Here is a 54,095-nt window from a genome sequence, read left to right as displayed (position 1 = left end):
CCGCCGCCCATCTCCTCACGGGGCTGCTCGTGGACAGGCTCCTCGGGCCGCCGGCCCCGACCTGGCGGAAGACCGGTGCCGTGACCTGGCACAACGGCGCCACCGAAGGAGCGTCGATCTTCGCGGCCGCGCTCCCCGACGGCCGCTGGACCCTCCTCCACCGGCTCGGCGGGTCTCCCGCCACCACCGACCGCATGGGCGGTGAGGCCCTCGCGGCCTCCCGGCTCTCGGGCCGCTGACGCCTCGGGCAGGGGCGACGCCAGTATGATCTCCGGCGTCGCCCGCCTGGACCGCCGGGTGACATCCTCCTGGCGTCTGTGAACGGAGTACCAGGTGATCAAGGTCGTGATCGTGGACGACGAAGCCCTCGTCCGGACCGGATTCCAGCGCATCCTCTCCACGGAGAATGACATCGATGTCGTCGCTCTGACCGGCGGTGCGGGTGCGATCGAGGCCATCACCGCACTCGGCCCGCACGCGGTGCTCCTCGACATCCGGATGCCGGACGTCGACGGGCTCACGGTGCTGCGGCGGATCCGGGAACTCCCGGATCCGCCGGCCGTGTGCATGCTGACCACCTTCGACAGCGACGACCACCTCACCAGTGCCCTCCAGGCCGGCGCGGCGGGTTTCCTCCTCAAGGACACCGACCCCGAGCACCTGGCGCCGATGGTGCGCTTCATCGCCTCCGGCGGCATCGCGCTCTCGCCCCGGCCCGGCCACACGGTCATCGACGGTCATCTCGCCCTGCACGGGCGCCTGCCGGAGGGCGAGCCCAGGCCCCAGCTGACCGAGCGCGAGCACGAAGTCCTGTGGCTGCTCGCCGAGGGGCTGACCAACACCGCCATAGCCGGCAAGACGTACACGAGTCTCAGCACCGTGAAGGAACACGTCAGCGCCATCCTGACCAAGCTCAGAGCCACCAACCGCGTGCAGGCCGCCCTGGCGGCCGAGCGCAGCGGACTCCTGGTGAACCACGTCACGGACCAGGGCCCCGAACGCGGCACCGACCCGGCGCAATGACGCCGGGGCAGGCCCGAAGGTGACGAAGGCGTTCCGGCTCCCAGGCCCCGTCGTGGACGAGACGGGGCGGGCGTGCGACCGCGACTTCCGGGCAAGGCCGGGCAGCCCGCACGGAGGGCCGCCCGCAGCCGTCGGAAGACCGGGTCAGGGCCAGACCAGGCAGTACGCCTGGTGGCCGTTCTCGTGGAGGCGGTGGGAGAAGTCCTGCCACTCGTGGAGCAGCTGGTAGACGTTGAACGCGTCGCTCGGGCCGCCGCGGTCCGGGACCGTGGACCAGATGAAGGCCGCCGCGCCCACCGACTCCTCGCCGATGCCGCGCAGCGGGTCGACCACCGTCATCGGGAGCTTGACCACCGCGTAGTCGGGGTGCAGGACGACCAGCTCCAGCGGCGGCACCTTGTGGAGGGGTATGCCCTCGATGCCGGTCAGGACCATCGCGGCCACCGTCTCCGGCTTGATCTTGCTGAAGAGGCCGCCCATGCCGAGCTCGTCGCCGCCGAGCTCCTCAGGACGCATGGTGACCGGGACCCGGGCGGCGGTCGCGCCGTCGGGGGCGCCGAAGTACTTGTACGTCACTCCCATGCCCCGGCCGCCCTTGGGGAGACCGTCCGACGGCAGGGTGGGCCCGGGCACGGCGTCCGCCGCCTCCGTCGAACGGCGGCGGTGCTTGCCCCGGCGGCGGGCCTCGCGGGCTTCGCGGGCGCGCTGCGGGTCGAGGCCGTCCGTACCCTCGCCCGGTCCACCACCGCGTTGCATATCTCCACCCGACTGGTCTTGCTCGCCCCGGCCCCGTGGCCCCCGCCACGCAGCCTGATCATCATGGCAGTGACCTCCCCCGCGGCGACGCGGTGAAACGCCCGCCCGCAAGTCTGTCGCGGCCTCTGAGACCATGGCTGGTGTGAGCTACCCGTACCCGTATGAAGCCCCAGTTTCGCAGACGCTCTTCGAGCGCGCCTCCCTCGTGACCCCCGGCGGCGTGAACTCTCCCGTGCGCGCCTTCCGCGCCGTGGGCGGTACGCCCCGGTTCATGGTGTCCGGCACCGGTCCGTACCTCACCGACGCCGACGGTCGCGAGTACGTCGACCTCGTGTGCTCGTGGGGCCCGATGATCCTCGGCCACTCCCACCCCCAGGTGATCGAGGCCGTCCAGGCCGCCGTCGCCCGCGGGACCTCCTTCGGCACGCCCGGCGAGGGCGAGGTCGCGCTCGCCGAGGAGATCGTCGCGCGCATCGAACCCGTCGAGCAGGTGAGGCTCGTCTCCTCGGGGACGGAGGCCACCATGTCGGCGATCCGGCTGGCGCGCGGCTTCACCGGCCGGGCGAAGGTCGTGAAGTTCGCGGGCTGCTACCACGGCCACGTGGACGCGCTGCTGGCCGCCGCCGGTTCCGGGCTCGCGACCTTCGCGCTGCCCGACACCCCCGGTGTGACGGGCGCGCAGGCCGGCGACACGATCGTGCTGCCCTACAACGACCTCGAAGCGGTACGGGCGGCCTTCGCCGCGCACCCCGGCGAGATCGCCTGCGTGATCACCGAGGCCGCGCCCGGCAACATGGGCGTGGTGACCCCCGCCGAGGGCTTCAACCAGGGGCTCGCAGACCTCTGCCGCGAGAACGGCGCCCTGTACATCTCCGACGAGGTCATGACCGGCTTCCGTACCTCCCGCGCGGGCTGGTACGGCGTGGACGGGGTCAAGCCCGACCTGATGACCTTCGGCAAGGTCATGGGCGGCGGTTTCCCGGCCGCGGCCTTCGGCGGCCGCGCGGACGTGATGGGCCACCTGGCCCCGGCCGGGCCCGTCTACCAGGCCGGCACGCTCTCCGGGAACCCGATCGCCACCGCCGCCGGCCTCGCGCAGCTGCGCCTGCTGGACCAGGCGGCGTACGACAAGGTCGACGCGGTGTCGAAGCAGATCCAGGAGCTGGTCACCGCGGCGCTGACGAAGGAGGGCGTGGCGCACCGGCTGCAGACCGCGTCCAACATGTTCTCCGTCTTCTTCACCGAGGACGAGGTCCGCGACTACGACGACGCCAAGAAGCAGGAGTCCTTCCGCTTCAACGGCTTCTTCCACTCGATGCTGGCGCAGGGCGTCTACCTGCCGCCGTCCGCCTTCGAGTCCTGGTTCGTGTCCACCGCCCACGACGAGCAGGCGATCGAGCGGATCGCGGCGGCCCTGCCCGCCGCCGCCCGGGCCGCCGCGGAGGCCACCGCATGACCGGTAGCGACACCCCCGACCTCACCGTCGTGCATCTGGTGCGCCACGGCGAGGTGCACAACCCGGACGGGGTCCTGTACGGGCGCCGCGAGGGCTACCACCTCTCCGAGCTGGGCCGGCAGATGGCGGACCGGGTCGCCGAGCACCTGAAGGGCCGGGACATCACCTACGTGGTGGCCTCCCCGCTGGAGCGGGCGCAGGAGACGGCGGAGCCGATCGCCAAGACCCACGGCCTGGCCCTGGCGACGGACGCGCGGCTGCTGGAGGCGGAGAACGTCTTCGAGGGCAAGACCTTCGGCGTCGGCGACGGCGCGCTGCGCAAGCCGGGCAACTGGAAGCACCTGACGAACCCGTTCAAGCCCTCCTGGGGCGAGCCGTACGTCGACCAGGTGGTCCGGATGATGAGCGCGCTGGAGGCGGCGCGCGACGCGGCCCGTGGCCACGAGGCGGTGGCGGTCAGTCACCAGCTGCCGATCTGGATCGTGCGCAGCTGGGCGGAGAAGCGCCGGCTGTGGCACGACCCGCGCCGCCGGCAGTGCACGCTGGCCTCCCTGACGTCGTTCACGTTCCAGGGCGACAAGCTGGTGTCGGTGGGTTACAGCGAGCCGGCCCGGGATCTGGTCCCGGCGCATCTGTTGGCCGGCGCGAAGCCCGTGAAGGGCGCGTCCAAGGCGTTCGGCGCCTGATCGGCGCCTGATCGACGGACTGTTACGGGCCGTTACAAGCCTGTCCAACTAAATACAAGATGCGCGGGAATCACCGTGTCAGCACTCATCTCCGGTCAACTTGTCCGTTTATATGGACTTTGGGCCGTAATGCGTGATCGACAGTGGGGACGGTGAGATGCGCGACTTCAGGCGTATGAGTCGGAGGGGGCTGCTGGGCCTCGGACTTGGGGCTGCCGCCGCGGTGGGTATCGCGGGCTGTGGCTCACCCGACAGGTCCGAGCCCGGCACCCCCGGGCCGATAAAGAACCCCAAGCCCGGAGAGAAGCCCGCGGCCAAGGCCATCGGTGACGGCTCCACCGCCGACACCGGCCCGCAGCCCAACCAGCCGGCCAAGCCGGTGCCGCTCCAGCCCGGCGAGACGCCGCCGCAGTTCGTCGTCTTCAGCTGGGACGGCGCGGGCGAGATAGGCAACGGACTCTTCCCGCGCTTCCTCAAGCTCGCCAAGGACCACGGCGCGGGCATGACCTTCTTCCTCTCCGGGATCTACCTGCTGCCCGAGTCGAAGAAGAGCCTCTACCAGCCGCCGAACAACCCCGTCGGGGCCTCGGACATCGGCTACCTCAAGGACGAGAACGTCCGCTCCACCCTCAAGTACGTCCGCGAGGCCTGGCTCGACGGGCACGAGATAGGCACGCACTTCAACGGCCACTTCTGCGGCGGCTCCGGCTCGGTCGGCAAGTGGAGCCCGGCCGACTGGCAGAGCGAGATCGACCAGGCCGTGTCCTTCGTCACCAACTGGCGCACGAACACCGGCTTCACCGACCTTGAGCCCCTGCCCTTCGACTACCGCAAGGAACTGGTCGGCGCCCGCACCCCCTGCCTCCTCGGCCGGGACAACCTGCTCGCCACCGCCCAGAAGCTCGGCTGGCGCTACGACTCCAGCTCCCCCGGCGGCCTCCAGCAGTGGCCGGTGAAGCGGGCGGGGCTCTGGGACCTGCCGCTGCAGTCCCTGCCCTTCCCCGGGCACTCCTTCGAGGTGCTGTCGATGGACTACAACATCCTCGCCAACCAGTCGAAGAACACCACGAAGGGCGTCCCGTCCAACTACCCGGCCTGGCGCTCCCAGGCCACCGCCACCTACCTCGGCGGCTTCAAGCGGGCCTACGAGACCAACCGCGCGCCGCTCTTCATCGGCAACCACTTCGAGGAGTGGAACGGCGGCATCTACATGGACGCGGTGGAAGAAGCCCTCAAGGGCATGGCGGACAAAAAGGATGTACGGCTCGTATCGTTCCGTCAATTCGCGGACTGGCTCGACGTCCAGGACCCCAAGGTGCTCGCCAAACTCCGCGGCCTCGGCCCCGGCCAGTCGCCCGCCGGCGGCTGGAGCGCGTACACGGCCTCGACCTGACCCGGCCCTGACCAGCGCATTGGCTTCCCCTCGGGGGGCGCGGCAGATCCGCGAATTGCTCATGCGAAACTTTTCACATGAGCCTTAGCCGCGCCCTCCGTCGCCGCCGCTCGACCAGCGGCCGCCGCGCACTCCTGCTGCCCGCGGTGACCCTCGCGAGCGCCCTCACCCTCACGGCGTGCACCGACTCGGACAGCGGCGGCAAGCCGAACGGCAGCTCCGGCGGCAACTACGTCACGGGCGCGAGCGGCATCTCCACCGTCGCCAAGGGTGAGCGCACCGAGGTCCCCAAGCTCGACGGCGAGACCGTCGACGGCAAGACCCTCGACACCACCAGCCTCAAGGGCAAGGTCGTCGTCCTCAACGTGTGGGGCTCCTGGTGCCCGCCGTGCCGAGCGGAGGCCCCGAGCTTCGCCAAGGTCTCCAAGGAGCTCGCCGACGCCGGCAAGGACGTCGCCTTCGTCGGCATCAACACCCGCGACAACAGCAAGCAGAACGCGAGCGCCTTCGAGGAGAGCTTCGGGATCACCTACCCGAGCCTCTACGACCCCGACGGCAAGCTGATCCTCCGCTTCCCCAAGGGCACCCTCAACCCGAGCGCCATCCCCTCCACGATTGTCCTCGACAAGGAGGGCAAGATCGCCGCCCGCACCCTGGTCGCGGTCTCCGAGGAGCAGCTGCGCTCGATGATCGACCCGCTCCTCGCGGAGAAGTGAGCAGGCCGGCGTGAACACGACGGTCCTCAACGGCGCGCTGCTGCTCGCCCTGCCCATCTCGGTCCTCGCCGGGCTGGTCTCCTTCTTCTCCCCCTGCGTGCTCCCGCTCGTCCCCGGCTACCTCTCCTACGTGACCGGCGTGAGCGGCGCCGACCTCGCCGAGGCCCGGCGGGGCCGGATGCTGGCGGGCGCGAGCCTGTTCATCGCGGGCTTCACCGCCGTCTTCGTCTCCACCGGAGCCCTCTTCGGCTACTTCGGCTCCAGCCTCGAGGAGAACAAGGAGCTGATCTCCCGGGTGCTCGGCGCCCTGGTGATCGTCCTCGGCCTGTTCTTCATGGGGGCCATCCCGGGGCTCACGATGCGGGAGTTCCGCTTCCACAAGAAGCCGACGGCGGGGCTCCTCGGCGCGCCCGTGCTCGGTGTGCTCTTCGGAGTCGGCTGGACCCCCTGCATGGGCCCGACCCTCGCCGCCGTCAACACCCTCTCCCTCGACCAGGCGAGCGCGGGCCGCGGGGCGCTGCTGACCGTCGCCTACTGCCTCGGCCTGGGCCTGCCCTTCATCCTCGCCGCGATCGCCTTCCGCAAGGCGCTCGGGGCATTCGGCTGGGTCAAGAAGCACTATGCGTGGGTGATGCGCATCGGTGGCGGCATGCTGGTCCTGACCGGTCTGCTGCTCGTCACAGGTTTGTGGGCCAGCATCATCAGCGACATGCAGAGCTGGACCCAAGGCTTCACGGTGGGGATCTGAGGACTACACGCACATGAGTACGACAGACAACGCGTCCACCGAGGCGTCGCCCGAGCCGACCGAGCCGACCGAGCCGACCGAGCCCGCCCCGGCGGACACCGCCGCGGACCCCGGCGAGGCCGCGGCCGGCTCCCAGCTCTCCACCGCCCCCGTTGAGGACGGCGGTCCCGTCGGCATCGGCGTGATCGGGTGGGCCCGCTGGACCTGGCGCCAGCTCACCTCCATGCGGGTGGCGCTGATCCTGCTCTTCCTGCTGTCCCTCGGCGCGATCCCCGGCTCGCTGATCCCGCAGAACTCCGTAGACCTGATGAAGGTCGAGCAGTGGAAGGACACCCACGCCTCCTGGGTGACCGTCGCCGAGAAGCTCCAGCTCTTCGACGTCTACACGTCGTTCTGGTTCTCCGCGATCTACCTCCTGCTCTTCATCTCGCTCATCGGCTGCATCCTGCCCCGCACCTGGCAGTTCGTCGGCCAGCTGAGAGGCCGCCCGCCGGCCGCCCCCCGCCGGCTCGACCGGCTCCCCGCGCACACCACCTGGCGCACCGAGAAGTCCCCCGAGGAGGTCCTCGCGCACGCGAAGACGCTGCTCGCCGGGAGCCGCTTCCGGACCGAGGCCGGCCAGGGGCACGTCGCGGCGGAGAAGGGCTACCTCCGCGAGGCCGGGAACCTGATCTTCCACGTCGCGCTCATCGTGATGCTCGTGGCCTTCGCCTGGGGCAAGCTCTTCATGTCCGAGGGCGGCAAGCTCGTCCTGCGCGGCGGCGGCTTCTCGAACACGCTCACCCAGTACGACGACTTCAAGTCGGGCAGCATGTTCGACGCCGACGACCTGCCGCCCTTCAGCTTCACCCTCGACAAGTTCGACGCCACGTTCGAGGAGAGCGGCCCGCAGAAGGGCACCCCGCGCGACTTCAAGGCGTACGTCACCTACAGCGAGGGCGCCGACGGCAAGCCGAAGAAGGCCGAGATCGAGGTCAACAAGCCCCTGGAGATCGACGGCTCCAAGGTCTACCTGCTCGGCCACGGCTACGCGCCGATCGTCTCGGTGACCGACCCCACCGGCAAGGTGATCTTCAAGGACGCCGTGCCGATGCTGCCGCAGGACAAGAACCTCACCTCGGCCGGCGCCATCAAGGTCACCGACGGCTACAAGAACAAGAACGGTGAGAAGGAGCAGCTCGGCTTCTCCGCCCAGTTCGTGCCGACCTTCGCGGGCAAGGGCAAGGGCACGATGCTCTCCCAGTTCCCGGACGCGAACTTCCCGGTGATGGCCCTGAACGCCTTCCACGGCAGCCTCGGCGTGGACTCGGGCCTGCCGCAGAACGTGTACCAGCTGACCACGACCAAGATGCAGCAGTTCAAGAAGGAGAACGGCGACCCGCTCGCCAAGATGCTGCTGCCCGGGGAGTCGATGGAGCTGCCCGACGGCGCCGGCTCCGTGAAGTTCGAGGGCATCGAGCGCTGGGCCACCTTCTCCGTCACCCACCAGCCCGGCAGCGGCCTCGCCCTCGCGGGTGCGATCGCCGCCATCGTGGGCCTGGCCGGATCGCTGTTCATCCAGCGCCGCCGGATCTGGGTCCGCGCGGCGACCGGCGCGGACGGCGTGACCGTCGTCGAAATGGCGGGCCTCGGTCGCAGCGAGTCCGCCAAGCTCCCGCAGGAGCTGGCGGACCTCGCCGCCACGCTGCACGAGCAGGCGCCGAGCGCTCCTGCCGCACTTGCCGAACCACGTGTCGAAGAAACCCCTGAAGGAGAGCGCGGATGACGCCGCTCGCAGCCGCAGCCAACGAGAACCTGGCTCAGATCAGCAACTACCTGATCTATTCGTCGATGGCGGTGTACACGCTCGCCTTCTTCGCGCACATCGCCGAGTGGACCTTCGGCAGCCGTAGCAAGGTGGCCCGTACGGCCTCCGCGCTGACGGGCGCCGGCGCCGCCGCGGCACCCGCCGTGCAGGTGCGGGGCAAGAACGGCGCGACCGCCGTTCTGGACCGGCCCAAGGTCACCACCCGCTCCGCCGCCGGCACCCGCGACGTGCCCGACGGCCCCGGCGCCGCCGGCGGCACCGAGCAGGGCGACCTGTACGGGCGGATCGCGGTCTCGCTGACCGCGCTCGCCTTCGTGATCGAGGCGGCCGCGGTCGTCTCCCGCGCGCTGTCGGTACAGCGGGCCCCCTGGGGCAACATGTACGAGTTCTCGATCACCTTCTCCACGGTGGCCGTCGGCGCGTACCTGGTGCTGCTCGCCCTGAAGAAGAACGTCCGCTGGCTCGGCCTGATCCTGGTCACCACCGTCCTGCTGGACCTCGGCATCGCCGTCACCTGGCTGTACACCGACAGCGATCAGCTCGTCCCGGCCCTGCACTCGTACTGGCTGTGGATCCACGTCTCCACCGCGATCTTCTGCGGCGCGGTCTTCTACCTGGGCGCGGCCGGCACGGTCCTCTACCTCTTCCGCGACTCCTACGAGAGCAAGCTCGCGGGCGGCGGAAAGCCCGGCGCGTTCGCCTCGTCCGTGATGGAGCGGCTGCCCTCGGCCGCCTCGCTCGACAAGTTCTCGTACCGCATCAACGCGGCCGTCTTCCCGCTGTGGACCTTCACGATCATCGCGGGCGCGATCTGGGCGGGCGACGCCTGGGGCCGCTACTGGGGCTGGGACCCCAAGGAGGTCTGGTCCTTCGTGACCTGGGTCGCGTACGCCTGCTACCTGCACGCGCGCGCCACCGCCGGCTGGAAGGGCCGCAAGGCCGCCTACCTGGGGCTCTTCGCCTTCGCCTGCTGGATCTGGAACTACTACGGCGTGAACATGGTCCTCAACGGCCTGCACTCCTACGCGGGCGTCTGACCGCCGGGAGTGGGACGCTGGTGGCATGTCTCTCGTGAGCCATGCCACCAGCGAGCGCCGCGGCGAGAACCGCTGGCTGCTCCGCTTCGAGCTGCACCTTCCGTACTCCTACGAGGTGCTCTGGCCCGCCCTGACCACGGCGCACGGACTGCGCGGCTGGCTGGCCGCGGCCGAAGTCCTGGAACGCCGGCTCGGCGGGGCCGTGATGCTGCGCTGGCCGAACACCGGGACGGTCGCGACGGGCCGCATCACCGCCTGGGACGTCGAGCGCGTCGTGGAGTACTCCCTCACCGAGCACGGGCGGATCCGCTTCCACCTGGAGGCGGTCGGTACGGACTCCACGGTGATCCGCTTCGTCAACGAGCGGGGCGGCCCCGAGGATGAGCGCCTGGACTGCCTGGCCGGCTGGCACGAGCACTTCGAGCTGCTGGACTCCGCGCTGGCCGGACACCCGACGAACTGGGCCACCTGGTCGGACACCCGCTGGGCGGAGCTGCGCGAGGCCTACGCCTCCTTCTCCCGGGCATAGCGACCCGGGCTCCCGCGCCTCACCACACCGGCCGGAGGGGCGGCAGCCCCCCTTCGCCGTGCAGCGCGCGCACCAGGCGTCCGAGTTCTCCGCGCAGGGTGCCGAGGTCGACGCTCTGCCCGAGTTCGGCCTCCAGCTCGTGCAGGACGCGGCCCGCGACGGCCAGGTGGTCGGTGGCCGCGGTGGTCAGCACCACCAGCTTGCGGCGGCCCCCCTCGGGGTGCGGCTCGCGGCGGACGTAGCCGCGCTTCTCCAGGTCGTCGACGATCTGCCCGGCGGCCTGCTTGGTCACCCCGAGCCGCTCGGCGAGCTCACTGGCGGTGGCGCCGGGCCCTTTGAGGGCCTGGAAGGCCATGCCGTGCAGGGGGCGCAGGTCCGCGTACCCGGCCTCGGCCAGCCGCCGGGTGAACTCGCCCAGGAGGAGCTGGAAGCCGAGTCCCATGAGGAAGGTCAGCTCGATGCCCTCGTCGTTTCGGTGATTGGTCACGGAAACATGGTGACACGGGCAAGACAAGCTGCTTTACTCATGCGAGTAAAGCTACTTGTCTCGAACGGAACGAGGGCTCGCCTTGCACGTGATCGCCGCTTCCCCCGACAACGTCACCGTCACCCCGAACGCCACCATGACCGGCCTCGCCGCCCCCAGCCGGGGCAGTTCCGAGCTCAGCACCTGGCGCGTCGACATGGCCGCCGGAATCACCGGCCCCGAGCACTCCGTCAGTCGCGAGCAGGTCTGGACGCTCACCGTCGGCTCCCTGGAGGTCATCTGGGACGGCGGCGCCCGCACCGAGAAGGTCACCGAGGGCCAGACCCTCGTCCTGCCCCCCGACGTGATGCGCCGGATCCACTCCGCCGAGGCCTTCCAGGCGTACGTGGCCATGCGCGCGGACGGCGTGGTCACCGTCCCGGGCGAGGAGGGAACCCGCGCCCTGCCCTGGGCTCAGTAAGCCGTCAGCCGTCCTTGTCCTCGCCCTGCTCGCGCCGCTTCAGCTCCTCCTCGCGGCGGCGCAGGTCCGCCTCCCAGTCCTTGAGGAGGCTCTCGTCCTTCTTGTTCTCCTCGCGAAGGGACTTGAGGAAGTCCGGATTGTCGTCGGGGGCGACCCACTCGTGGCGGTGGTTGCGGTGCCACTCGGAGGGCGTGCGGCCGCCCGCCGGGGCGTGGCGCATCTTGCCCGCGGCGAACCAGACGATCGGGCCGACGATCCAGAAGAGCAGGATGATGATGACCCAGACGACCTTGGGAAGGTGTTTGGCCTCGTCCTCGGGGGTGTTGAGGCAGTCGATGAACGCGTAGATCGTCAGCGCCAGCGGCAGGATGAACATCAGCGCCCTGATCATGCGGAACAGCCCCCTGGAAACAATTGCGGGGTTCGATTCGACGGCCCCGGTGACAGGTCCAGCGTAGCCGGTGACCGATACTGGCCCCTATGGCTTACGACGATCTCCGCTCGCTGCTCCGGGCTCTGGAGCGAGAAGGCGACCTCAAGCGCATCAAGGCCGAAGTCGACCCGTACCTGGAGGTCGGGGAGATCGTCGACAGAGTGAACAAGGCGGGGGGTCCCGCCCTCCTCTTCGAGAACGTCAAGGGCTCGGCGATGCCGCTGGCCATGAACGTCTTCGGCACCGACCGCCGCCTGCTCAAGGCCCTCGGCCTGAAGTCGTACGCCGAGATCAGCGAGAAGATCGGCGGCCTGCTCAAGCCCGAACTGCCGCAGGGCTTCATCGGGGTCCGCGAGGCATTCGGCAAGCTCGGCTCGATGGTCCACGTACCGCCGAAGAAGGTGAAGGGCGACTCCGCTCCCGTCCAGGAGGTCGTCCTCACCGGCGACGACGTGGACCTCGACCGGCTGCCGGCGCTCTTCACCTGGCCCAAGGACGGCGGCTCCTTCTTCAACCTGGGCCTCACGCACACCAAGCACCCCGAGACGGGTGTCCGCAACCTCGGCCTGTACCGCCTCCAGCGCCACGACAAGCGCACCATCGGCATGCACTGGCAGATCCACAAGGACAGCCGCAACCACTACGCGGTCGCCGCCAAGCGCGGCGAGCGGCTGCCGGTCGCGATCGCCTTCGGCTGCCCGCCCGCGGTGACGTACGCGTCGACGGCCCCGCTGCCGGGTGACATCGACGAGTACCTGTTCGCCGGCTTCGTCGCGGGCAAGCGGATCGAGATGGTCGACTGCAAGACGGTCCCGCTCCAGGTCCCGGCCAACGCCGAGGTCGTCATCGAGGGTTGGCTGGAGCCGGGGGAGACGCTCCCCGAGGGCCCCTTCGGCGACCACACGGGCTTCTACACCCCGCAGGAACCGTTCCCGGCGCTGAAGATCGACTGCGTGACGATGCGCAAGCGTCCGCTGCTCCAGTCGATCGTCGTCGGCCGGCCGCCGACGGAGGACGGCCCGCTGGGCCGCGCGACGGAGCGTTTCTTCCTCCCGCTCCTCAAGATCATCGTGCCGGACATCGTGGACTACCACCTCCCCGAGTCGGGCGGCTTCCACAACTGCGCGATCGTCTCGATCGACAAGAAGTACCCGAAGCACGCACAGAAGGTCATGCACGCCATCTGGGGCGCGCACATGATGTCGCTGACCAAGCTGATCATCGTGGTGGACTCCGACTGCGACGTCCACGACCTGCACGAGGTGTCCTGGCGGGCGCTCGGCAACACGGACTACTCCCGCGACCTCACCGTCGTCGAGGGCCCGGTCGACCACCTGGACCACGCCTCGTACCAGCAGTTCTGGGGCGGCAAGGCGGGCATCGACGCCACGAAGAAGCTCCCCGAGGAGGGCTATACCCGCGACGGCGGCTGGCCCGACATGGTCGAATCCGACCCGGCGACCGCCGCCCTCGTGGACCGCCGCTGGAAGGAGTACGGCCTGTGAGCCCCGTCGTGGTGGGTGGCCCGGAGCTGCTCATCGGCAGCGATACGACGTACGTCGCCCTCGCGCGCCCCGAGCTCGACCCGGCCGACCCCGGCGTCCGGCAGGCCGCCGAACAGGCGGGCGTCTCCCCCGAGGAGTTCGCCGGCCCCGGGAACATCTGGGCCCTGATGTGGGACCAGGAGGACGGCGAGGACGGCGGCTTCGAGCTGCCCGGCCTGCGCGACGCCGAGGCGGAGGACTTCGCCGAGCGGCTGCGGCTCGCACTGGGCACCGGCGAGGAGTTCACCGTCGAGGCCGGCCCCGTCCTGAGCCTGGGCGCCCGCCCGGCCGGCGCCGACCGTTATGCGCTGAGGGCCCACGTCACCCCGCCCGAGGGTGAGGACGAGGAGCCCGTGACGCTGGAGCTCGACGAGATCCGCACGGGCGAGTTCCTGCCCCACATCGAGAAGTTCCTCCGGAGCCTGGCGTGACGGCCCTCCTCGCCGCGGACGGCTTCCCGCTCCAGCTGCGGCTCGGCGACGACCGCAGTTCGGTGCGGCTCACCGCCCCCGAGGGGACCGAGACGTCCTGGCGGCTCACCGCCGACTGGAGCGGCGCTTTCACGGCGGACTTCCCGATACCCGCGATGACCACCGAGGACATCGCGGGGTTCGCGGACCGGCTGCTCGAAGGCTTCGCCCCCGACGAGCCCTTCTTGCCGCGCGACCACTTCAGCGCGGTCGTCAGCGAGGGCCGGGGCAACCCGCTGCGCGTCCACGTCCGTCGGGGCGACGACCACGTCGTCTTCCTCGCACGCGTCACGCCGTGCGGGGACGACGAAACCTCGCACCTCGACCTGGAGATCGGCGCCGTCCCCCTGGACGTCCAGCTGGCCCACCTCGAAGAATTCCGGAGGGATCTCGGATGACATCCGCCGCCGAGGGCGTGATCGGACCCGGCCCCGCGCCGGAGGCCGGCAACAAGGTCAAGGCCTTCCTGCGGCTCGTGATGATCGAGCACTCGGTCTTCGCGCTGCCCTTCGCCTACATCGCCGCGCTCACCGCCATGTTCCAGCTCGACCGGAGCATGCACTGGGGCAAGCTGCTGCTCGTCACCGTCTGCATGGTGGGCCTGCGGACCTTCGCCATGGCCGCCAACCGGATCATCGACCGCGAGATCGACGCCCGGAACCCCCGCACCGCCGGCCGCGAGCTGGTCACCGGCGCGGTCTCCGTGCGCTCCGCGTGGACCGGGGCGGGGGTCGCGCTCGTCGTGTTCCTCGGCTCGGCGGCGCTGCTGAACCCGCTGTGCCTGGCGCTGGCGCCCGTGGCCGTCATCCCGATGGTCGTGTACCCGTACGGCAAGCGGTTCACGAACTTCCCGCACGCCATCCTGGGTCTCGCCCAGGCCATAGGGCCCGTCGGCGCCTGGCTGGCGGTCACCGGCGCGTGGTCCTGGGACGCGGTCGTCCTCGGCCTCGCGGTGGGCGTGTGGATCGGCGGCTTCGACCTGATCTTCGGCAGCCAGGACGTGGCCGCCGACCGCGCCGAGGGCGTCAAGTCCGTCCCGGCCCGCTTCGGCGTCGCCGCCGCCCTGTGGGGCGCCCGCGGCGCGCACGTCGTGACCACGGTCCTGCTGGCCTGGTACGCCCTCGCCACCGACGCGGGGATGTTCTTCTGGGCGGGCCTGCTGATCGTCGTCTGTGCCTTCTTCTACGAGCACAGCATCGTGACGCCGCACGACCTGTCCCGCCTGAACCGGGCCTTCTTCACGGTCAACGGCTTCATCGGGATTGCCCTGTTCGTGTGCGCCCTGCTGGATCTCACGGTCCGGGGCCTGACCTTCTAGGTCTTCCAGGTCGTCCAGGCGATGGCAGACGGCCGGGCGGCGGGGCGGCGGAAGTAGAGCGCCGTCACCACGCCCGCCACGAGCCCGCAGAGGTGGCCCTGCCAGCTGACGCCGCTGTCGTTCGGCAGGACGCCCAGGAAGAAGGAGCCGCCCCAGATCGCGGCGATCACCACTCCCACCGCGATGCCGAGGGGCCTGCGCTCGACGAAGCCGCGCACCACGAGGTAGCCGAAGAGGCCGAAGACCAGGCCGGAGGCGCCCGCGGTCATCGTGTTCGGGGGCGCGATCAGCCAGATGCCGATCCCGTCCGCAACGATGATCAGCGCGCTGACGGCGAGGAAGCGGCGTATGCCGCTGAGGGCCGCGACGAAGCCGAAGATCAGCAGCGCGATGCTGTTCGCCGCCACGTGCGCGAAGCCGAAGTGCAGGAACGGGGCGGTGAGGATGCCGCTGAATCCGTCGGGGTCGCGCGGAGTGATCCCGTACGCGTCCAGCGCGTGCCCGGTGGCGAAGTCGATCGCCTCGATCACCCACAGCAGGGCCACCCAGCCGAGCATCAGCTTGGCGGCGGCCTTCGCGCGCTCGCCCCGCGTCCAGCCGTCTTCGGTCGTCGTGCCCATGGTCGTGCTCATCTTCGCCCCCCGTGCCGTCCCACCCTCTGGAACGTGCGGCCACCTTAGCGAGTGCCCGCCCGTGGTGGCCGGATAGTCTCGGAGGTATGACTGAGCGCAAGCGCACCCCGTGGGTGGTCGGGGTTTCCGGCGCCTCCGGGACGCCGTACGCGGCGGCGGTGCTCCGCGGGCTGCTCGCGGCCGGGGAGAGCGTCGACCTGGTGGTGAGCCGGGCATCAAGGCTCACCCTGTTGGACGAGACCGGGATCGCCTTCCGCGACGCGCACTGGCGGGAGGACCTGGGGGAGTGGCTGGAGCGCGGGGCCGACGGGAAGCCCGCGACCTTCGCACGCCCGGAGCTGGCGGACGTCCGCTACTGGGGCGCCGGGGACCTGGCGGCCGGGCCGAGCTCGGGCTCGTACCCCGTCAAGGGGATGCTGATCGTGCCGGCGTCCACGGCCTGTGTGGCGGGAGTGGCGCTCGGACTGTCGAAGGACCTGCTCCAGCGCGTCGCGAGCGTGACGCTCAAGGAGCGGCGCCGACTGGTGGTCGCGGTGCGGGAGACCCCGCTGAACGGGCAGACGCTGAAGCATCTGGTGACGCTGGACGAGGCGGGCGCGATCGTGCTGCCCGCCTCTCCGGCGTTCTACGCGGGTGCGACGCACATCCAGGATTTGGTGGATTTCGTCGCGGGGCGGGTGCTGGACGCGGCAGGGGTGCCGCACCGGCTGTACCGCCGTTGGGAAGGGGAGCTCGGTGGAGCCCGCCCCGGGGACTAGCGCTTCTTGGCGCTGCGCGGCTTGCGGGTCTTGTCGACGCGGTGCGCGGCGGACGGCTGGTCGGTGCGGGATCGGTTGGCCAGCTCCTGGAGCTGTCGCATGTGTGCGTAGGCCATCTCGATCGTGTACACGGTGAACCACTCCTGAAGATCGTCATTGATCTGTTGAAAGATTCACAGGGTGTTGACCCTGTGTGCCTTAGATTCTATACCTAGACTTGCAGGATCGCCGAATAATGGAAGGCTCCACGTAATGGACACGGTGGACAGGCAGCTCATCCAGGCACTCCGGGAAAACGGTCGTGCCTCGTACGCGGAGCTGGGCCGTCTCGTGGGCCTCTCCGGCCCCAGCGTCACCGACCGCATCAACCGGCTGGAGACGGCCGGTGTCATCACCGGCTACCGCGCGACCGTGGACTCGCGTTCGCTCGGTCTCGGCGTCACGGCGCTGATCGGGCTCTCCATGTCCGATGCCGCGGACCACGAGGACGTCGCCCGTCGACTGCGCGACCTCGCCGAGATCGAGGACTGCTGGTTCATCGCCGGTGACGACTCCTTCATGCTGAAGGTGCGCGCCAACGACGTGGACGGCCTGGAGAAGATCATCCGTCGGCTCTCCGGCACCAAGGGCGTCTCGCGCACCCGCACCACCATCGTCCTCTCCACCAAGTGGGAGAACCGGGTCGGGGATCTGCCCGAAGAGGCCTGAGAGTACGGTTGGCAACGGCTTGCAGGACAGGCAGGCCGGAGACGTGTAGCAGGCATCTAGGGAGGCGACCGGTACATGGACGCTGGGCTCAAGCGCGAGCTGGAGGAGAAGGTTCGCTCCGGCGAGCGGCTGACCCGGGAGGACGGCATCGCCCTCTACGAGTCGGACGACCTGGCCTGGCTCGGTGGCCTCGCCCACGAGGTGCGCACGCGCAAGAACGGTGACGTCGTCCACTTCAACGTCAACCGTCACCTCAACATGACGAACGTGTGCACCGCCTCGTGCGCGTACTGCTCGTTCCAGCGCAAGCCGGGCGAGAAGGACGCGTACACGATGCGCATCGAAGAGGCCGTGCGCCTGGCCAAGGCCATGGAGAACGAGAACCTCACCGAGCTGCACATCGTCAACGGCCTGCACCCGAACCTGCCGTGGCGCTACTACCCGCGCTCGCTGTCCGAGCTGAAGAAGGCGCTGCCGAACGTCTCGCTGAAGGCCTTCACGGCGACGGAGATCCACCACTTCGAGACGATCTCGGGCATGTCGGCCTCCGACATCCTCGACGAACTCATCGAGGCCGGCCTGGAGTCGCTCACCGGCGGCGGCGCGGAGATCTTCGACTGGGAGGTGCGTCAGCACATCGTCGACCACCGCACCCATTGGGAGGACTGGTCGCGCATCCACCGGCTGGCGCACTCGAAGGGCCTCAAGACCCCTTCGACGATGCTCTACGGGCACATCGAGGAGCCGCGCCACCGCGTGGACCACGTGCTGCGGCTGCGCGAGCTCCAGGACGAGACCGGCGGCTTCCAGGTCTTCATCCCGCTGCGCTACCAGCACGACTTCGTGGACATGAAGGACGGCAAGGTACGCAACAAGCTGCAGGCGCGGACGTCGATGGCGACGGGCGCGGAGGCCCTGAAGACCTTCGCGGTCTCCCGGCTCCTCTTCGACAACGTCCCGCACGTCAAGGTCTTCTGGGTGATGCACGGCGTGCAGACCGCGCAGCTCGCGCTCCAGCACGGCGCGGACGACATGGACGGCTCGGTCGTCGAGTACAAGATCACGCACGACGCCGACAACTACGGCACCCCGAACAAGCTGGGCCGCGAGGACCTGCTGGAGCTGATCCGCGAGGCGGGCTTCCGCCCGGTCGAGCGCAACACGCGCTACGAGATCATCCGCGAGTACCCCGGCCCGGAGGCGGGCCTGCGCGAGACGCCGCAGGCGATGCGCGTCTGACCCTCGCGGGCGTCCGGAACGAGTGACCTTGGGTAAGCCCTGGCTGTGATGGCCAGGGCTTACCCTTTTTGCTGGACCGGCCGCTCTGTAATAGATATTCTTCGGCAATGACCCTTACTTTCACCGTGGACCCGGTCATCGACCCCGCCCTGCGTGACGGCATCCTCCGGCTGTGGGCCGACGTCTCCAACGCGGGCGGTGCCGTCGGCTTCGTGCCCCCGGTCACAGCGGACGACATCCGCCCGGCGCTCATCAAGCAGCTCGCCGCGGTCGCGGACGGCGGCACTCGGCTGCTCGTCGGACACGACGAGCAGGGCGAGGTGGCCGCCACCGCCTTCCTCACCCACAACACGCACCGGCTCCAGCTCCACTGGCTGCGGGCGTACACGGTGATGGTCCACCCGCGCCACCAGGGCAAGGGGTACGGCCGCGACCTGATGGCCGCGACGGAGGCGGCGGCCCGCTCCATCGAGGGCATCGACGCGATCCGCCTCGGCTGCCGGGGCGGTCACGGCCTGGAGCACTTCTACGCGGCCTGCGGCTACAAGGAGGTCGGGCGAGTGCCCGGGGCCATCCGGGTGGCGGAAAACGACGATAGGGACGACATCACCATGCTGCTTCCGCTTCACTGATCCCCGGTCGGGGCTCGTACGCGGTCGAGGAGGGGGTGCGGCCGATGGTCGTGACGGTGGTGCGGTGGGACCGGCGAGCGGTGGCTCTGGTGAAACTGCACGGCACGCAGACGGACCGCGACCTCTTCGAGGCCGCCCTCGCCGAACGCGGCTGGCCCGTCCTCGAACGCCGGGGCCCGGCCGCGACCCCGGTCACCGAGTCCCCCACCGAGTACCTCATCGAGATCCGCTTCCCGGGCTCGAACCTCAGGGCGGTCACCGGGGCCCGGCAGCGCATCGAGGTGCTCGCCGAGAGCCTCTGCCTCGACCTGGTGGTGGAGGCGGTGGACCGGGTCGAGCGCCGGCCGGAGGTGCGGCCGTACTGGCAGGCGTACCGGGGGCCGACGAGCCCGGCCCCCGCCCCGGATCCGGCCCCGGCCCCCGCCCCGGGCCAAGGCCCGGCCCCGGCCCCGGCCCCGGCCCCGGCTCCGGCCCCGGCTCCCGCTCCGGGCCCGGTCGCCGCCGCCGTGACGCGGCTGCGTGACGAAGCCGCGCGGTTGCGCGGCAGCGGGCGGCAGGTGCGGGCCCGGGAGGAGGCGCAGGCCAGGGCGCTCGCCGCGCGCCCGCTGCCCGGGGCGCCCGATCCGCCGGCCGGCGTCGAGGTGCGCAGGTCGGGCTTCGCCCTGCCCGGCGATCCCGGGCGGCAGGTCATCCGGCGCGCCGGCCACTCCCACCGGGACGCGCAGTACCCCGTGGCGTGCGCCCTGGTCCTCGGGGCGAGCCTGCTACCGCTGAGCGGAGGGGAACCGGGTCTCGCCCGCCTCGTCCTGTTCGCCGCCCTGGCCCTCCCGACCGTGGTGCTCGCGTCCGCCCTCTACCACCGCAACCGCTCGGACTGGCCGGTCGCACTCGCCGTCTTCGCCGGCCTCATGCAGTTCGTGCTCGCCGCCTGCGCCGGCACCTTCATCGGGGTCGGCGTGTGGCTCGCCCTGCCCGAGCGCCTGCAAGGCCCCACCACGACCGCCCTCCTCGCACTCGCCCTGTTCGTCCTCGTCGGCCTGGGCCGGCTGATCCGGCAGTCCACCCTGCGCCGGTCCCTTCCGTGGCTGCTGCCCGCGCTGCTGCCGTTCCTCCCCGGCATGCTGCCGGCCGTGGGGCTGTCGCTGCCCGCGGTGTACCTGGGCGAGTTCGACGTCGACATGGAGGACGTGGAAGTGCCCGCCATGCACCACCTCGCGGCCGCCCTCACGGTCCTCGCCGCCATGAGCCTGTGGCTGGTGGCACCCGCGCTGCTGGGCTTCGCCAAGCACTTCCACATGATGGTGCGGGACCGGTGGATGGGTTACACCGCCTTCGTGTTCGTCTCCGTCTGGAGCCTGGTCTTCGGCGTCTGGCAGCTGGCCTACCTGCCCGCCGTCACCGCCGGACAGGAAGCGCTCTCCACGGCCGCCGACCTGCGCACCCCACCCTCCCGGTACGGGATCGAGCCCGAGTGGGTCTGCGTACGGCCCGTCGGGGACCTCGACGAAGTCCCCACCGACGGCGGGCTGCTGGACCCGTCGAGCCCCTACCTCTCCCTCGGGGACGCGGACGGGACCGTCGTGCTGTGGTCCCCGCGCGGCTCCAAGGCGCTCAAGAGCCCGCTCTCCTCGCTGCGGCTGGTGCCGACCCACGACCCCCGGCGGCCTTGCCCATAGGCGCGTCGTGCTTCACTGGACGGGCACGTGCCCACGCAGGACGACGAGAGAGAAGGGGTCACCGTGTCCCTCAAGCCGAGCGCAACGATCCGCTACACCGCGATGCGGCTGGGCATCTTCGTCGGATGCCTCGTCGTCGTCGCCGGGCTCGTCAGCGTCGGTTGGGTGCCCTCCGGCCTCGGCGACGCCAATCCCATCTGGGTCGTGCTGCTCGCCCTCGTGCTCTCCGCGCCGCTCTCCTTCGTCCTCCTGCGCAAGCAGCGCGAGGAGATGTCCGAGCAGATCGCCGGACGCGTCGCGGGTGCGAAGCAGAAGCTGGCCGAGAACCGCAGCCAGGAGGACGTGGCCGACGAGGCCGCGCGCGCGAACTCGTAAGGCCCCAGTTGGCTTCATCACACACCGAACCGCCCCAGCACCGGGAAACCGCCCGCAGTGCCGGGGCGGTGGCGTTTTCCGGGGTGATGCAAGAGGGCCTCGTGCGCCCCTTGTCTCAAAGTACGCCTTTGAGATTCTCAAAGGGAAAGTGTTAGCGTGTTGAACATGTTGACCACAGCTGCGCACCCGATGGCCATGAGCGTCCCGCTCGTGGCGCGCCTGCACGTCGACCTCTGCCGCCGCGCGTCCGCGGCCTGTTGCTGTTGAGCTGAATCGATACAGCAGCGGTCCTGGCGGTCCCGGCCGGCCCCTTTTCCGGCTGCTGCCGCACCGCAACACCACCGCAAAGCCCCTCCCCCCTCATCCCGTGTGCGTCCCCTCCGGAGAGTGTCCGTGTCCGCGACCCCCCATGCCCCCGGCAGCCCTGCCAAGGCATCGTTCAAGTTCCCCTTCTGGGCCCAGATCGTCGCCGGTCTCGCCCTCGGCGTCCTCTTCGGCTGGATAGCCCGCAGTCAGGACGTCAGCTGGCTCGGCACCACGCTGGAGAAGACCGGTGACATATTCGTCCAGCTGCTGAAGCTGGCCATCGCCCCGCTGGTCTTCTTCGCGATCCTGGTGTCGATCACCAACCTGCGGAAGGTGAACAACGCGGCGCGGCTCGCCTCCCGGACGCTGCTCTGGTTCATGATCACCTCGCTGATCGCGGTCGGCATCGGCATCGGCATCGGCCTGCTGACCGACCCCGGCGCCGGCACCGGCCTCACCGCCGCCGACGGCAAGGACCCGAAGAAGACCGGCTCCTGGATCGACTTCCTCACCGGGATCGTGCCGACGGACATCGTCACGCCGTTCACCGATCTGAAGGTCCTCCAGATCGTGTTCCTCGCCGTCGTCGCCGGCATCGCAGCCCTCCAGCTGGGCGCCAAGGCCAAGCCGGTCCTCGACCTCGCCGAATCCGCCCTGGAACTCCTCCAGAAGGCCCTGTGGTGGGTCATCCGCCTCGCCCCGATCGGCACCATCGGCCTGATCGGCACCGCGATCGCCACGTACGGCTGGGACCTGATCGGCAAGTACGCGACCTTCACCGCCGACATCTACATCGGCTGCGCCCTCGTGATGTTCGGCGTCTACCCGCTGCTGCTCGCCACGGTCGCCAAGGTCAGCCCGCTCCAGTTCTTCAAGGGCGCCTGGCCGGCCATCCAGCTGGCCTTCGTCTCCCGCTCGTCGGTCGGCACCATGCCGGTCACCCAGAAGGTCACCGAGCGCCTCGGCGTCCCGAAGGAGTACGCCTCCTTCGCCGTCCCGTTCGGCGCGACCACCAAGATGGACGGCTGCGCCGCGATCTACCCGGCGCTCGCCGCGATCTTCATCGCGCAGATCTTCGACGTACAGCTGGGCATCAAGGAGTACCTGCTCATCGTCTTCGTCTCGGTCATCGGCTCGGCCGCGACGGCCGGCCTGACGGGCGCGACGGTCATGCTGACGCTGACCCTCTCCACGCTGGGCCTCCCGCTGGCGGGCGTCGGCCTGCTGATGGCGATCGACCCGATCCTGGACATGGTCCGCACCGCCACCAACGTGGCGGGCCAGGCGCTGGTCCCGGTCATCGTCTCGGCCCGCGAAGGCATCCTCGACAAGGAGGCCTACGCCTCCACCACGGCCTCCCCGCTGGACGAGCCGACCTCCACGCCGGCCCCGGCCGTCGCCGCCGCCTGATCGCCGGCCCGTTCCACGCCCGCCGCAGCCCCCGCCCCCGTCCGGGCGGGGGCTGCGGCGCGTTGCGGCCCGAGCGGGGATAGGTCGGACATCGACATATGACGCCGCTCTGCTCGGGCTGCTGCCGGCCGCGGCCGTGGTGGTGAGCGTACGGAGCCGGCCGGGGCGGGCGGGATCCTGCCGAGCGCCTGGTACCCGTGGTGGTCCCATTCGCCCTCGGATCCCCAGCGCAGGGCGGCGTACACGAGGAACGCGTTCAGCAGGTGGATGAGGGTGAGGGGCACGCCCAGTACCCACCGCAGGCATCCCTTGTCCTCGGGCAGGTCGATGTTCTCGCGCGGCAGCCTCAGCCGAGCGTCGCGATACGCGCCCATGCGATCACCCAACCGCGAAGTACACGGACGCGGCGTTCAGTAGGTGGACGAGTCCGAGAGGGACTCCGAATGCCCAGCACGTCCACGGACGGTGCTTGGGCAGCGTGATGTCTTCGGGGCTGTCGTTCATCGATCAGACCGTGTTCGCGCGGATGAGTGCGACCGCCGCGAGCAGCAGGGGCAGCGCGTACCACCACCGGTTCAGGGTCCGGCGGTACACCGGGAACAGGGAGACGAGCAGCCCGACGAGGCAGATGGCGAACACGGCGTGGGCGCCCGTCTGGATGTCGACGCGCATGCGGTCGTCGTCCGGGTGCACTTCCGCGATCAGCATGAGCACGCAGAAGTACGCCGCCGGCACGTAGAGGAGGCCGAGCGGCACCCCCAGCACCCACTGCAGGCAGCCTCTGTCTTCGGGGAGGTCGATGTTCTCGCGGCGGAGTCTCAGTCGAGCGTTGCGATACGCACCCACGCGGTCACTCCCAGGATGACGGGTGGGGCGAGCCACCACAGGCCGAGGGTCCGCCGGACCGGTGGGATGAGCGTGATCATCATTCCGATCACGCTCAGGATGATGGCGAGGAGGGCGCCCGTCGCAGTACCGGCGTAGCCCGCGTTGTCCCATTCGCCCGCTGGTCCGGCAGACACGATGAGGTACACGGTTGCGGCGTTCAGCGCGTGCAGGAGCCCGAGAGGGACTCCGGCCAACCAGCGCATCCATGGACGCTTCTCGGGCAAGCCGCTGCTCTTGTTGCTGTCGGCCATCGATCAGAGCGTGATCGACCGGACGTATGCGATGCCCGCAAGCAGCAGCGGCAGGATGTACCACCACTTGCCCATGGTCCGGCGGAACACCGGGGTGAGGGTGAGCAGCAGGCCGATGGCGCAGAGGGTGATGGAGAAGTAGGCGAGGTACTGCATGTCCGAACGCAACGGGTCATCGCGCGGGCTCGGCCACGAAGTCCAGGCCAGGTAGCAGCAGTAGACAGCGAATGCGTAGATCAACCCGAGCGGCACGCCCAGCACCCACTGCAGGCATCCCTGGTCCTCGGGCAGGTCGATGTTCTCGCGCCGCAACCTCATCGCATAGCCTCTTTCACCTTGCCGAGGTTATCGACGAATTCATTGCCATAGTTCTGGCCCTTCACCGACTCCCAGTACGGGCCGCCGTTGTAGCGGGCGGCGATCTCCTGCATCTGGGCCGGGGTCAGCTGATCGGCCGGGACGCCGGCGTACCTGGTCTCTGCCTTGATCTGGGCCAGGAAGCCGGCCGCGATGAACGCGTTCTGCTTGGGGTCCTGGAGCGCTCCCTGCACCACGTGCTGCTGCCGCTCGGTGAGGTGCTCGGGATCGTAGCCGAGCACCTCGGCGCCGCGCCGGAGCTGAATGGCGATCGGTCCGAACGAAGTCTCGTCCACGTTCCCGCCGAGCCGCGACGGCAGATTCTCCGCAGTGATGGGAAACAGTCCCCATGGTGTGTCGTCGGCCGACCTGCGGGCGAAATCGACGGCGTTGTCGGCAAAACCGGGCTGCCCGGCTATCTCCTTCCACGCGATACCCGCCACGAGTTCCTCGGGCAGCCCCGCGTGCCGGGCGGCCGCCCGCAGGATCTCCTTGTTCTGCGCGATCCAGGCGGCCTTTTCCTTGTCGCCGTCCGGAGCACCCCAGAAGGTGTCGGCCGCGTCGCCGGGCAGTCCCGCCACCTGCATCCGGATGTCCCGCAGCTGCGGTGAGATCAGGGTGTCCGGGCCGACAGGCCCTGGCGTCTCGCGCTTCGGGCCGCTGCCCGGAAGGTGGGTCAACGGGTTGCCGGCGGCCTCCGCTGCCTCCCGGCGGATGTCCGCCATCGCCGCGTACAGGTCGGGCCGACCGCCGCCGCCCTGCAGCTTGAACTCGGGCAGCAGCTCGTACGCCTGCTTCAGCGCGTGCACGCAGGTGCTGCGCGCCTCCTGCTCGGTGGCCTTCGCGAGCTGGAAGTTGCCGCCCGCGTCGTCGTGGAGGCGGTTGGCCTCGTCGCGGATGTCGTCCACGTCCATCGTGAGCTCGGCGAGGCCGTCGAGGAACCCGGTCGTCGCCCGCATGTCTTCCCACTGGCGCATCGGCTCCGCCTCCTGCGCCGTCCGGGTGATCGCTGTGCCCTTCGTGGCGATCAGCCCGGAGAGCGCCCGCTCCGCTCTCTTGCCGTTGCGGTAGTGCGCTTTGGCGGTGGTCAGCGCAGTCGCATAGGCGTGCAGAGCGCTGGCAGCCTTGTCGTAGCCCTCGGCCATGTGGGTCACCAGCCGGCGGGCCTCGGCGAGGCGCGAGGTGTACGTGTGGCTGCCGTCGCTGTGCCACTCCGTACGGGTCTCCGCACGCCGGGCGGGCTCCTCGACCTGCACGAGGAGCTCGCGCAGTCGGCGGAACTCGGCAGCATTACGCTCGACGAGTGCCGGGTTGCACTCCTCCAGGAACTCGACGTCCTTGCGGTAACTCAGCCCGCTCACTTGGCCTCCGGCTTCACGTATGCCCCGTATTCCAGGACGCGGTCGAGGAAGTTGCGGGCCGTCCCGTCATCCACCTGGGCGAAGCTGGTGCCGGTGGTCTTCAGGCGGGTGGCCAGGCCGGCGAACAGGGCGATCGTGTCCTGGAACTGGTCGTCGGCGAAGCGGGCGAAGCGCAGGGCTTCGTTCGCGACGTCGGTGTGCGCGCGCGGTGCGCGGGCCATCGTGCTCGCGTCGCCGTCCGGGCGGCCCTCGTGGAGGAGCGCGGCGATCTCGATGAGGAGGTTCGCGTTGCCGTTGATGGACCCGACCCCCGCCAACAGGCTCCCCGCAGCGGTGCCGCCCGCCTCGGGCGCCACCTGGTTCAGCCGCATGGCGGGCGACTCCTGCCCGGCCATGGCGGCAGCCTTGTGCCCGGCCCATTCTGCGTCGAACGACATGTATCCCCTGGAGAGTTGGTTCCTGGGCATGACCGGAATCTGGTGGTCATGCCCAGGTACGGAGACGGCGAGGAAGATCGTCCGGTTCCACCATGGGGGTTTGCGAGCGCCTTATAGTCGACGGTTGTTCATCAACTTGGCGTGTTCGGAGGGCAGATGGCGGTAGGGGAGATACGCGCGGCGGCGCAGATCATCGGGCGGCGCAACGCACTGCGCTACCTGGCGGTCGGAGTCGCCGGCTCACTGGTCGCGGCGTGCGGCGGCAAGGACAAAGCCCCCGCGCCCGGGGTGACCGCCGGGAGCGCGGCCCCGTCCTCGGCGGCGGCCTCCGCGTCCGCCTCTTCGGCCCCGGCGCCGGCCTCCTCGGGCCCGATCGCCCGGGCCTTCGACGCGTTCATCGGGGGCACCTGGAAGCTGGAGTCGACCACGCCCGGCAGCAAGACGGTCCACGGCACGGCCACCATCACGGCGCCGCCCGGGGGGAACGGCGGCTTCACCATCGTCTGGAACGCCGACGGCGAGGCGGTCGAGTGGACCGGCTCCTGGCTGCTGCGCGGCGGGCACTTGAGCTACACCCTCTTCGTGGGCTCCAAGGAAATGACGAAGCTGAGCGGCGGCGAGGCTCTCACGGTCCCGGCGACGGTGGAGGACACCACCTCGCTGACCCTGCCGTGGAAGCCGCCGGGGTCACGAGGCATGGTCGGCGGCCAGCAGCTGAAGGCGACCTACAAGAACAACGTCCTGCGGATCGTCCACGACGACGGCCACGGCAGTGAATCGGTGCACGTCTGCACCCGCGCCTGAGGTCCGTCCTGTCAGCTGCCGGACGCGTGGGCCACGAACCCGGCCCACGCGTGGCGGCCGATGGTGAGGTGGGGGCGCTGGATGTCCTTGGAGTCGCGCACGTGGATGGTGGCTGGAGTATTGGCCACCTCGACGCAGTCATCGCCCTCGCTGCTGTCGCTGTAGCTGCTCTTGAACCAGTCCAGGTCGGGGTTGTGGATCATGTTTCTCCCACCAGTTCCTCGATGAACGCCAGCGACTCGCGTGGCGTAAGCGCCTGAGCTCGGATGATGCCATAGCGCAGTTCGAGGATGCGGAGTTGCTTGGGGTCGGAGACCGGGCGGCCGTGGAACGCCCCGTCCGACCGGCCCACCGCCGTTCCGTCCTCGAACTTCAGCACCTGAATGCGTCCCCCCATGCCTGCGTGTTCCTCGACGTGGGTCGGCATGACTTGGAACTCCACGTTCGGCAACTGGACCACCTCCAGCAGGTGTTCGAGTTGCTGACGAAGCACCATTGTGCCGCCGATCGGCCGTCGGAGGGTGACCTCTTCCTGGACGAAGCTGAGAGCTGGGCCGGGAGCCCGGTCGAAGATCGAGCGGCGTGCCATGCGGGCGGCCAGTATCTGGTCCATCTCGTCCCGCGAGTACGCGGGCCGCCGCATTCGAAACAGGGCCGATGCGTATTCCGGCGTCTGGAGCAGTCCGTGCACGTTGTGACTGCCATAGGCTCCGATCTCAACCGCCCGGGCCTCAAGCTTCGCCAAGTCCCGAATCTTCTTCGGGTAGCGGATCTGCTCGACATCAGCCCTCATCGTGGCGATCTTCCCGCCCGCCCGCAGCACCTCGTCCGCCCTGTCCAGGTACTCGGGACGGGGGATCCGCTTGCCCGCCTCGACCTTGCGGACGAGGTCCTCCCCGTACCCGATCTCCGTACCGAGGTCGGCGGCCCGCATCCCCGCTTCCTCCCGCCACGCCCGGAGCTGGCGACCCAGCGCCGCAAGGACTGCCACCCCCTGCTCGTCCTCGGGATCGACGTCCCAGCCCGCGTCTTCCGTACCGTCGCTGTCCACACTCATCCGCGCCCACCTCCGACCTGCCGACATTCCTCAACGCTGCGTGCCCGCCGTCCGCGCCGGACAGCCGCGACAGCACAGGACAACCGCCGGACAAAGGCCGGACGCAAGGGCCTCCCCGCTTCTCACGGTACGCACGTCTCGCCACGCTGTGTGACGTGAATCGCCAACTCGCCCAGCCCTGGGCCACCACCGACCGCTTCGACGTACGGCTCTCCTCCACCCCGCGCGGTGCCCGACTGGCCCGGCTGCTCGCCGTCGAGCAACTGCGGGCGTGGGGGCTGCCCTTCTGGGATCCCGCCCAGGTCGTGGCCGAGCTCGCCGCGAACGCCGTGACGCACGGACGCGTGCCCGGGCGGGACTTCCGGCTGGTGCTCGCCGTCGCCGGAGGCGTGCTGCGGATCGAGGTGACGGACACGAGGGGTGACCGGATCCCGGTTCTCCGCGATCCGGGGCGGGGGCTGGTGATCGTCGAAGGGCTCTCGGAGCGTTGGGGCGTAAGGGAAGGGCCGGCCCCGGCCAAGGTGGTGTGGGCGGAGGTCTCGCTGGCCGCCGGGTCGCGGGGGGCCGCGACCCGGCGTGCTTAGACGCATAAGTGCCAAATTCACGGGTGAAAGAACCAACCAACCAACCCCACCCCGCCCCGTGACCGGGCGCCCGTCCCTCGGACGGGTGAACAATGCCAACTGGGCTGGATTTGGCGCTGGTTGCCGGGCATATGCTCGGCCCGACAACAGCAGACATGAGACGGCCCCCGGCGGGACTGGCATCCCGGTCGAGGGCCTGACCAAGCAGGAAGTAAGCAGCTTCCCCATGGCTCTCCAGCACCTTAGCGCGCCCTCGCGCGCCTCGTCCCGTGTTCCCGCCGGGACCCCCCGATCCGGTGTCATCCACGTCAACATCCGGCACGACAGTCACTTCACCGTGGTGGGCAACGGCCTCGCCCAGCACCGCGAACTGTCGTACACCGCCCGGGGCATCGCCCTGTACATCCAGTCGCTGCCCGCCGGATCACCCGTCGGCGTCAAGGCCCTGGCGGCGCGGTCCGCCGAGGGCGAGATGCGGGTCGCCGCGGCGCTGCGGGAGCTGGAGGAGCACGGGTACCTGGAGCGCCGGCGCGAGCGGCTGGCGACGGGGCAGGTGGTGACCCGTACGTACTCGTACAACAGCCCGGGGGCCGCGCTTCGGCAGCCGCCGGCATCGCCCCCTCCGCCGCCGGACGCGGAGCCCCTACACGAGCCGGACCCGGAGCCCGACCGGCGCCCGAGCCCGACCCGGCGCCCGTAGCGCCGTCGTGGCCCGGGTGGTCTGCCCCCGCCCCGGTCCACCCCGGCGCCGCCGATCTCCTCGCCGGCCTGCGACGCCACGACCCCCGGCTGCTGCTGGCCGAACGCGACGTGCGGCGGCTCGCGCCCGGCGTATCGACCTGGCTGGAGCGCGGGGCCGACCCCGAGGCCATCGGCAAGGTGCTGTCGGGGGACCTCCCGGAGAACCTTCGCCATCCGGCGGCGGTGATCGCCCACCGGCTCACCGCGCTGCTCCCACCGCACTTGCCGCCCGCCCCGGCGGTCCCGCAGGTCAGGCGGCCGGACCCGTTCCAGACCTGCGGCGGCTGCGACCGCGCCTTCCGCGCCCCCGAGCCGGGCCGCTGCCGCGACTGCCCGCCCGACCCGTCGGCACTAGGGGCGGGCATCGTTGCGTCTTGCCGAGCCGCCGTCGGCACGGGCTGATTCGGCATACGGGCTGTTTTCGGCGGCACGGTGCACGCCCCGGGCCGTGGAGCGCCAGGCCGGAGCGTACGGGCGAATAGGTTCGCGCCAGGTCCTTCCCGCAAGCGAGGAGCAGCCATGGCGCGAGTCGAGGGCTTCGAGCCCAACCACAGTGGTCAGCAGCCGGTCGATTCCGGTGCCAACCCCGTGCCGGTCGGGGTGTGGGGGGATTCCGACATCGGCGTCGGCGTAAGCGGCACCAGCGGCACGGTGCCCGTCGGCGTCACCGACATCCCCACGATCGCCGCGGGCGTGTCCGGACACGGCTTCGCCAGTCCGGGGGTGGTGGGCCGCAGCCGCACCGAGAGCGGTGTTGACGGCGAGAGCCTCGACAGCATCGGCGTCCTCGGGCGCAGCACCAACGCCAACGGCATTCTGGGCGTCACCTTCACAGCCACACCGGGCGACGCGAGCGCCGTGTTCGGGTCCAGCGTCGGGGAGGGGAACGGAGTCACCGGCTTCGTGGGCAGCCAGACCGGTGTGGTGGGCAGCAGCGTCCGCGGCACCGGGGTGCACGGGAGCAGCCAGGGAATCGGCGTGGTGGGCGAGAACATCAGCGGCCGCGGTGCCGCGCCCGGGGTACTGGGCACCAGCGAGGAGGGCCCGGGCGTCAGGGGGCGGAGCGACAAGTGGACCGGGGTGTTCGGCACGAGTGGGACGGGCCCGGGCGTCAGGGGGCAGAGCGACACGGGGGCCGGTGTGTCCGGCCTGTCCACCGTCGATTCGTCCGGAGTGGACGGCTTGAACTTCTCGGCGCAGTCCGGGGTGGGCGTCTCCGGGACGAGCATCCTCGGCACGGGCGTGTACGGGCTCAGCTTTGCCGGAACCGGGGTGTACGGCCAGAGCAGGGACGGGTACGCCGGCGATTTCGCGGGCGACGTACGCGTCTCGGGCTCGTTGTCCAAGGGCGGCGGCGGATTCGAGATCGACCACCCCCTCGATCCGCGGCACATGATGCTGGCGCACTCCTTCGTCGAGTCGCCGGAGATGCTCAACGTCTACAGCGGCACTGTCACCACGGACGAAGCGGGCACCGCCGAAGTGGCGCTGCCCGACTATTTCGAGGCGCTCAACCAGGACTACCGCTACCAGTTGACGGTGATCGGCGAGTTCGCGCAGGCAATCGTCGGGGACGAGGTGCGGGACAACAGGTTCACCATCCGCACCGACCGCGCGCGGATCCGGGTGTGCTGGCAGGTGACCGGGGTGCGGCGCGACCGCTGGGCGGAGGCCCACCGCATCACGGTGGAGTCGACGAAGCCCGAGCCCGGCTACCGTCACCCGGAGGTCTGGGACACGGTGGCACAGCAGGATGCCGGGGAACGCCTGCGCCGCGCGGTTGCCGAGCGGCTGCCGGAAGAAGTGCGTGAGGGGGCAGACGAGCTGCTGCGGCGCGGCGGGATCGACCCGGAAGAGCTGGGCGCGCTCGTCGACACCCTGCGGGGCGGGTCCGGAGAATGGGTGCGCACCACGCCGGAGGAGTTCGAGGAGCAGTGGCGGCGCGTGCAAGAACTGGTGCGGCGTACCGGCCCGGACAGGGCCTAGTGCTGTGACCCGGTGAACCTTTCCGGCCACAGCACTAGCGGGAGCCGCCCGCGTCGACCAACAGCCCCGGTTGCGGCGAGGCCGCCTGATCGTAGATCAGGTATGCCGGTGGCTGCGCCGGCTGTCCACGGGAGCGCGCCTAGCGCGAGTGCCGCGCCGTGAACCGGTCGATGAGCGCGGCCGAGCCCGAGGGGAGCTCTGCCAGTGCCTCCCGCGGGAGGGTGGTGATCGCCGTCGCCAGGTCGGTGGCGAGGTCGGGGAAGAGGGCCCATGCCGAAGCCTGCCGGTCGAGGGTGGCGAGCAGGAGGTCGCCCTCGTAGAAGTACGAGTCCACCAGCGGGTCTTCGAGCAGGAGCGCCACCGCGAGCGGGAGCACGTAGGGGAGCGCCACGTCCTGGGAGATCAGCGTGCGGAGGTCCGCCGGGGTGAGGGTGGACAGCGGGCGGCGGCGCAGGGCGTGGACCTTGGCGACGAGGGTCGTCGCGTCCGGTGGCGCGGGCGGCCATGCGGGGGCGTCGAGCTCGTCGAGGGTGCGGTCCAGGTGGAGGAGGCGGGGCATTCGGCCATTGTTGCCGCTCGGATGCATCGTCAGGGAGTGCATGGTGCTAGCGTTATTAGCATCATGTTGCTCAGGTTGGACATCAACGACAGTCGGCCCCTGCACGAGCAGGTGGCCGGGGCGATCCGGCGGGCCATCGCCGAGGGCGAGTGCGCGCCGGGGGACCGGCTGCCGCCCGCGCGGGATCTCTCGCAGGCGCTGGGCGTCAACGCGAACACCGTCCTGCGCGGTCTGCGCGCCTTGCGCGACGAGGGGTTGCTGGAGTTCCGGCGCGGCCGCGGGGTGACCGTGGCCGGTGGGGCGGACGGGCGGTCGGCGCTGCTGGAGCGCGTACGGGCGTTGGTGGCCGACGGGGCGCACATGGGGTACAGCAAGGCCGATCTCATGGAAATGATCAGGGAGGTGCCGTGAGCGACCGTGCGAGCGGGACGGGCAGGGCGGGCGGAGCGGGCTTGGCTGCGTGGGGTGTTGTCGCCTGGGCGGCCGGGGTCCTGGCGTTACTCGTGGCGCTGCCCCTGGCTGCGGGCGGGCGACTGCCGGACCGTCTGGCCACCCACTGGGACAGCGGCTCCGGAGCTCCAGACGGCTCCATGCCGCTGTGGGCGGCGGCGGTCTTCCCGGCGCTGATCTGGGCTGTCCTCGTCCTGGGTGTCGCGTTCGCGCGGCGCCGGGCCGGGGCCGGGGCCGGGGGCTGGGTGGCCGGCACACTGGTCTCCGGCGGTGTGGGTCTGGCCGGTGCGCAGGCGTCGATCGTGCGGGCGAACCTCGACCACGAGGACTGGCGGCAGGCCGATTCGGTGACCGTCTGGGTCGTGGTGGTGATCGCCGTGGCTGTACTGGCCGGTTTCACCGGAGCGCTCGCGGGCCGCCGGGGGGCGGTGGGGGCGGGAGCGCCGGCGGGTGAGGGCCCCCGCATGGAGATCCCGAGCGGCGAGCGGTTCGTATGGCTCTCGCGTGCGTCCAACGCTTGGCTCCAACTCATAGCGGCCGGTACCGGACTTGTCGCGGCGGCCGGTGCGCTCGCCGGGCTGGGCGGGTTGATCGGTGCGGAGTGGGCGCTGGTCGCGCCGTTCGCCGTCGCTTCTCTCCTGGTACTCGCCTTCTCCTCCGTGCAGGCGCGGGTCACCGGGCGCGGCCTGGAGGTCGCGTTCGGGCCGTTCGGTCGGCCGGTGCGGCGCTGGGCCGCCGAGGACATCGAGTCCGCGCGCGTCGAGGACAGGACGCCCGCCCAGGTCGGTGGCTGGGGGTACCGGCTGAGCGGGCTGGGTACGACCGTGATGCTGCGCGGCGGCGAATGCCTGGTCATCCGTGCGAAGGGCAAGGACTTCGCGGTGAGTGTGGACGACGCCGAACGCGGCGCCGCCCTCCTGAACTCCCTGGGCGCCCGCCGCCCGGGGTGAGGGCCGTACCCGGCCGGTGTTCCCCCTCCCCCCGGCGCCGGCCGGATATGGACCCTGTGCGGTCCCCGTTCCTTTAATTCCAGGGTCGGCGGAAACGCAGGAATTAAGAAAGCGTCAGGAACCGAGAATGCGAAGTGTGACCTCCCTCACCTCTGTTCGACTTTCGGACATCTCTCATGTGAGGATCTACGGGAAACACCGCGTACCGGGGGGAGCGTGTTGACCGCACGTTTACGCCCCTCGGTGTGCGCCATCATTCGAGGGGAATCGAAATGAATGTCAAGCAGCGCGGAATCTTAGCCGTAGCCGGTGTGACCGCTGCCGCGCTCTGCGTCGCGGCCGCGCCGTCGGCGATTGCCGATTCGGACGGGACTTCCGCCAAGCCGGTCGCCGCGGCGCCTGTGGTCTCCGAGGCCGCCGCCAAGGCCGACGGGCAGAACGTCTTCCGCGGCCTGTTCTTCGGGCAGGGGGCGGTGGGCCGTGACCTGGCCGAGCTGCCGCTCTTCTCCGAGGCCCGGCAGAACCTCGACAACGGCGACATCGACGAGATCCGTGCGTCGAACGCCGTGATCGACCTGATCGACAAGCGGGATCCCGGCTTCTTCGCCGGGCTCAGCCGCAAGACCCGCAGCGGTGACCCGCGGCAGGTCGAGAAGGCCGTCATCGACGCCCAGAACATGCTGATGTCGGTCGCCCAGAAGGACAACTCCGCCACCCCGGTGGAAAACGGGCAGCTCTGCGGCGTCACCGTCGCGGTCGGTGCGGCCGTCGTGCACATCGCGGCCGTCGTCACCGCAGCCGGTGCCGTGGTCACCGTCACGGTTGCGGTCGGCGCCAACTTCGTGAAGGGCAAGAACTGGTTCTGGAGCCCCGAGCCGACCAGCAGTGACGCCACCCCGCTGACGCGGGACGAAGCCGTCGCTCAGGTCACGAAGGCACTCAAGGCCTAGCACCTCCTCGTGGGCGGAGAGGCTGCAGACTCTCCGCCCCGTCGGTAGGCCTTCCACGCCCCGAAGGGGCAGGGGACACCATCATGAAGAACAGGCTGAGAAGCACATATTCCGCTTTCGTTCGACAAGGAGAGAATTCGGTCTCCGTACCAACGAAGGCGATCGTCGTCGTGGTCGCCGTATGGGCTGTAGTCATCGCCTACGTCGTCCAGGAGCAGATTCCCAGGAATGTCGTCACACTGCCTGCCCAAAAAGCGGCGAGGCATGCCGTGGTGAATATCGCGCCGCAGGGCTGGGCATTCTTCACCAAGTCTCCGAGGGATCCCGAAGTGATCCCCTTCGGGAAAAAGGCGGGGGAGGGTGGTATGGATTGGAAGCCGCTTTCCCTCACGCCGCATGCCTCTCCTCGTAATGCCTTCGGTCTCAACCGTGAGTCGCGGGCGCAAGGTGTCGAGATCTCGATGCTGCTCGCTGCCGCGCAGAAGGACGACTGGCGTGATTGCACGGAGGGCAGGCGGGACTGTCTCGCGCAATACGGCGACCCCGCCCGGCAGATCGGGAACGGCTCGCCGGACCCCACGCTGTGCGGGACGGTCGGTCTGCTCCAGGAGCGGCCCACGCCCTGGGCGTGGCGAGATCTCCTGTCCGACTCCCACAGCGTGGAGCGCGTGATGGTGCTGGAGGTGACCTGCTGATGGGTCAGCGGACCATCCCCCTGCCCTGGGCCGCCGGTTACGGCCTGGCCCGTACGCTCCTTGCCCTCGGCACGCTCGGCACACTGGCCTTCAGTGATGCCGCGACCCTCTTCAGGGAAGTGGCCACGGTCGGCCAGTACCCGCTGTGTCGCGGAGTCACGGCGGCCGGCGCCTTCTGTCTGGTGCCCTCGGAGCAGTACGACACGATGCGCTGGATGTGCTGCCTCGTGCTGTTGGCCGCGGCCGGCGGCTGGCGGCCGAGGGTCACCGCCGTCCCGCATGCCTACGTGGCCTTCAGCGTCTTCTCGGGCATCTCCATCCCGGACGGTGGCGACCAGATCACCTGGATGCTGACCTTGCTGGTGGCCTTCGTCGCCGTGGGCGACCGCCGCCGCTGGCACTGGCAGAGGAGCCTGCCGCCCCGACGGCCCGAGGGGAGCAGGGAGGGTGTCTGGGCGCTGATCGGTGTCAGCGCCGTGGTCGTGGCGCGGATCCAGATGGCCGTGCTCTATTTCCAGTCGTGCGTGGCCAAGCTGCCGCACGCGGAGTGGGCCGACGGCAGCGCCTTGTACTACTGGGTCAACAACTACGCCTTCGGCGCCCCCGGCTGGCTACGGCCCGCCCTCAACGCCGTGGTCCACAACCCTGTGGGTGTCGCCGCCATGACCTGGGGCCCGCTCGTCCTGGAGATCGCCTTGGCCGCCGCGCTGCTCATGCCGCAGCGGGTGCGGTGGATGCTCCTGCCGGCCGGTGTCGTCTTCCACCTCACCATCGCGGTGGTCATGGGCCTGTGGAGCTTCGCCTTCGCCATGTGGGCAGGCCTGCTCCTGCTGCTTGCGCCGCTGGGACACGATCCCGACATCTCGCGCCTGTTTGCGTGGCGGAAGCGGCGCGCGGCGCGACCGCCGGAGGTGCGGGCCACTGCCACGGAGCACATTCCCGTCTGAGGGGGCCACCCCCCACCACGAAAGGAACTCCTTCCATGCGTTCGCGCACTCTCAACGGCGCCGCCGTGGCGCTCGCCTCCGCCACCGCCGTCCTGCTGATCGGCACACCGTCCTCGGCTGCGGACGGCGTCGCGTGGACCGCCGGTCACGGCACGGCCGAGGCCTGGGGCACTCGCTGGACGGAAAGGGGGACCGACGGGTTCCTCTCCGTCAAGCTGGTCCTCAAGGGCGAGCTGAAGAACACCGGCAAGGACTGCTACTCGGTCTGGTCCCAGTTCACCTACGACTTCGCCCCCGGGCCTGCCCGCAAGCACGCCACCCAGTGCGGCCCCGGCACGACGCCGGTCGACTTCTCGTCGACGTACCTGCCCACGACCACCGGCTCCGTCTTCATCTGCAAGGGGGAGACCCTGAAGGACTGCGGCGAGCGCAGGAGCATCACCCACTGGCCGGTCCAGCGGCCTTCCGGCGCGCCCGCGGAGTGACTTGGTTCGGGTCCCCCTGCCCCGTGGGGCAGGGGGACCTCGCGGCGCGGCCCTCCTCAACTCCCCGACCGCCGTCGCGCAGCGTTGCGGAGGGCCCGGTTCACAGGGAGGGCGATCCGTGCCGGAGCGGTGAATATCGGGTGCAGGGGCTGGTCATCGGCGATTTCCGGTACGTAAATTACCGGCGGTAACACCTGTGCCGAGCCGAGGAGAGCACGCCCATGGAAGCCGAGCCGACGCTGGTGGAGCCCGTCAAGACCGTGGTCGACGGAGTCGTACGCGAGGTGTACGTGCCCGCGCTCGCCGCCGTGCCGGAGCGGGGGTCCCTCGGAGACATCCCCTTCGAGAACGCCCGCCAGGCCCCCGGCGAACCCGTGCTCGCCCGCAAGGAGCAGGACGGGACCTGGCGCGACGTCACCGCCGCCGAGTTCGCGGCCGAGGTGCTCGCCGTCGCCAAGGGCCTGATCGCCGAGGGGCTGCGCGAAGGCGACCGGCTCGCCATCATGGCCCGTACGACCTACGAATGGACCCTGCTCGACTTCGCCGGCTGGGCCGCCGGGCTGGTCACCGTACCGATCTACCCGACCTCCTCCGCGCTGCAGGCCCGCTGGATCATCCAGGACTCCGGCGCCGTCGCGTGCGCCGTCGAGGACACCGCGCAGGCCCGGATGATCAGCGTCGAACGGGCGAACCTGCCCTGGCTGACGCACCTCTGGGCCTTCGACACCGGAGCGGTCGGCCGGCTGGTCAAGGCCGGCGAGCACCTGCCCGACGAGGTCGTGCACGAGCGGCTGGTCGCCCGTACGCCGGACTCCGTCGCGACGCTGATCTACACCTCGGGCACCACCGGGGACCCCAAGGGCTGCGTGATCACCCATGCCAACTTCTTCGCCGAGGTCGACAACGCGGTGGAGCTGCTGCACCCCGTCTTCAAGGCGGTCAGCAAGGATCCGGCGTCCACACTGCTCTTCCTGCCGCTGTCGCACGTCTTCGGACGGATGGTCGCCATCGGGTGCCTACGGGCGCGGGTGAAGCTGGGCCACGCGCCGAGCATCCGCACCGAGGACCTGCTGGAAGACCTCGCCGGCTTCCAACCGACCTTCCTCCTCGCCATTCCGTACGTTCTGGAGAAGGTCTTCAACACGGCCAGGGCCACCGCCGAGAAGATGGGCCGGGCCTCCTCCTTCGACCGGGCCGCCCGCATCGCCCGCAGCTTCGGCGAATCCGTCGAGGGCAAGACCCCCGGGCTCGGGCTGCGCGCCGCGCGTGCGGTCTACGACCCGCTCGTCTACCGGCGCATCCGGGCCGCGCTCGGCGGGCGCGTCCGCTACGTCCTGAGCGGAGGCTCCCCACTGGGGCGGCGGCTCGCAGCCTTCTACACCGGGGCCGGCATCGAGGTCTTCGAGGGGTACGGACTCACGGAGACGACCGGCGCCAGCACCGTCAGCCCGCCGCAGCGCCCCCGGCTCGGCACCGTGGGCTGGCCGCTGCCGGGCACGTCGGTACGGATCGCCGACGACGGAGAAGTGCTGCTGGGCGGCCGGCACGTCTTCGCCGGCTACTGGAACACCGGGCAGGCGGTCCCGTACGGGAGCTGGCTGCCGACCGGCGACATCGGGGAGCTCGACGCGGACGGGTACCTCACCATCACCGGCCGCAAGAAGGACGTGATCATCACCTCCGGCGGCAAGAACGTCGCCCCGGCACCGCTGGAGGACTGGCTACGCGCCCACCCGCTGGTCGGCCAGTGCATGGTGGTCGGCGACAACCGGCCGTACGTCACCGCGCTCATCACCCTGGAGCCGGACGGGCTCGCGCACTGGCGGCAGATGCACAAGAAGCAGGACGTGCCGATGCGGGTGCTGGTGGAGGACGAGGAACTACGGGCGGACCTCCAGCGGGCGGTGGACGACGCGAACCAGCTGGTGTCGCGGGCGGAGTCGATCCGGCGGTTCGCGGTGCTGCCGGGGGAGTTCACGGTGGAGCGGGGGCACTTGACGCCGTCGCTGAAGCTGAAGCGGGGGGTGGTCGCGCGGGATCATGCGGACCGGATCGAGGAGCTGTACCGGCGTTAGCCTCCCGTAGACACGGGGCTCCGCCCCGGGCCCCGTCGGGCTGGATGTGGCCGCCGACGTCCGCCGGGCGCGGCTCAAAGACCCGGGGCTCCGCCCCGTACCCCGCTCCTCAAACGCCGGAGGGGCTGGATTTTGCCCGCGAGGCTGGATTTTGCCCGGCGGGGCAGGACATGGCCCGGTGGGGCTGGGCATGGCCCGGTGGGGCTGGGCATGGCCCGATGGGGAGCCGCCGGGCGGTTGCGACGGGGTCGGGTGTGTGTCGGGGCGTCCCCGCAGGGCGCCGAACGCAACCACCCTCGGCCCTCCGACCCCTGGAAACGTTCGGCGCCCGAGGAGACGCCCCGGCGCGCGCCCGGCCCCGGCGGAACCGGCCCCCCTGGGACCCTGCCACGAGGCATCCCGGCCCCGGCGGAGCCGGCCTCTACCGGGGCCGGCTCCGCGAGACGCCCGGGCCCTGGCCGGAGCCGGCCTCCCCGGGCTGCGCTGCGAGGTGTTCCGGGCCTGGTGGGGCCGGCCTCTGCCGGGGGTCCGGGCCCGGCGGAGGCGCGGTCTGGTCGCCGGGCTGGGCGTGCCGTTGGGTGGGGGCGCGCTTATGGTGGGCTGACCGGTTCGGTCCGGGGGCGACCCTAGGAAGGTCCCGTGCCCCGCATCCGCATCCGCCCCCGTACCGCCGCCGCAGCCACGGCCTGCGCGCTGGTGCTGGCCGGGCTGGGGGCCGCCCCCGCCCCCGCCCCCGGAGGGCTTCGGTGGGGGGAGTGCCCCGAGCCCGATGTGCCCGCGGGCATGCGGTGCGCGAGCATCGACGTGCCGCTGGACCACGCGGCGCCGGGCAAGGGAAGCGTGCGGATCGCGCTGGGCCGGATACCCGCCGCCGACCCCGAGCGGCGGCTCGGCTCGCTGGTGCTGAACTACGGCGGGCCCGGCGCCCCCGGCATAGCCAGTCTCGCCGCGGACCCCAAGGCCTTCGCCGACCTCGGCGAGCGCTACGACCTGGTCGTCTTCGACCCCCGCGGCGTCGGCCACAGCGAGCCCGTCTCCTGCGGCGGCTCCCATGAGGGAGAGGAGGCCGGGCAGGACGCCGCCGCGCAGCTCGATGCGCTGCGCGCCGTGGTGCGGCGGTGCGAGCTGGCTTCCGGGCCCGTGCTCCCGTACATCGGGACCGTCAACGTCTCCCGCGACATGGACCGCATCCGCCAGGCCCTCGGCGAGGACAAGCTCGACTTCCTCGGCTCCTCCTACGGGACCCGCCTCGGCGCCGTCTACGCCGCGCAGTTCCCCGACAAGACCGGCCGCATGGTCCTCGACGGGGTCGACACCCTCACCGAACCGCTCGCCGAGCAGGCCCTCGTATCGGCGCGCGGCCGGCAGCGGGCGCTCGACAACTTCCTCGCCTGGTGCGCCCACCGGCCCGGCTGCGTCTACGGCACCAACACCCGCAGCGCGAAGGAGGAGGTCGCCGCCTTCGTGGAGCGGCTCGACAAGGTGCCGCTGATCGGCCACGACGGCTCGTACTTCACCGGGCAGGACGCGGTGGGCGCGATCGGCGCCGCCCTCTACTCGCGGAGCACGTGGCCCGCGCTCGCCGACGCGCTCGCCCTGGCCGAGCAGCATCGCGACCCGGCCGGGCTGCTCCAACTCGGCGGTCCGGACGGGCAGCACCGAAGCGGTGGGCCCGGTGCCGTGCCCGGCGACAACGCCGAGGCCGCCCTCGCCGCAGTGAACTGCGCCGACGACCCCGACCGGTTCACGGCCAAGGCCAAGTCCTCCCCGGCCGCCATCGCGAAGGAACTGCGCGACCTCCAGGAGGCCTTGCGGGGCGAGTTCCTGAAGGCCTCGAAGATCTTCGGGCCCAACCAGCTGCTGACCGTACTGGCCTGCTACGGCCGCCCCGCCGGCACCGACTTCATCCGCAGGATCGACCACCCGGGTGCCCCGCGGATGCTCCTCGTCGGCACCCGCGGCGACCCGGCGACCCCGTACGAGTGGACGGAGGAGACGGCGAAGCGGCTCGGCTCCGCGGTGATCGTGGACTTCAAGGGCGACGGCCACACCGGGTACTCGGCCTCGCGCTGCGTCCGGGAGTACGTGGACGGCTTCCTGATCGACGGGCGGCTGCCGTCCGGGACGCGGTCCTGCCCCGCCGAAGAGTGACCCCTCCGACGGGGGCGCGGCCGATCAGCAGTTGGCGTGCGTCGAGCGGCCCGCGAAGCGGTCCGCCAGCCAGTTGCCGGCCGCCAGGGACTGGGTGATCACGCCGCTGACGTGCTCACCGATCCAGATGGTGTCGAACTCGACGTTCGCGCCCCGCGCGCACCAGTCGGAGCGCAGCGTGCGCCCCACCCCGTACGGGATCAGCTCGTCGCCGAGCGCGTGGTACTGGTACACCGGCGCGGCCGGGGCGGTCCGCCCGAGCTTGCTCTGGTTCAGCCGGGCCTGCCAATCGGGCTGGGCGAGCGGGTCGCGCGTGGTCAGGTCGGAGATCCGCTTGAAGGAGCCGGCGATCGCGTCGATCGCCACGCAGTTCTCCTTCATGCCCGCGACCAGCAGCTTGCCCGCCGGGTTGAGGTAGGAGTCCAGCGCCAGCTCGGGGAAGGCCGCGTCCTGTCCGGCCGCCGCCATGAAGATGAGCCCGGAGCCGTAGGAGCCGTTGTTGAACGCGGCCACCTTCAGCAGATCGGCCGGGACACCGCCGGTCGCCGTGCCCTTGACGCGGAGCTCGGGGGCGTACGAGCCCTGCAGCTCGGCCGCCCAGCTGCTGGCCTGCCCGCCCTGCGAGTAGCCCATGATCCCGACGGGGGTGTCGGCCGACAGCCCGGCCTCGGGGAGGCGGATGGCGGCGCGTGCCGCGTCGAGGACGGCGTGCCCGGCGGAGGGGCCGACCGTGTACGTGTGGACGCCCGGGGTACCGAGGCCCTCGTAGTCGGTGACGACCACGGCCCAGCCGCGCAGGGTGAGTTGCTGGATGAGGTTGGCCTCCATGGCGGTGCCGTACGGGAGGTTGTTGCTCGGAGCGCAGGAGTCGCCCATGCCGACCGTGCCGACGGCGTACGTGATCAGCGGGCGCGGGCCGGTACGGCCGTCCTGCGGGACGATGACGGTGCCGGAGACGACGTTGGGGGCGCCGTCGGCGGTGGTGGAGCGGTAGTGGACCTTCCACGCCTTGGTGTTCGTGGGCTGGCCGGGCAGCGGGTGGAAGGCGGAGGGGGCGCTGGCGACGACGTCGCCGGGGGCGGCGGCCTCCGTGGAGGCGGCGTTCGCGGCGGGGATTCCGGCCGGGGCGGCCAGGGCGGCCACGGTGGCGAGGGCGGCGAGGGCGGTGCTGCGGATTCGCATGGGCGGCTCTCCCAAGGACGGTCCGTGTGGGGGTAGGTGAGGTGACGGTAGTGACCGACCGGTAGGAAGGTCGTTGACCGCGCAGCTCAGGTTTCCTGGCCGGGGATCGCACGCCGTTGCCCGTGGCAAGGCTGCCGCGCCGCCGCCGGGGACCAGCCCCAGGACCCCCGCGCCTCAAACGCCGGCGGGGCTGAAGGTGTCCTCCGGGCATGAGCCAAATCCAGCCTCGCCGGCGTTTGAGGCGCGGGGGCTGGGGCGGAGACCCGGATGCGTCAGCCGGCGGACGCGCCGCGGTAGGCCCCCGGCGTCGTCCCCAGCCGCGCCGCGAGCTCCGCGATCGGCTCCCCGCTCTCGGCCAGGCCCGCGATCGCCGCGTCCCGCCGCACGTGGTCCTTGAGCTGCTGGAAGGACGTCCCCTCCTGCTGGAGCCGGCGCCGCAGCGTCGCCGGCGACACCGCGAGCAGCGCCGCCACCTCCCCGAGCGCGGGCAGCCGCGGCGAGGTCCGCAACCGCTGGGTCAGGGACCGACGGACCTGCTCCGCGACCGTGGTCCCGTACTCCGGGCGCGACAGCAGGTCGAAGGGGGCGCGGCGCAGCATCGCGTCGAGCGCGGCCTCGTCCCGTACGAGGGGAGCCGTCAGCCAGTGCGCGTCGAACGCGGCCCCCGTACGGTCCTCCCCGAAGCGGACCGGGCAGTCGAAGAGGATCTGGTACTCGTCCTTGTGCGGCGGCGGGGGATAGGCGAAGGCGGCGTGGGCGAGCGGGATGCGCCGCCCGATCAGCCAGCTGCTCAGCCGGTGCCAGATGGCGAGCACGCACTCGGTGAGGAACCGCTCCTCGTCACGGACGAAGTCGTTGCGCACGGTGAACCGCGCCTCGGAGCCCGTGACTTCGAGCGCCAGTTCGGGCCCGCCGGGGAACAGTCCGTAGAAGGAGGCGGCCCGCTCCATGGCCGCCCCCAGGTCGCGGCAGCCGAGCGAGGCGTAGCACATCATCGCGAAGGTGCCGGGGCGGCTCGGGACCGCGCTCAGCCCGAGGAACTCGTCCTGCGTGGTCCGGTACAGGGCCCGGAACAGCCGGGCGAACTGCGCGGGCGTGATCCGCGCCCGGTCGTCGCCCAGCAGCAGGGGCGGGATCTGCGCCTCCTGGAGCAGCGGCACGGTGTCGATACCGCTGCCGCGGGCCCCCGCGAGCACGGCCCGCACGTGGTGCACGGTGATCGTCCGCCTCCCCATGGCTCCGACGGTAACGCGCGGCGGCGCCGGGGGATACGGACGTGCGCGGCCCGGTGGGGGGTTGGGGGGCTCGGCGGGGGCTTCGCGCGGCTTGGCAGAGGCGTCGAGGAGGCTTCGCGGGGGCGGCGCGGGGGCGGCGCGGGGGCTTCTCGGGAGCTCAGCCCGCCTCGGGGTCCCCGACGGGCAGGCTCAGTTCCGTACGAGCCACAGCGCCTGCACCACGAGAGCCGTGTGCCCGAGAACGCAGGTGAACCAGGCACCGCGGCCGCGCGTTCCGTGGCGGGCCACCGTCACCCAGCCCGCGGCGAGCAAGGCCGCGGACAGCGCGCAGAACACCCAGGCAATGACCGGCCACGGCGCGGAGAGATCGGTGAAGTGCCGGATGGCGATCGCCGGCGCGAGCGTCAGCAGGGGTATCGCCCACGTGCCCTCACCGGCGGCGCGGGGGCGGCTGTCGGTCCCGGTGTCGGTCATGCGGGCACGCTACCGAGAAGTCGACCACCGCGGCTTTGCCCGCGCATTGCTTGGCCGGAACCAGCCGGTCTCCGCCCGGATGAGCGCTGGAGTCAGCGCGGGTGACGCTTCCGGTCATGCCGCCGCGCCGGTCCGGATGCCTAGCGTCGAGGTTCACCAACTCCCGGGAGGGCATGCGATGGACGTCGTCGACGGTCGGCCGAGCACGCTGGCACGGTTCACCCAGTGGACCGAGGAGCGGTACGGGCCGGAGACGGCCCTCCGCTTCCGGGCGCCGGAGGGGCAGGCGCATGCACAGGCGCGAGGCGACGGTTGGCAGACCCGTACCTACGGCGAACTGGCCGCGGAAGTACGGGCCGTCGGGCGCGCGTTGCTCGGCCTGCGGGTGGCCGCCGGCGAGCGGGTCGCCGTACTGGCGGAGACCCGGCCGCAGTGGACGTACACCCACTTCGGGGTACTGGCGGCGGGCGCGGTCCTCGTGCCGGTGTATCCGACGGCGGGCAAGGAGGAGCTCGCCTGGGTCCTCGCGGACTCGGAGGCGGTGCTCGTCGTCTGCGACGACGCCGCGCAGGCACAGCGGGTCGAGGCGCTCCGGGCGAAGCTGCCGCGCCTGCGGGAGGTGATCCTGATGGACGCGCTGCCCGCCCTGCCTTTGGCCCCGGAGCCCGAACTCCTCGCCCGGTCGCAGGCCGTCACCCCCGACGCGGACGCGTCGATCGTCTACACCTCGGGCACGACGGGCCTGCCGAAGGGCTGCCGCCTCACCCACGCGAACCTGGGTGCCATCCAGGACGCGACCCTCCCGCTGATCAAGGGCGGCCCCGGGGATTCGACGTATCTCTACCTCCCGCTCGCGCACCTGCTGGCGCAGCTGATCCAGTTCACGACGCTGCTGGAGGGCGGGGAGCTCTGCTACTTCGGCGGCAGGATCGAAGACGTCCTGTCCGAGCTCTCCGTCGTCCGACCCACCCATCTCCCCTCCGTGCCCCGCCTGTTCGAGAAGCTGCACTCGGTGGTGCTGTCGCTCGCCGAGTCCCAGGAGGGCGGCCGGGAGCGCCTCGACGAGGCCGTACGCCTGGGAGTACTGGCGGCGGAGGGCCGCCTGCCCGAGTCCCTCCGGGACCGGCACGCCGAGGCCGACAAGACCCTCTACTCCCTGGTCCGCAACGCCTTCGGAGGCCGGCTGAAGTGGGCGCTCACCGGCGGCGCCCCGATCGCCCCGGCGACGCTGGACCTCCTGCGGGCCTGCGGGATCGCCGTGTACGAGGGGTACGGGATGACGGAGTCGGGCGGGGTCATCTCCCTCAACCACCCGGATGCGGTGCGCTACGGGACGGTGGGGCGGCCGATCGCGGGCTGCGAGGTGCGGATCGCGCAGGACGGCGAGGTCCTGGCCCGGGGCCCGATGGTCTTCCCGGGCTACCACGCGAACGCGGCGGCGTCGGCCGAGGCGCTGGACGCGGAGGGCTGGCTCCACACGGGCGACCTCGGCGAACTCGACCCCGACGGCTACCTCCGCATCACCGGCCGCAAGAAAGAGCTGATCATCACCTCGGCGGGCAAGAACATCACCCCGACGGAAGCCGAATTCGCCGTCCAACGCTCCCGCTACGTCTCCCGCGCCGTCCTCATCGGCGACCGCCGCCCCCATCCGGTCGCGCTGATCACCCTGGACACGGACGAGCTGACGGCATGGGCGACCCGCGAGGCCGTGGACCTGGGCGACTCCCCGTCGACCCACCCGTCGGTCCGCACCCTGATCGAGGCGGCGGTCACCGAAGCCAACGCCACCCTCTCCCGCCCGGCCCGCATCCGCGCCTTCCACATCCTCCCGGAGGACCTCACCCCGGAGGCGGGCACCCTGACCCCCACCCTCAAACTCCGCCGAACGGCGGTGGCGAAGCGCTACGCGAAGGAGATAGAGGGGCTGTACGGGGGGTGAGGGGGGCGGGCCGGGCGGTCCGGCTCGGACCCCGCCACCCGAAGCCCCCGCCTCACCCCCTCCGGTTCCCGCTGTGTCGGACGGAGCCGCTGCATGGGCGGTCCGGGGGCGGAGGGCGAGTTAGTCGCCCCTGCGACCGGGTATCCGGCCGGCAGGGAGAGGGGGGCGCCGTGCGACGTGCCGTGCAGCTGTTGGTGCGGGGGGCCGCCGTGGTCGGGGGACTGGTGAGCCTCGCCGTGGGCGGCTGGTTGCTGTGGCTGCTGCCCGGGCCGCCGTTGGCGGCCGTGCTGGGGGTTGGGCCGGTGGACGGGGTCGTCAGGGTCCATGAGTGCCACGGGAACACCGACTCCGAGGGCCAGTCGGACGGCACCGGCTGCACCGGCTGGTACACCCCGCGGGGCGCGGGCGCGCCGGAGCGGGAGATCGTGCTGGACATGGCCGGCGAGAAGCACGACCAGGGCGCCGAGGTGGAGGTCCGGACGGCGCACGGGAAGGCGTACGAACTGTCGGGGGGCGCCGTACAGGAGCTCGGGACCGGTGCCGGGCTGCTCCTCGTACCGTTCCTCACCCTGTCGGCCTGGCTGTTCGCCAGTGCGGGCCACGGCCGGTTCGGGGACGGGGAGGGGTTCTTCTTCGCCGGTCTGGGCGGGCTGATCCTCGTCATCGCGCTGGGTTTCGCGGCCGGTCTCGTCGTCGGGATCGGCACCGCTGTCTTTTGAGGGCCCGCTCTGCTCAGACGCTCGCGCAGGGCGGCCCCCGGTCGACAGCCGAGCCGGCCGTCAGCCGCGCCAGGCCGCGCGCGGGATGCCCAGGTCGATCCGGGCCTGGTCGTGGTAGCTGTTCATCAACGGCACCAGATCGTCCTCGGCGGGCGAGTCGGTGTTGTCGCGGGTCGCGATCTCCTGCCTCCACAGGGACAGGTTGACCTTGTGGGCGGCCTCGGTCGCCTCCGGTGACGCCAGCAGTACGAGGGCTTCGAACAGGACCGACCGTCGCAGTTCGGCCGCCTCCATCGCGGCGAGGGAATCGCGCCGGGCGTCCGAACCCTCCGCTGCCAGCCGGGCTCGCTTCGCGGTGCCGGATATCTCCTTCACGCACGAGGCGTACTCGATGTAGGTGTTGAGCTTGCGCTCGTCCCAACGCGTCGTCATGGCCCTTCGGTGCCGGGCGCGTTCGGCCACGGTCGTCGCCAGGAATGAGGTCAGGGCACCTATGAGGACGCCGGCGAGCGTCACTATCTGCGCGATCACGGCGGCAAGGCTAATCCGTGTGCGCCGCGCGGATCGACCGGGCGGCCTGCGACGACGCGCCGGCGTACGAGCGGTCTGCGGCCGGGGCGTCCTGACAGCAGGCGGACGGACGCTGTCAGCGGTCTGTCCGTCGGCTGTCAGGGGGTGCGCACATCGTCTGCTCATCGAGATCGAGATCGAGATCGCGAACCCGCGAACCCGCGATCCCGCGATCCCGCGATCCCGCGAACCCGCGAACCCGCTAACCCGCTAACCCCGAACCCGCGAAGCACCCGATGAGGAGCGCACCACCATGAGCACGATCGACACGCTGTCCGAGTTCGTCGAGGCCGCCGCCAAGGAGTTCGGCATCCCCGGTGCCGCCGTCGGCGTGCAGGTCGACGGCCGCGAGGCCTACGTCTGCCACGGCGTGACGAGCACCGAGAACCCCCTCCCCGTGGACGAGCGGACGCTGTTCCAGCTCGGCTCGGTCACCAAGACCCACACGGCGACCGTGCTCATGCGGCTGGTCGATCAGGGCCGCGTCGACCTCGACGCCCCGGTACGGCGCTACGTCCCCGAGCTGGTCCTCGCCGACGAGAAGGCCGCCGCGGAGATCACCGTACTGAACCTGCTCAACCACACCGCCGGCCTCGACTGGAACGTCGTCGTCGACACCGGCGACGGGGACGACGCCCTGGCCGGCTTCGTCGCGAAGATGGCAGAGCTGGAGCAGATCGCGCCGCCCGGCGCCCGCGCCTCCTACAGCCAGGCCGGCTTCAACCTGGTCGGGCGGATCATCGAGAACGTCACCGGCCTCACCTACGAGCGGGCCGTCGCCTCGCTCCTCCTCGACCCGCTCGGCCTGACGGACAGCTTCTTCGCGCCCTCCGACGTCATGACCCGGCGCTTCGCCGTGGGCCACAACGTCGACGAGCACGGCGACCTGGCCGTCTCCCGCCCCTGGACGGTCACCACGCGCGGCAACCGTCCCGGCGGCGGCCTCGCCTCCTCGGCCGTCGACCAGCTTCGCTGGGCCCGTTTCCACCTCGGTGACGGCCTCGCGGAGAACGGCGAGCGGGTCCTGACCACCGAGGTCCTGAACCGGATGAAGGAGCCGACGGTCGAGCTGCGCGGCAGCACGCTCGGCGACGCCTTCGGCATCTGCTGGTTCCTGCGCGACGTGGACGGCGTCCGCACCGTCGGCCACGGCGGCTCGGCGAGCGGCCAGTTCGCCGAGCTGCTCACCGTGCCGGAACGCGGCTTCGCCGTCGTATCGCTGTCCAACGCGGGCCCGGAGAGCGGACTCCTCTTCAACCAGGCCGTCGTCCGCTGGGCACTGGAGCACTACCTCGGCGTCGTGGACGAGGACCCGGAGCCGGTTCCGTACGACCACGCGCGCGCCCTGGAGCTCGTCGGGAGCTACGACAACGACGCCATGACGCTCACCATCGCCACGGACGGTACGGAGCTGACCATCGGGGCAGCCATCAAGCCCGAGCTGCGCGCCGCCTCCGAGACCGAGCTGCCGCCGGACTACGAGCCCGCCGCGATGGGCCTGCTGCCGGGCGCCGGCGACGAGTACGTCGTCACCGGCGGCGGCCTGAAGGGGCAGCGCGGCTTCTTCACCCGCGCCGCGGACGGCGCGGTCATCGGCGCCGACCTGGGCGGCCGACTGTTCACGCGGCGGCGGTGACCCCGGCCGAGGGCGGGGCGCAACCGGGCGCGCCCGCACGGCGTCCATCGACTGAGGACGACGGGACGGGCGGGGGAACGGATGACCACGGAGGGCGACGGGCCGCCCGGGCGGCGATTGACGGGGTTCCTGTGCGCGCAGGCCCGGCGGGCCGGGCTGGGCAGCCGTGAGATCGGGGCCCGCCTCGCGGTGGCCAAGGAGGCGTCCGGGCGGGTGGCGGCCGACGGGAATTCGCCCGATCCGCTCGCGACCGTCCCGTGCTCCAAATCCCATGTGGACCGGGTGCTGAAGGGCCAGGCGCCCGTGCCGTCGTGGCCGTTCGTCAGGGAGTTCCTGAAGGTGACCAGCAGGGCCGCCGGGCTGTCCGTCGAGGAGTACCGGGAGCTTTGCGAGACTGCGAAGGGGTTGTTGCGCGGGGCTGCCACCCAGATCGTGGCCGTCGCCCCGGCGGACGCCGGTACCAGCGGCGACACCGTGGCCGCCCTCCGGCTGGAGGTGGAGCTCGAACGCGCCCGGCACACCGAGACCCGGCTCCGCTACGCGCTGCGGGACGCGCAATTCCTCACGACGACCCTGTGGTTCATCATCAGCGCCCTGCGCGACATCATCGCCGACCGCGATGCTCTGTTGGCCCGGGCTGACGGGGACCGACTCGCGCGGCTGCGGGACGAGACCCGGCAGGCCCTCGCCCACAAGCGGACCGCCGAAACGGAGGCGGACCGGGCCGTCGCCCGCATCCGTACGCTCGAAGGGTTCTGGGAACAAGCCCGGCGCGACGTGCAGCGCCTTGCCCAGCACCCGGACGCCGCCGACCTCACCACGGCCCCCGCCTACGGCGCCGGTCCCGCGCCGGCGCTGGTGCCGCAGGAGCTCCTGGCGCAGCCCGCCCTCGACGACATCGCCGGAGCCCTGGCCAAGGCCCAGGCCCTCAACGTCAGTGCCGACGAAGCCGCCCGCGAGATGGAGCAGACGCTCGCCTCGGGGAAACCGGTGGGCGCCGGCGACGAGTTCGCGGTTCTCCTCGCCGCCACCGAACTCGACAACGCCGACCTTCGCGCTGCGGCCGCCGAGTCGCTCGCCGCGCGCTGGGCGGACCGGCCACAGACGCGCGATGCGCTCCTGCGCCTGGTCGACGACCCGGAGATCCGCACACGGAGGGTGGCCGCCGACGGCCTGGGCGTGGTCTGCCCCGGCGATGCCGATGCGCGTGTGGCTCTGCTGCGGCTGGCGCGCGTGCGCGATGACCTGGGGACCCATCTGGCAGCCGTGCGCGCCCTGTCCCACGGCTGGCCGGGAGACCCCGAGGCGCGGGACATCTACCTTGAGTTGGCCAAGGATCAGTGGTTCGTCCGCGATGCCGTGCAAGCCATGGTCACCGGCTACGCGGGCGATGAGGTCGTACGTGATCACCTTCTTTCCCTGGCCGACGGCGGCTCACACGTTCGCGCGGATGTGGCGGAGGCTCTGGGGGAGGGCTGGCGAGGCGACGCGGCCACCCGGGGCTGCCTCGTGCGCCTGGCCGGCGACCGCATGCCCGATGTGCGGGTCGCCGCCCTGACAGCCCTGGGCGCCGGATGGCCCGGGGACCGCGCAGTGCGCGCCGTCCTGATGGTTCACGTGAGGGACGTCGTCAATGTGACCGAGGCAGCCGAGGCGGCGGAGCAGCTCGCGGCCGGTTGGCCGGGCGACGCGGAAATCGGCGGCGTGCTGGATGACCTCGCCCACGACCTCGGCCCGGTGAGGGCGGAGTTCTTCGGGCTGGCTGCCAGGTACCGCGAGTCCATGACCCAGCCGGGCCCGGAGTAGTGGCCGCCACGGACGCGAAGGGCCGCGCCGGGAGCAGGGTCACCGCCGTGCTCGTCGTGATGGCCGTCCTCGCGACGCTGCTGATGCTGCTCGCCGACCGGATTCCGAACCGGGCCGTCAACCTGGGCAGCTTCGTGCAGACCTTCCTGCCCTGGAGCGGGATCGCCGTGCTCGTGCTCGGCGGGCTCGCGCTGTTGCGCAGGTCCCGGCTCGCGCTGGTCGCCGTGCTGGTGCCCGCGCTCGTGTGGGCCTTCCTCTACGCCGGCACGTTCACCGACCGCGCCGACGCAACCGCAGGCGCAGGCACCGGCACATTGACCGTCGTCACGCACAACGTCGACGACGAGAACCCAGACCCCGTCGGCACCGCCCGCGCCCTCGCCGCCACCGGGGCGCAGCTCATCGCCCTGGAGGAGTTGGTCGAGCCCGCCGCCGGTCGGTACGCGGAGGCGCTCGCGGGCGAATACCCGTACCACGAGGTGCGCGGCACGGTCGGGCTGTGGTCCAAGTACCCCCTCGGCGACACGCAGGCCGTGCCGATCATGGAGTGGACCCGGGCGCTGCGCACCACGGCGCAGACTCCGGAGGGGCCGCTCACGGTGTACGTGGCCCACTTGCCGTCCGTACGCGTACGGCCCGGCTCGGGCTTCGACACGGCCCGGCGCAACGGGGCCGCGCGGCGGCTGGCCGATGCCGTCCGGGGCGGCCCGGCCGGCCGCACCCTCCTGGTCGGGGACCTCAACAGCACGACCGACGACCGGGCCGTGGCCCCGCTCATGTCGCAGTTCCGCCCGGCGCACGACGCGGCGGGCGCGGGCTTCGGCTTCAGCTGGCCGGCGGGGTTCCCGGTCGCCCGCATCGACCACGTCCTGGTCCGCGACCTGACCCCGGTCTCGGCCTGGACCCTCCCCGCGACGGCGAGCGACCACCTTCCGGTCGCGGCCCGGCTCCGCTTCTAGCCGTACGGGTGCTCCGTGAGGCGCTGCACCTCGGCCGCGTGGTGACTCAGCCGGTCCTCCGTGCTGCCCGAGGTGTAGAGGACCGTTCCGACGACGGCGAAGGGCAGCGAGAGCAGGAGGAGGGCGAGGAGCACGGCCGTGTCGCGCTCGTCGTCACAGGCTTCGCCCTCGGCCTCGACGTACGACAACGAGCGCCCGCGCCGGTCCTCGTCCGAGTAGAAGACCCGCGATTCGCACTTGTTGTCGTCGTCGTCCGCGGGGGTGAACGGGAGCAACAACTGTGCGCCGATCCACAGCCAGACGGCCGCCGCGGCGGCGAGCAGGCCGAAGCCCCAGGCCTGCTTGCGGGCGGCGCGGGCGCGGAAGGCGGTGTCGTACACCAGTGCTCGTGATGCGGTCATTCGGCCGAAGCTAGCAGGCGGGTCGGACCGCGTTACGGCGTCCTGTTCTCCGTGATCAGCTTCTTGAAGGCCTCCGGGGTGATGGAGTCGATGCCCTGGCCCGAGTTGACGGTGATCTGCCTGCCGTCGATGAGGACCGCCGGGGTGCCCTTGACGTGCTCGTCGTAGAAGGCCTTGCCGACCTTGTCGACCCACGGCATGTACGTGAGCTCCTTGACGGCCTTGTCGAAGGCGGGCGTACGCAGGCCCGGGACCTGGTCCGCGAGCTCCAGGAGGGTGGCGGTGGAGCCGAACCTGTCGTCCGTCTCCTTCTCCGGATGGTTCTTGTAGAGCACCCGGAGGTACTCCATGAACTTCTCCGGGCTCTCGTTCACCGCCGCGCCCAGCGCGTTCACGGCCCGCTTCGAGCCCTTGCCGGAGCCGTTGCCGAGGGCCCCGTCGAGGAAGGTCGCGAAGCGGTACTCGACCTTGTACTCGCCCGCGTCGGCCTGTTCCTTGATGGTCCCGCCCAGGCCCACCTCGACGCCCGCGCAGTACGGGCAGCGCGGGTCGAGCCAGACGGTCAGGGTGTGCTTCGCGTCGGCCTTGCCGTACGGGACCACGATCCCGTCCTTGCCGGAGGTGTGGGCGGGCTGGACGAATGGCCTTCCGGCCGCTTCGCTGTCGCCCGGGCCGGCGGAACCGGCCGCGTCCGAGGCGTGGACGCCGACGCCGACCGCGATGCCGAGCACGGCGACCAGGGAGCCTGCGACCAGGAGTCGGCCGCGCAGCTTCGCCCGTCGGGCCTGCTCCTCGCGTTCGACGCGGAGCCGGTCGCGGGCCTCGCGTCGCTGGTCCTTCTTCGTGCTGGTCGACATAACACCCAGCGTACGGAGGGGAGGGGGTCGAAACCGGGGGTCATTGGGGTATATGGGGCGGGGACTTAAGTCCTCTGTTCGTTCTGCGGTGAGGGTCGGGTGAAGCCGAGACGAATGGTGTGTCATATCTGCCGGGGGGATGGTGAGTCGCTTCCGAAGACCTGATAAACAGAAGGATGTTCACGACCCGATCGGTCGTGTGTCGAATGCCTTGACGGCTCCTGGGGGGATCGCCGCACCGTGAAGCCGCTTCACCGTCACCTTGTCAGCACCTCGCGCAAGGTCCTGTGCACGGCCGCGCTCGCGGCCAGCCTGACCACCGCCGCGGTCGTGACCACTCCGACGACCGCCGACGCGGGGGAGTCCGAGCCGACCCCGGACAGCCCGCAGGCCGCCGAGCGCGGCGACGCCCGCCTGGACCTGCCCGACCTCGTCGCCGACCCGCCGCCCCCGGGGGCCGCCGCGGCCGGCGGCGCCAGCGGCATCCCCGGTACCGCCCTCGACGCGTACAAGCGCGCCGAACTGTCGGTGGGCGCCGCGCTGCCGGGCTGCAAACTGCCCTGGGCGCTGCTCGCCGGCATCGGCCGGGTCGAGTCGGTGCACGCCTCCGGCTACGGGCTCAAGGCCGACGGCTACACCGAGAAGCCGATCCGCGGCCCGCGCCTCGACGGCAACGGCTTCGCCGAGATCCGCGACACCGACAAGGGCGAGTGGGACGCGGACGCCGAGTACGACCGGGCCATCGGCCCGATGCAGTTCATCCCGTCCACCTGGGCCAAGTGGGGCGCCGACGGGAACGGCGACGGCAAGCGGGACCCGAACAACATCTACGACGCCGCGCTGGGCGCCGGCCTCTACCTGTGCGCGGGTGACCGGGACCTGTCGAACGCCGCCAAGCTCGACGAGGCGATCCTCAGCTACAACAACTCCCGCGAGTACGTGAACACCGTGATCGGCTTCATGCGGCAGTACGAGAACGGTGGCGCCACCGAGGTGCCGAACCCGCCCGCCGGGACCTACCCGACCGTTCCTCCGGGCAACCTGCCGACCCCGCGCCCGCCGGTCAGGCCGACCCCGACGCCCACGCCGACGCCCACGCCGACGCCCACTCCCACCCCGACGCCGACTCCCACGCCGACCCCGACTCCGACGCCCGCGCCGCGGCTGGCCGAGCTGACGCTGCTCGACGGCGCCGGGCTCACGGCCGAAACCGGAGCCGCGGCGTTCAGCGAGGTGCCCCGGGTGAAGGTGCTCCTGAGCGACGGCAAGCCCGCGGTGGGCCAGGAAGTGGTCTTCGCCGTCGAGGAGGACACCACCGGAGGCACCCTCTTCGGCACGGCCGATTCCCTGGTGGTCAAGGCGGACGCCAACGGCATCGCGGCCGCGCCCGGCCTGAAGCCCGGCGCCAAGGCGGGCACGTTCACGCTGCGGGCCTCGGCCTACGACACGCTGGGCCGGTTCACGGTGAAGTTCGACGGCACGGTCACGGCGAAGCCGGTCGTGGACGAGCTGGCCCGCCCGGACGGCTCGAAGCCGCTGGAGGCGGTCGCCGGTACGAGCATCAAGGGCATCGAGGTCCTGGCCACCGCGAAGGGCAAGCCGATCGTGGTGTCCGACGCCCTCGTCGGCCTGGGCAAGCTGGGCGCGGACGGCAAGTGGGTCCCGGTGGACCCTGCGACCGGGAAGGGCCCGTACTTCAAGGACGAGTCGGGCAAGCGGGTCTACACCCGTGCGCTGCCGAAGACGGGTACGGACGGCAAGCTCGTCCTCCCGGAGCTCTTCACGGACGCGGAGCTCCCCGCCGGCACGTACCAGCTCCGCGTGGCCACCGCGGAAGGCGTCACCCTGATCCTGGACCTCAAGATCACCGCCCCGACCCCGACCCCGGTCCCGACCCCCACCCCGTAAAACCTGCGGCCGCGGGCCCGCCCGACCCCGCCCGGGCGGCGTCCGGGCCCGCCCGGCCCCGGCCCGGCGGCGCCCGGCC

61 protein-coding genes (1 of these 61 running past the window's edge) are annotated in these 54,095 nt (G+C 71.2%); 41 read left to right on the top strand and 20 right to left on the bottom strand.

Annotated elements, in window-relative coordinates; translation table 11 throughout:
* Positions 1–239, top strand: the final stretch of a protein-coding gene (locus tag ACFV9H_RS12725; RefSeq protein WP_385396924.1) for a serine hydrolase domain-containing protein. 601 nt of this gene lie to the left of the window's left edge; 239 of the gene's 840 nt are visible here — the last part of the coding sequence; its start codon lies beyond the left edge, outside the window; the stop codon is at positions 237–239.
* Positions 240–333: 94 nt separating this feature from the next.
* Positions 334–1,023: a response regulator gene (locus ACFV9H_RS12720; protein WP_385396923.1), complete on the top strand. Its 690-nt coding sequence runs from the start codon at positions 334–336 to the stop codon at positions 1,021–1,023.
* 144 nt (positions 1,024–1,167) lie between these two features.
* On the opposite strand, the gene ACFV9H_RS12715 is transcribed toward ACFV9H_RS12720, so the two are convergent.
* A complete protein-coding gene (locus ACFV9H_RS12715) occupies positions 1,168–1,605 on the bottom strand; it encodes a hypothetical protein (protein ID WP_329390718.1) in 438 nt (145 codons plus the stop codon).
* Positions 1,606–1,912: 307 nt separating this feature from the next.
* On the opposite strand from ACFV9H_RS12715, the gene hemL reads away from it, so the two are divergent.
* From hemL to ACFV9H_RS12675, 8 genes are all read left to right on the top strand, one after another.
* Positions 1,913–3,235 carry a glutamate-1-semialdehyde 2,1-aminomutase gene (gene hemL / locus ACFV9H_RS12710; RefSeq protein WP_385396921.1) on the top strand — a complete coding sequence of 441 codons (1,323 nt, stop codon included), beginning with the start codon at positions 1,913–1,915 and terminating at the stop codon, positions 3,233–3,235.
* Positions 3,232–3,921, top strand: coding sequence for a histidine phosphatase family protein (locus ACFV9H_RS12705; protein ID WP_385396919.1), 690 nt, complete (start codon positions 3,232–3,234; stop codon positions 3,919–3,921). Before hemL ends, ACFV9H_RS12705 begins: the two co-directional genes overlap by 4 nt.
* Before the next feature lie 175 nt (positions 3,922–4,096).
* Complete coding sequence (locus ACFV9H_RS12700) at positions 4,097–5,314, top strand: hypothetical protein (protein ID WP_385396917.1); 1,218 nt, start codon at positions 4,097–4,099, stop codon at positions 5,312–5,314.
* Positions 5,315–5,391: 77 nt separating this feature from the next.
* Positions 5,392–6,030 (top strand): TlpA family protein disulfide reductase, encoded by a 639-nt coding sequence (locus ACFV9H_RS12695; protein WP_385396915.1) that lies wholly within the window; start codon positions 5,392–5,394, stop codon positions 6,028–6,030.
* Between the two features lie 10 nt (positions 6,031–6,040).
* Entirely contained in the window at positions 6,041–6,778 is a 738-nt protein-coding gene (locus ACFV9H_RS12690) for a cytochrome c biogenesis CcdA family protein (protein ID WP_385396913.1), read from the top strand.
* A gap of 13 nt (positions 6,779–6,791) precedes the next feature.
* Complete coding sequence (locus ACFV9H_RS12685; RefSeq protein ID WP_385396911.1) at positions 6,792–8,543, top strand: cytochrome c biogenesis protein ResB; 1,752 nt, start codon at positions 6,792–6,794, stop codon at positions 8,541–8,543.
* Positions 8,540–9,622: a c-type cytochrome biogenesis protein CcsB gene (gene ccsB / locus ACFV9H_RS12680; RefSeq protein WP_385396909.1), complete on the top strand. Its 1,083-nt coding sequence runs from the start codon at positions 8,540–8,542 to the stop codon at positions 9,620–9,622. Before ACFV9H_RS12685 ends, ccsB begins: the two co-directional genes overlap by 4 nt.
* Before the next feature lie 25 nt (positions 9,623–9,647).
* The gene (locus ACFV9H_RS12675) at positions 9,648–10,151 is read left to right on the top strand and encodes an SRPBCC domain-containing protein (protein ID WP_385396907.1); all 504 of its coding nucleotides are present in this window, start codon (positions 9,648–9,650) and stop codon (positions 10,149–10,151) included.
* A gap of 19 nt (positions 10,152–10,170) precedes the next feature.
* On the opposite strand, the gene ACFV9H_RS12670 is transcribed toward ACFV9H_RS12675, so the two are convergent.
* Positions 10,171–10,593 (bottom strand): MarR family winged helix-turn-helix transcriptional regulator, encoded by a 423-nt coding sequence (locus ACFV9H_RS12670; RefSeq protein ID WP_385397049.1) that lies wholly within the window; start codon positions 10,591–10,593, stop codon positions 10,171–10,173.
* A gap of 133 nt (positions 10,594–10,726) precedes the next feature.
* On the opposite strand from ACFV9H_RS12670, the gene ACFV9H_RS12665 reads away from it, so the two are divergent.
* Positions 10,727–11,098 carry a cupin gene (locus tag ACFV9H_RS12665; protein WP_385396905.1) on the top strand — a complete coding sequence of 124 codons (372 nt, stop codon included), beginning with the start codon at positions 10,727–10,729 and terminating at the stop codon, positions 11,096–11,098.
* A gap of 4 nt (positions 11,099–11,102) precedes the next feature.
* Here ACFV9H_RS12665 and ACFV9H_RS12660 read toward each other — a convergent pair whose 3' ends face one another.
* Positions 11,103–11,489, bottom strand: a complete 387-nt coding sequence (locus tag ACFV9H_RS12660) for a PLD nuclease N-terminal domain-containing protein (RefSeq protein ID WP_385396903.1) — start codon at positions 11,487–11,489, stop codon at positions 11,103–11,105.
* An 89-nt stretch (positions 11,490–11,578) separates the two neighbouring features.
* Between ACFV9H_RS12660 and ACFV9H_RS12655 the strand changes: the two genes are divergently transcribed.
* The 4 genes from ACFV9H_RS12655 to mqnP are packed head-to-tail and all read left to right on the top strand — an operon-like array spanning position 11,579 to position 14,863.
* Entirely contained in the window at positions 11,579–13,036 is a 1,458-nt protein-coding gene (locus ACFV9H_RS12655; protein ID WP_385396901.1) for a menaquinone biosynthesis decarboxylase, read from the top strand.
* Entirely contained in the window at positions 13,033–13,506 is a 474-nt protein-coding gene (locus tag ACFV9H_RS12650) for a hypothetical protein (protein WP_385396899.1), read from the top strand. The genes ACFV9H_RS12655 and ACFV9H_RS12650 overlap by 4 nt, the downstream gene beginning before the upstream one ends.
* The gene (locus ACFV9H_RS12645) at positions 13,503–13,943 is read left to right on the top strand and encodes a hypothetical protein (RefSeq protein ID WP_385396897.1); all 441 of its coding nucleotides are present in this window, start codon (positions 13,503–13,505) and stop codon (positions 13,941–13,943) included. Before ACFV9H_RS12650 ends, ACFV9H_RS12645 begins: the two co-directional genes overlap by 4 nt.
* Complete coding sequence (gene mqnP / locus ACFV9H_RS12640; RefSeq protein WP_385396895.1) at positions 13,940–14,863, top strand: menaquinone biosynthesis prenyltransferase MqnP; 924 nt, start codon at positions 13,940–13,942, stop codon at positions 14,861–14,863. Before ACFV9H_RS12645 ends, mqnP begins: the two co-directional genes overlap by 4 nt.
* On the opposite strand, the gene ACFV9H_RS12635 is transcribed toward mqnP, so the two are convergent.
* A complete protein-coding gene (locus tag ACFV9H_RS12635) occupies positions 14,860–15,495 on the bottom strand; it encodes a rhomboid family intramembrane serine protease (protein WP_385396893.1) in 636 nt (211 codons plus the stop codon). The genes mqnP and ACFV9H_RS12635 overlap by 4 nt on opposite strands.
* Positions 15,496–15,581: 86 nt before the next feature.
* Here ACFV9H_RS12635 and ACFV9H_RS12630 point away from each other — a divergent pair, with 86 nt between their 5' ends.
* Positions 15,582–16,253 carry a UbiX family flavin prenyltransferase gene (locus ACFV9H_RS12630; protein WP_385396891.1) on the top strand — a complete coding sequence of 224 codons (672 nt, stop codon included), beginning with the start codon at positions 15,582–15,584 and terminating at the stop codon, positions 16,251–16,253.
* On the opposite strand, the gene ACFV9H_RS12625 is transcribed toward ACFV9H_RS12630, so the two are convergent.
* The gene (locus ACFV9H_RS12625; protein ID WP_266947896.1) at positions 16,250–16,384 is read right to left on the bottom strand and encodes a hypothetical protein; all 135 of its coding nucleotides are present in this window, start codon (positions 16,382–16,384) and stop codon (positions 16,250–16,252) included. The two genes, ACFV9H_RS12630 and ACFV9H_RS12625, sit on opposite strands and share 4 nt — an antisense overlap.
* A 121-nt stretch (positions 16,385–16,505) precedes the next feature.
* On the opposite strand from ACFV9H_RS12625, the gene ACFV9H_RS12620 reads away from it, so the two are divergent.
* The 6 genes from ACFV9H_RS12620 (at position 16,506) to ACFV9H_RS12595 (ending at position 22,599) form a co-directional block, all read left to right on the top strand.
* Positions 16,506–16,961, top strand: a complete 456-nt coding sequence (locus tag ACFV9H_RS12620; RefSeq protein ID WP_385396889.1) for an Lrp/AsnC family transcriptional regulator — start codon at positions 16,506–16,508, stop codon at positions 16,959–16,961.
* Positions 16,962–17,036: 75 nt separating this feature from the next.
* Positions 17,037–18,200 carry an aminofutalosine synthase MqnE gene (gene mqnE, locus ACFV9H_RS12615; protein ID WP_385396887.1) on the top strand — a complete coding sequence of 388 codons (1,164 nt, stop codon included), beginning with the start codon at positions 17,037–17,039 and terminating at the stop codon, positions 18,198–18,200.
* A gap of 107 nt (positions 18,201–18,307) precedes the next feature.
* On the top strand, positions 18,308–18,832 hold the full coding sequence (locus ACFV9H_RS12610; protein ID WP_385396885.1) for a GNAT family N-acetyltransferase: 525 nt from the start codon (positions 18,308–18,310) through the stop codon (positions 18,830–18,832).
* Between the two features lie 44 nt (positions 18,833–18,876).
* Positions 18,877–20,508, top strand: a complete 1,632-nt coding sequence (locus ACFV9H_RS12605) for a hypothetical protein (protein ID WP_385396883.1) — start codon at positions 18,877–18,879, stop codon at positions 20,506–20,508.
* A 102-nt stretch (positions 20,509–20,610) separates the two neighbouring features.
* Complete coding sequence (locus ACFV9H_RS12600) at positions 20,611–20,883, top strand: DUF4229 domain-containing protein (RefSeq protein ID WP_385397047.1); 273 nt, start codon at positions 20,611–20,613, stop codon at positions 20,881–20,883.
* A 387-nt stretch (positions 20,884–21,270) separates the two neighbouring features.
* Positions 21,271–22,599 carry a dicarboxylate/amino acid:cation symporter gene (locus ACFV9H_RS12595; protein ID WP_385396881.1) on the top strand — a complete coding sequence of 443 codons (1,329 nt, stop codon included), beginning with the start codon at positions 21,271–21,273 and terminating at the stop codon, positions 22,597–22,599.
* Here the strand turns inward: ACFV9H_RS12595 and ACFV9H_RS12590 are convergent.
* The 6 genes from ACFV9H_RS12590 to ACFV9H_RS12565 all read right to left on the bottom strand — a co-directional run bounded on the left by ACFV9H_RS12590 (position 22,527) and on the right by ACFV9H_RS12565 (position 25,923).
* Positions 22,527–22,973, bottom strand: a complete 447-nt coding sequence (locus ACFV9H_RS12590; protein ID WP_385396879.1) for a hypothetical protein — start codon at positions 22,971–22,973, stop codon at positions 22,527–22,529. The genes ACFV9H_RS12595 and ACFV9H_RS12590 overlap by 73 nt on opposite strands.
* 133 nt (positions 22,974–23,106) lie before the next feature.
* Complete coding sequence (locus tag ACFV9H_RS12585; RefSeq protein ID WP_385396877.1) at positions 23,107–23,445, bottom strand: hypothetical protein; 339 nt, start codon at positions 23,443–23,445, stop codon at positions 23,107–23,109.
* Positions 23,418–23,738 carry a hypothetical protein gene (locus ACFV9H_RS12580; protein ID WP_385396875.1) on the bottom strand — a complete coding sequence of 107 codons (321 nt, stop codon included), beginning with the start codon at positions 23,736–23,738 and terminating at the stop codon, positions 23,418–23,420. Before ACFV9H_RS12580 ends, ACFV9H_RS12585 begins: the two co-directional genes overlap by 28 nt.
* A 3-nt stretch (positions 23,739–23,741) precedes the next feature.
* Complete coding sequence (locus ACFV9H_RS12575; protein ID WP_385396873.1) at positions 23,742–24,056, bottom strand: hypothetical protein; 315 nt, start codon at positions 24,054–24,056, stop codon at positions 23,742–23,744.
* Complete coding sequence (locus ACFV9H_RS12570; protein ID WP_385396871.1) at positions 24,053–25,456, bottom strand: hypothetical protein; 1,404 nt, start codon at positions 25,454–25,456, stop codon at positions 24,053–24,055. Before ACFV9H_RS12570 ends, ACFV9H_RS12575 begins: the two co-directional genes overlap by 4 nt.
* Entirely contained in the window at positions 25,453–25,923 is a 471-nt protein-coding gene (locus ACFV9H_RS12565; protein ID WP_385396869.1) for a hypothetical protein, read from the bottom strand. Before ACFV9H_RS12565 ends, ACFV9H_RS12570 begins: the two co-directional genes overlap by 4 nt.
* 126 nt (positions 25,924–26,049) lie before the next feature.
* Between ACFV9H_RS12565 and ACFV9H_RS12560 the strand changes: the two genes are divergently transcribed.
* The gene (locus tag ACFV9H_RS12560; RefSeq protein WP_385396867.1) at positions 26,050–26,697 is read left to right on the top strand and encodes a hypothetical protein; all 648 of its coding nucleotides are present in this window, start codon (positions 26,050–26,052) and stop codon (positions 26,695–26,697) included.
* A gap of 11 nt (positions 26,698–26,708) precedes the next feature.
* Here ACFV9H_RS12560 and ACFV9H_RS12555 read toward each other — a convergent pair whose 3' ends face one another.
* Both ACFV9H_RS12555 and ACFV9H_RS12550 read right to left on the bottom strand, forming a co-directional pair.
* Entirely contained in the window at positions 26,709–26,900 is a 192-nt protein-coding gene (locus tag ACFV9H_RS12555) for a DUF397 domain-containing protein (RefSeq protein ID WP_385396865.1), read from the bottom strand.
* The gene (locus tag ACFV9H_RS12550; protein WP_385396863.1) at positions 26,897–27,754 is read right to left on the bottom strand and encodes a helix-turn-helix domain-containing protein; all 858 of its coding nucleotides are present in this window, start codon (positions 27,752–27,754) and stop codon (positions 26,897–26,899) included. The genes ACFV9H_RS12555 and ACFV9H_RS12550 overlap by 4 nt, the downstream gene beginning before the upstream one ends.
* A 155-nt stretch (positions 27,755–27,909) precedes the next feature.
* On the opposite strand from ACFV9H_RS12550, the gene ACFV9H_RS12545 reads away from it, so the two are divergent.
* The 4 genes from ACFV9H_RS12545 to ACFV9H_RS12530 all read left to right on the top strand — a co-directional run bounded on the left by ACFV9H_RS12545 (position 27,910) and on the right by ACFV9H_RS12530 (position 31,065).
* Entirely contained in the window at positions 27,910–28,338 is a 429-nt protein-coding gene (locus ACFV9H_RS12545; RefSeq protein ID WP_385396861.1) for an ATP-binding protein, read from the top strand.
* A 226-nt stretch (positions 28,339–28,564) separates the two neighbouring features.
* On the top strand, positions 28,565–29,038 hold the full coding sequence (locus ACFV9H_RS12540) for a hypothetical protein (RefSeq protein WP_385396859.1): 474 nt from the start codon (positions 28,565–28,567) through the stop codon (positions 29,036–29,038).
* Between the two features lie 110 nt (positions 29,039–29,148).
* Positions 29,149–29,481, top strand: coding sequence for a hypothetical protein (locus tag ACFV9H_RS12535; RefSeq protein ID WP_385396857.1), 333 nt, complete (start codon positions 29,149–29,151; stop codon positions 29,479–29,481).
* Between the two features lie 117 nt (positions 29,482–29,598).
* Complete coding sequence (locus ACFV9H_RS12530; RefSeq protein ID WP_385396855.1) at positions 29,599–31,065, top strand: hypothetical protein; 1,467 nt, start codon at positions 29,599–29,601, stop codon at positions 31,063–31,065.
* A 139-nt stretch (positions 31,066–31,204) separates the two neighbouring features.
* Here the strand turns inward: ACFV9H_RS12530 and ACFV9H_RS12525 are convergent, their stop codons facing one another.
* On the bottom strand, positions 31,205–31,624 hold the full coding sequence (locus ACFV9H_RS12525) for a contact-dependent growth inhibition system immunity protein (protein WP_385396853.1): 420 nt from the start codon (positions 31,622–31,624) through the stop codon (positions 31,205–31,207).
* A gap of 63 nt (positions 31,625–31,687) precedes the next feature.
* On the opposite strand from ACFV9H_RS12525, the gene ACFV9H_RS12520 reads away from it, so the two are divergent.
* From ACFV9H_RS12520 to ACFV9H_RS12485, 8 genes are all read left to right on the top strand, one after another.
* Positions 31,688–32,035: a GntR family transcriptional regulator gene (locus tag ACFV9H_RS12520; RefSeq protein WP_385396851.1), complete on the top strand. Its 348-nt coding sequence runs from the start codon at positions 31,688–31,690 to the stop codon at positions 32,033–32,035.
* 41 nt (positions 32,036–32,076) lie between these two features.
* Positions 32,077–33,024: a DUF1648 domain-containing protein gene (locus tag ACFV9H_RS12515; protein WP_385397045.1), complete on the top strand. Its 948-nt coding sequence runs from the start codon at positions 32,077–32,079 to the stop codon at positions 33,022–33,024.
* 272 nt (positions 33,025–33,296) lie between these two features.
* Entirely contained in the window at positions 33,297–33,974 is a 678-nt protein-coding gene (locus tag ACFV9H_RS12510; protein ID WP_385396849.1) for a sporulation delaying protein family toxin, read from the top strand.
* 83 nt (positions 33,975–34,057) lie between these two features.
* Positions 34,058–34,669, top strand: a complete 612-nt coding sequence (locus ACFV9H_RS12505) for an SdpA family antimicrobial peptide system protein (RefSeq protein ID WP_385396847.1) — start codon at positions 34,058–34,060, stop codon at positions 34,667–34,669.
* On the top strand, positions 34,669–35,616 hold the full coding sequence (locus ACFV9H_RS12500) for a sporulation-delaying protein SdpB family protein (RefSeq protein ID WP_385396845.1): 948 nt from the start codon (positions 34,669–34,671) through the stop codon (positions 35,614–35,616). The genes ACFV9H_RS12505 and ACFV9H_RS12500 overlap by 1 nt, the downstream gene beginning before the upstream one ends.
* Positions 35,617–35,651: 35 nt before the next feature.
* Positions 35,652–36,101 carry a hypothetical protein gene (locus ACFV9H_RS12495; RefSeq protein WP_385396843.1) on the top strand — a complete coding sequence of 150 codons (450 nt, stop codon included), beginning with the start codon at positions 35,652–35,654 and terminating at the stop codon, positions 36,099–36,101.
* Positions 36,102–36,322: 221 nt separating this feature from the next.
* Positions 36,323–38,176, top strand: coding sequence for an AMP-dependent synthetase/ligase (locus tag ACFV9H_RS12490; protein ID WP_385396841.1), 1,854 nt, complete (start codon positions 36,323–36,325; stop codon positions 38,174–38,176).
* 639 nt (positions 38,177–38,815) lie between these two features.
* Positions 38,816–40,327 (top strand): alpha/beta hydrolase, encoded by a 1,512-nt coding sequence (locus ACFV9H_RS12485; RefSeq protein ID WP_385396839.1) that lies wholly within the window; start codon positions 38,816–38,818, stop codon positions 40,325–40,327.
* Positions 40,328–40,351: 24 nt separating this feature from the next.
* Here ACFV9H_RS12485 and ACFV9H_RS12480 read toward each other — a convergent pair whose 3' ends face one another.
* From ACFV9H_RS12480 to ACFV9H_RS12470, 3 genes are all read right to left on the bottom strand, one after another.
* Positions 40,352–41,509, bottom strand: coding sequence for a lipase family protein (locus ACFV9H_RS12480; RefSeq protein WP_385396837.1), 1,158 nt, complete (start codon positions 41,507–41,509; stop codon positions 40,352–40,354).
* Between the two features lie 272 nt (positions 41,510–41,781).
* Complete coding sequence (locus tag ACFV9H_RS12475) at positions 41,782–42,744, bottom strand: AraC family transcriptional regulator ligand-binding domain-containing protein (RefSeq protein WP_385396835.1); 963 nt, start codon at positions 42,742–42,744, stop codon at positions 41,782–41,784.
* A 189-nt stretch (positions 42,745–42,933) separates the two neighbouring features.
* Complete coding sequence (locus ACFV9H_RS12470) at positions 42,934–43,218, bottom strand: hypothetical protein (protein ID WP_385396833.1); 285 nt, start codon at positions 43,216–43,218, stop codon at positions 42,934–42,936.
* Positions 43,219–43,396: 178 nt separating this feature from the next.
* On the opposite strand from ACFV9H_RS12470, the gene ACFV9H_RS12465 reads away from it, so the two are divergent.
* Together ACFV9H_RS12465 and ACFV9H_RS12460 are read left to right on the top strand one after the other, a co-directional pair.
* Positions 43,397–45,160, top strand: a complete 1,764-nt coding sequence (locus tag ACFV9H_RS12465; protein ID WP_385396831.1) for an AMP-dependent synthetase/ligase — start codon at positions 43,397–43,399, stop codon at positions 45,158–45,160.
* 170 nt (positions 45,161–45,330) lie between these two features.
* The gene (locus ACFV9H_RS12460; RefSeq protein WP_385396829.1) at positions 45,331–45,879 is read left to right on the top strand and encodes a hypothetical protein; all 549 of its coding nucleotides are present in this window, start codon (positions 45,331–45,333) and stop codon (positions 45,877–45,879) included.
* A 60-nt stretch (positions 45,880–45,939) separates the two neighbouring features.
* On the opposite strand, the gene ACFV9H_RS12455 is transcribed toward ACFV9H_RS12460, so the two are convergent.
* Positions 45,940–46,410, bottom strand: coding sequence for a hypothetical protein (locus ACFV9H_RS12455; RefSeq protein ID WP_385396827.1), 471 nt, complete (start codon positions 46,408–46,410; stop codon positions 45,940–45,942).
* A gap of 292 nt (positions 46,411–46,702) precedes the next feature.
* On the opposite strand from ACFV9H_RS12455, the gene ACFV9H_RS12450 reads away from it, so the two are divergent.
* The 3 genes from ACFV9H_RS12450 to ACFV9H_RS12440 all read left to right on the top strand — a co-directional run bounded on the left by ACFV9H_RS12450 (position 46,703) and on the right by ACFV9H_RS12440 (position 50,850).
* Complete coding sequence (locus ACFV9H_RS12450) at positions 46,703–48,085, top strand: serine hydrolase domain-containing protein (RefSeq protein WP_385396825.1); 1,383 nt, start codon at positions 46,703–46,705, stop codon at positions 48,083–48,085.
* Positions 48,086–48,166: 81 nt separating this feature from the next.
* The gene (locus ACFV9H_RS12445) at positions 48,167–49,891 is read left to right on the top strand and encodes a hypothetical protein (protein ID WP_385396823.1); all 1,725 of its coding nucleotides are present in this window, start codon (positions 48,167–48,169) and stop codon (positions 49,889–49,891) included.
* Positions 49,892–49,950: 59 nt separating this feature from the next.
* Positions 49,951–50,850, top strand: coding sequence for an endonuclease/exonuclease/phosphatase family protein (locus tag ACFV9H_RS12440; RefSeq protein WP_385397043.1), 900 nt, complete (start codon positions 49,951–49,953; stop codon positions 50,848–50,850).
* On the opposite strand, the gene ACFV9H_RS12435 is transcribed toward ACFV9H_RS12440, so the two are convergent.
* A complete protein-coding gene (locus ACFV9H_RS12435) occupies positions 50,847–51,251 on the bottom strand; it encodes a hypothetical protein (RefSeq protein ID WP_385396821.1) in 405 nt (134 codons plus the stop codon). The two genes, ACFV9H_RS12440 and ACFV9H_RS12435, sit on opposite strands and share 4 nt — an antisense overlap.
* Before the next feature lie 32 nt (positions 51,252–51,283).
* Positions 51,284–52,108 (bottom strand): thioredoxin domain-containing protein, encoded by an 825-nt coding sequence (locus tag ACFV9H_RS12430; RefSeq protein WP_385396819.1) that lies wholly within the window; start codon positions 52,106–52,108, stop codon positions 51,284–51,286.
* 240 nt (positions 52,109–52,348) lie between these two features.
* Between ACFV9H_RS12430 and ACFV9H_RS12425 the strand changes: the two genes are divergently transcribed.
* A complete protein-coding gene (locus tag ACFV9H_RS12425) occupies positions 52,349–54,016 on the top strand; it encodes a lytic transglycosylase domain-containing protein (RefSeq protein WP_385396817.1) in 1,668 nt (555 codons plus the stop codon).
* Positions 54,017–54,095: the final 79 nt, after the last annotated feature.

Origin of the sequence: Streptomyces sp. NPDC059874, assembly GCF_042731135.1 — a bacterium.
Classification (GTDB): Bacteria; Actinomycetota; Actinomycetes; order Streptomycetales; family Streptomycetaceae; genus Streptomyces.
Note: the sequence above shows the minus strand (reverse complement) of the source record. Positions and strands in the feature narration are given on the sequence as shown.

Bases quoted from the DNA above. Each gene is read 5' to 3' on its own strand.
- ACFV9H_RS12560 (WP_385396867.1), top strand. From the start codon at position 26,050: ATGGCGGTAGGGGAGATACGCGCGGCGGCGCAGATCATCGGGCGGCGC.
- ACFV9H_RS12430 (WP_385396819.1), bottom strand. From the start codon at position 52,108: ATGTCGACCAGCACGAAGAAGGACCAGCGACGCGAGGCCCGCGACCGG.
- hemL (WP_385396921.1), top strand. From the start codon at position 1,913: ATGGCTGGTGTGAGCTACCCGTACCCGTATGAAGCCCCAGTTTCGCAG.
- ACFV9H_RS12630 (WP_385396891.1), top strand. From the start codon at position 15,582: ATGACTGAGCGCAAGCGCACCCCGTGGGTGGTCGGGGTTTCCGGCGCC.
- ACFV9H_RS12540 (WP_385396859.1), top strand. From the start codon at position 28,565: ATGGCTCTCCAGCACCTTAGCGCGCCCTCGCGCGCCTCGTCCCGTGTT.
- ACFV9H_RS12620 (WP_385396889.1), top strand. From the start codon at position 16,506: ATGGACACGGTGGACAGGCAGCTCATCCAGGCACTCCGGGAAAACGGT.
- ACFV9H_RS12465 (WP_385396831.1), top strand. From the start codon at position 43,397: ATGGACGTCGTCGACGGTCGGCCGAGCACGCTGGCACGGTTCACCCAG.
- ACFV9H_RS12565 (WP_385396869.1), bottom strand. From the start codon at position 25,923: ATGCCCAGGAACCAACTCTCCAGGGGATACATGTCGTTCGACGCAGAA.
- ACFV9H_RS12590 (WP_385396879.1), bottom strand. From the start codon at position 22,973: ATGGGCGCGTATCGCGACGCTCGGCTGAGGCTGCCGCGCGAGAACATC.
- mqnE (WP_385396887.1), top strand. From the start codon at position 17,037: ATGGACGCTGGGCTCAAGCGCGAGCTGGAGGAGAAGGTTCGCTCCGGC.
- ccsB (WP_385396909.1), top strand. From the start codon at position 8,540: ATGACGCCGCTCGCAGCCGCAGCCAACGAGAACCTGGCTCAGATCAGC.
- ACFV9H_RS12440 (WP_385397043.1), top strand. From the start codon at position 49,951: ATGGCCGTCCTCGCGACGCTGCTGATGCTGCTCGCCGACCGGATTCCG.
- ACFV9H_RS12490 (WP_385396841.1), top strand. From the start codon at position 36,323: ATGGAAGCCGAGCCGACGCTGGTGGAGCCCGTCAAGACCGTGGTCGAC.
- ACFV9H_RS12605 (WP_385396883.1), top strand. From the start codon at position 18,877: ATGGTCGTGACGGTGGTGCGGTGGGACCGGCGAGCGGTGGCTCTGGTG.
- ACFV9H_RS12530 (WP_385396855.1), top strand. From the start codon at position 29,599: ATGGCGCGAGTCGAGGGCTTCGAGCCCAACCACAGTGGTCAGCAGCCG.
- ACFV9H_RS12715 (WP_329390718.1), bottom strand. From the start codon at position 1,605: ATGGGAGTGACGTACAAGTACTTCGGCGCCCCCGACGGCGCGACCGCC.
- ACFV9H_RS12525 (WP_385396853.1), bottom strand. From the start codon at position 31,624: ATGCCCCGCCTCCTCCACCTGGACCGCACCCTCGACGAGCTCGACGCC.
- ACFV9H_RS12500 (WP_385396845.1), top strand. From the start codon at position 34,669: ATGGGTCAGCGGACCATCCCCCTGCCCTGGGCCGCCGGTTACGGCCTG.
- ACFV9H_RS12675 (WP_385396907.1), top strand. From the start codon at position 9,648: ATGTCTCTCGTGAGCCATGCCACCAGCGAGCGCCGCGGCGAGAACCGC.
- ACFV9H_RS12555 (WP_385396865.1), bottom strand. From the start codon at position 26,900: ATGATCCACAACCCCGACCTGGACTGGTTCAAGAGCAGCTACAGCGAC.
- ACFV9H_RS12520 (WP_385396851.1), top strand. From the start codon at position 31,688: ATGTTGCTCAGGTTGGACATCAACGACAGTCGGCCCCTGCACGAGCAG.
- ACFV9H_RS12670 (WP_385397049.1), bottom strand. From the start codon at position 10,593: ATGGGACTCGGCTTCCAGCTCCTCCTGGGCGAGTTCACCCGGCGGCTG.
- ACFV9H_RS12695 (WP_385396915.1), top strand. From the start codon at position 5,392: ATGAGCCTTAGCCGCGCCCTCCGTCGCCGCCGCTCGACCAGCGGCCGC.
- ACFV9H_RS12655 (WP_385396901.1), top strand. From the start codon at position 11,579: ATGGCTTACGACGATCTCCGCTCGCTGCTCCGGGCTCTGGAGCGAGAA.
- ACFV9H_RS12685 (WP_385396911.1), top strand. From the start codon at position 6,792: ATGAGTACGACAGACAACGCGTCCACCGAGGCGTCGCCCGAGCCGACC.
- ACFV9H_RS12480 (WP_385396837.1), bottom strand. From the start codon at position 41,509: ATGCGAATCCGCAGCACCGCCCTCGCCGCCCTCGCCACCGTGGCCGCC.
- ACFV9H_RS12660 (WP_385396903.1), bottom strand. From the start codon at position 11,489: ATGATCAGGGCGCTGATGTTCATCCTGCCGCTGGCGCTGACGATCTAC.
- ACFV9H_RS12495 (WP_385396843.1), top strand. From the start codon at position 35,652: ATGCGTTCGCGCACTCTCAACGGCGCCGCCGTGGCGCTCGCCTCCGCC.
- ACFV9H_RS12470 (WP_385396833.1), bottom strand. From the start codon at position 43,218: ATGACCGACACCGGGACCGACAGCCGCCCCCGCGCCGCCGGTGAGGGC.
- ACFV9H_RS12475 (WP_385396835.1), bottom strand. From the start codon at position 42,744: ATGGGGAGGCGGACGATCACCGTGCACCACGTGCGGGCCGTGCTCGCG.
- mqnP (WP_385396895.1), top strand. From the start codon at position 13,940: ATGACATCCGCCGCCGAGGGCGTGATCGGACCCGGCCCCGCGCCGGAG.
- ACFV9H_RS12505 (WP_385396847.1), top strand. From the start codon at position 34,058: ATGAAGAACAGGCTGAGAAGCACATATTCCGCTTTCGTTCGACAAGGA.
- ACFV9H_RS12635 (WP_385396893.1), bottom strand. From the start codon at position 15,495: ATGAGCACGACCATGGGCACGACGACCGAAGACGGCTGGACGCGGGGC.
- ACFV9H_RS12550 (WP_385396863.1), bottom strand. From the start codon at position 27,754: ATGAGTGTGGACAGCGACGGTACGGAAGACGCGGGCTGGGACGTCGAT.
- ACFV9H_RS12445 (WP_385396823.1), top strand. From the start codon at position 48,167: ATGACCACGGAGGGCGACGGGCCGCCCGGGCGGCGATTGACGGGGTTC.
- ACFV9H_RS12700 (WP_385396917.1), top strand. From the start codon at position 4,097: ATGAGTCGGAGGGGGCTGCTGGGCCTCGGACTTGGGGCTGCCGCCGCG.
- ACFV9H_RS12705 (WP_385396919.1), top strand. From the start codon at position 3,232: ATGACCGGTAGCGACACCCCCGACCTCACCGTCGTGCATCTGGTGCGC.
- ACFV9H_RS12575 (WP_385396873.1), bottom strand. From the start codon at position 24,056: ATGAGGTTGCGGCGCGAGAACATCGACCTGCCCGAGGACCAGGGATGC.
- ACFV9H_RS12610 (WP_385396885.1), top strand. From the start codon at position 18,308: ATGACCCTTACTTTCACCGTGGACCCGGTCATCGACCCCGCCCTGCGT.
- ACFV9H_RS12510 (WP_385396849.1), top strand. From the start codon at position 33,297: ATGAATGTCAAGCAGCGCGGAATCTTAGCCGTAGCCGGTGTGACCGCT.
- ACFV9H_RS12450 (WP_385396825.1), top strand. From the start codon at position 46,703: ATGAGCACGATCGACACGCTGTCCGAGTTCGTCGAGGCCGCCGCCAAG.
- ACFV9H_RS12435 (WP_385396821.1), bottom strand. From the start codon at position 51,251: ATGACCGCATCACGAGCACTGGTGTACGACACCGCCTTCCGCGCCCGC.
- ACFV9H_RS12580 (WP_385396875.1), bottom strand. From the start codon at position 23,738: ATGGCCGACAGCAACAAGAGCAGCGGCTTGCCCGAGAAGCGTCCATGG.
- ACFV9H_RS12600 (WP_385397047.1), top strand. From the start codon at position 20,611: ATGCGGCTGGGCATCTTCGTCGGATGCCTCGTCGTCGTCGCCGGGCTC.